This window comes from Vibrio glycogenivorans, assembly GCF_051660965.1.
Classification (GTDB): domain Bacteria; phylum Pseudomonadota; class Gammaproteobacteria; order Enterobacterales; family Vibrionaceae; genus Vibrio.
The window spans coordinates 1-46,312 of record NZ_JBPVIS010000022.1 but is presented as its reverse complement, the minus strand read 5'-3'; the positions used below and the strand labels follow the sequence as shown (position 1 = coordinate 46,312).

Annotated in this window: 41 protein-coding genes and 12 tRNA genes; 10 read left to right on the top strand and 43 right to left on the bottom strand. The window is 48.8% G+C overall.

All coding sequences use genetic code 11. The features are described from left to right. From ACSTTG_RS23290 to fkpA, 9 genes are all read right to left on the bottom strand, one after another. The coding region (locus tag ACSTTG_RS23290) for a GTP-binding protein (protein ID WP_438476514.1) at window positions 1-236 on the bottom strand (236 nt) is incomplete at its 3' end. Between the two features lie 155 nt (window positions 237-391). Continuing rightward, window positions 392-2,491 (bottom strand): elongation factor G, encoded by a 2,100-nt coding sequence (fusA, locus tag ACSTTG_RS23285; protein WP_438461355.1) that lies wholly within the window; start codon window positions 2,489-2,491, stop codon window positions 392-394. A gap of 156 nt (window positions 2,492-2,647) precedes the next feature. Continuing rightward, complete coding sequence (gene rpsG, locus ACSTTG_RS23280; RefSeq protein WP_438461356.1) at window positions 2,648-3,118, bottom strand: 30S ribosomal protein S7; 471 nt, start codon at window positions 3,116-3,118, stop codon at window positions 2,648-2,650. 98 nt (window positions 3,119-3,216) lie between these two features. Further along, on the bottom strand, window positions 3,217-3,591 hold the full coding sequence (gene rpsL / locus ACSTTG_RS23275; protein ID WP_038181303.1) for a 30S ribosomal protein S12: 375 nt from the start codon (window positions 3,589-3,591) through the stop codon (window positions 3,217-3,219). A gap of 170 nt (window positions 3,592-3,761) precedes the next feature. Further along, window positions 3,762-4,037 carry a sulfurtransferase complex subunit TusB gene (tusB, locus tag ACSTTG_RS23270; protein WP_438461357.1) on the bottom strand — a complete coding sequence of 92 codons (276 nt, stop codon included), beginning with the start codon at window positions 4,035-4,037 and terminating at the stop codon, window positions 3,762-3,764. A 10-nt stretch (window positions 4,038-4,047) separates the two neighbouring features. Next, window positions 4,048-4,404 (bottom strand): sulfurtransferase complex subunit TusC, encoded by a 357-nt coding sequence (tusC, locus tag ACSTTG_RS23265; RefSeq protein WP_438461359.1) that lies wholly within the window; start codon window positions 4,402-4,404, stop codon window positions 4,048-4,050. Then, window positions 4,401-4,796, bottom strand: a complete 396-nt coding sequence (gene tusD / locus ACSTTG_RS23260; protein ID WP_438461360.1) for a sulfurtransferase complex subunit TusD — start codon at window positions 4,794-4,796, stop codon at window positions 4,401-4,403. Before tusD ends, tusC begins: the two co-directional genes overlap by 4 nt. Next, a complete protein-coding gene (locus ACSTTG_RS23255) occupies window positions 4,793-5,515 on the bottom strand; it encodes a helix-turn-helix transcriptional regulator (RefSeq protein WP_438461361.1) in 723 nt (240 codons plus the stop codon). The genes tusD and ACSTTG_RS23255 overlap by 4 nt, the downstream gene beginning before the upstream one ends. A 236-nt stretch (window positions 5,516-5,751) precedes the next feature. Then, window positions 5,752-6,531 carry an FKBP-type peptidyl-prolyl cis-trans isomerase gene (gene fkpA, locus ACSTTG_RS23250; protein WP_438461362.1) on the bottom strand — a complete coding sequence of 260 codons (780 nt, stop codon included), beginning with the start codon at window positions 6,529-6,531 and terminating at the stop codon, window positions 5,752-5,754. 137 nt (window positions 6,532-6,668) lie between these two features. Here fkpA and ACSTTG_RS23245 point away from each other — a divergent pair, with 137 nt between their 5' ends. Then, the gene (locus ACSTTG_RS23245; RefSeq protein ID WP_438476513.1) at window positions 6,669-7,655 is read left to right on the top strand and encodes a WD40 repeat domain-containing protein; all 987 of its coding nucleotides are present in this window, start codon (window positions 6,669-6,671) and stop codon (window positions 7,653-7,655) included. 2 nt (window positions 7,656-7,657) lie between these two features. Further along, window positions 7,658-7,903: a SlyX family protein gene (locus ACSTTG_RS23240; RefSeq protein WP_438461364.1), complete on the top strand. Its 246-nt coding sequence runs from the start codon at window positions 7,658-7,660 to the stop codon at window positions 7,901-7,903. 20 nt (window positions 7,904-7,923) lie between these two features. Here ACSTTG_RS23240 and ACSTTG_RS23235 read toward each other — a convergent pair whose 3' ends face one another. The 9 genes from ACSTTG_RS23235 to tsaE form a co-directional block, all read right to left on the bottom strand. Further along, entirely contained in the window at window positions 7,924-8,109 is a 186-nt protein-coding gene (locus ACSTTG_RS23235) for a DUF2065 domain-containing protein (protein ID WP_438461365.1), read from the bottom strand. An 82-nt stretch (window positions 8,110-8,191) separates the two neighbouring features. After that, a complete protein-coding gene (hflC, locus tag ACSTTG_RS23230; protein WP_438461366.1) occupies window positions 8,192-9,181 on the bottom strand; it encodes a protease modulator HflC in 990 nt (329 codons plus the stop codon). Window positions 9,182-9,183: 2 nt separating this feature from the next. After that, window positions 9,184-10,374 (bottom strand): FtsH protease activity modulator HflK, encoded by a 1,191-nt coding sequence (gene hflK / locus ACSTTG_RS23225; protein ID WP_438461367.1) that lies wholly within the window; start codon window positions 10,372-10,374, stop codon window positions 9,184-9,186. Window positions 10,375-10,419: 45 nt separating this feature from the next. Continuing rightward, entirely contained in the window at window positions 10,420-11,709 is a 1,290-nt protein-coding gene (gene hflX / locus ACSTTG_RS23220) for a ribosome rescue GTPase HflX (protein WP_438476512.1), read from the bottom strand. A gap of 37 nt (window positions 11,710-11,746) precedes the next feature. Further along, on the bottom strand, window positions 11,747-12,010 hold the full coding sequence (hfq, locus tag ACSTTG_RS23215; RefSeq protein WP_005438329.1) for an RNA chaperone Hfq: 264 nt from the start codon (window positions 12,008-12,010) through the stop codon (window positions 11,747-11,749). A 158-nt stretch (window positions 12,011-12,168) separates the two neighbouring features. Further along, window positions 12,169-13,101, bottom strand: a complete 933-nt coding sequence (gene miaA / locus ACSTTG_RS23210; RefSeq protein ID WP_438461369.1) for a tRNA (adenosine(37)-N6)-dimethylallyltransferase MiaA — start codon at window positions 13,099-13,101, stop codon at window positions 12,169-12,171. Continuing rightward, window positions 13,098-15,110, bottom strand: coding sequence for a DNA mismatch repair endonuclease MutL (mutL, locus tag ACSTTG_RS23205; protein WP_438476511.1), 2,013 nt, complete (start codon window positions 15,108-15,110; stop codon window positions 13,098-13,100). Before mutL ends, miaA begins: the two co-directional genes overlap by 4 nt. Before the next feature lie 7 nt (window positions 15,111-15,117). Then, window positions 15,118-16,803, bottom strand: a complete 1,686-nt coding sequence (locus tag ACSTTG_RS23200) for a LysM peptidoglycan-binding domain-containing protein (protein WP_438476509.1) — start codon at window positions 16,801-16,803, stop codon at window positions 15,118-15,120. 6 nt (window positions 16,804-16,809) lie between these two features. After that, window positions 16,810-17,274, bottom strand: coding sequence for a tRNA (adenosine(37)-N6)-threonylcarbamoyltransferase complex ATPase subunit type 1 TsaE (tsaE, locus tag ACSTTG_RS23195; RefSeq protein WP_438461372.1), 465 nt, complete (start codon window positions 17,272-17,274; stop codon window positions 16,810-16,812). 234 nt (window positions 17,275-17,508) lie between these two features. Here tsaE and queG point away from each other — a divergent pair, with 234 nt between their 5' ends. Continuing rightward, window positions 17,509-18,630: a tRNA epoxyqueuosine(34) reductase QueG gene (gene queG, locus ACSTTG_RS23190; protein WP_438476508.1), complete on the top strand. Its 1,122-nt coding sequence runs from the start codon at window positions 17,509-17,511 to the stop codon at window positions 18,628-18,630. Between the two features lie 498 nt (window positions 18,631-19,128). On the opposite strand, the gene ACSTTG_RS23185 is transcribed toward queG, so the two are convergent. From ACSTTG_RS23185 to orn, 13 genes are all read right to left on the bottom strand, one after another. Then, a tRNA-Met gene (locus ACSTTG_RS23185) sits at window positions 19,129-19,205 on the bottom strand. Between the two features lie 42 nt (window positions 19,206-19,247). After that, window positions 19,248-19,323 (bottom strand) — tRNA-Gly (locus ACSTTG_RS23180). 36 nt (window positions 19,324-19,359) lie between these two features. After that, window positions 19,360-19,435 (bottom strand) — tRNA-Gly (locus ACSTTG_RS23175). 35 nt (window positions 19,436-19,470) lie between these two features. Continuing rightward, a tRNA-Met gene (locus ACSTTG_RS23170) sits at window positions 19,471-19,547 on the bottom strand. Window positions 19,548-19,586: 39 nt separating this feature from the next. Beyond that, a tRNA-Gly gene (locus ACSTTG_RS23165) sits at window positions 19,587-19,662 on the bottom strand. A gap of 34 nt (window positions 19,663-19,696) precedes the next feature. Continuing rightward, window positions 19,697-19,772 (bottom strand) — tRNA-Gly (locus tag ACSTTG_RS23160). A 34-nt stretch (window positions 19,773-19,806) separates the two neighbouring features. After that, a tRNA-Gly gene (locus tag ACSTTG_RS23155) sits at window positions 19,807-19,882 on the bottom strand. A 35-nt stretch (window positions 19,883-19,917) separates the two neighbouring features. Beyond that, a tRNA-Gly gene (locus ACSTTG_RS23150) sits at window positions 19,918-19,993 on the bottom strand. Window positions 19,994-20,119: 126 nt separating this feature from the next. Next, window positions 20,120-20,196, bottom strand: a tRNA-Met gene (locus tag ACSTTG_RS23145). Between the two features lie 58 nt (window positions 20,197-20,254). Beyond that, window positions 20,255-20,330 (bottom strand) — tRNA-Gly (locus tag ACSTTG_RS23140). A gap of 121 nt (window positions 20,331-20,451) precedes the next feature. Further along, window positions 20,452-20,528, bottom strand: a tRNA-Met gene (locus tag ACSTTG_RS23135). A gap of 39 nt (window positions 20,529-20,567) precedes the next feature. Next, a tRNA-Gly gene (locus ACSTTG_RS23130) sits at window positions 20,568-20,643 on the bottom strand. Between the two features lie 157 nt (window positions 20,644-20,800). Then, the gene (gene orn, locus ACSTTG_RS23125; RefSeq protein ID WP_438459913.1) at window positions 20,801-21,346 is read right to left on the bottom strand and encodes an oligoribonuclease; all 546 of its coding nucleotides are present in this window, start codon (window positions 21,344-21,346) and stop codon (window positions 20,801-20,803) included. A gap of 114 nt (window positions 21,347-21,460) precedes the next feature. On the opposite strand from orn, the gene rsgA reads away from it, so the two are divergent. From rsgA to ACSTTG_RS23095, 6 genes are all read left to right on the top strand, one after another. Continuing rightward, window positions 21,461-22,516: a small ribosomal subunit biogenesis GTPase RsgA gene (rsgA, locus tag ACSTTG_RS23120; protein WP_438459912.1), complete on the top strand. Its 1,056-nt coding sequence runs from the start codon at window positions 21,461-21,463 to the stop codon at window positions 22,514-22,516. A 108-nt stretch (window positions 22,517-22,624) separates the two neighbouring features. Continuing rightward, window positions 22,625-23,482, top strand: coding sequence for an archaetidylserine decarboxylase (gene asd / locus ACSTTG_RS23115; RefSeq protein ID WP_438459911.1), 858 nt, complete (start codon window positions 22,625-22,627; stop codon window positions 23,480-23,482). Between the two features lie 405 nt (window positions 23,483-23,887). Then, window positions 23,888-25,303: an SLC13 family permease gene (locus ACSTTG_RS23110; RefSeq protein ID WP_438459910.1), complete on the top strand. Its 1,416-nt coding sequence runs from the start codon at window positions 23,888-23,890 to the stop codon at window positions 25,301-25,303. A 65-nt stretch (window positions 25,304-25,368) separates the two neighbouring features. Further along, window positions 25,369-26,256, top strand: coding sequence for a DMT family transporter (locus tag ACSTTG_RS23105; RefSeq protein ID WP_438476507.1), 888 nt, complete (start codon window positions 25,369-25,371; stop codon window positions 26,254-26,256). Between the two features lie 257 nt (window positions 26,257-26,513). Continuing rightward, window positions 26,514-28,046 carry a 2,3-bisphosphoglycerate-independent phosphoglycerate mutase gene (gene gpmM / locus ACSTTG_RS23100; RefSeq protein WP_438459908.1) on the top strand — a complete coding sequence of 511 codons (1,533 nt, stop codon included), beginning with the start codon at window positions 26,514-26,516 and terminating at the stop codon, window positions 28,044-28,046. 296 nt (window positions 28,047-28,342) lie between these two features. Then, a complete protein-coding gene (locus ACSTTG_RS23095; protein ID WP_438459907.1) occupies window positions 28,343-29,473 on the top strand; it encodes a murein hydrolase activator EnvC family protein in 1,131 nt (376 codons plus the stop codon). Window positions 29,474-29,515: 42 nt separating this feature from the next. Here ACSTTG_RS23095 and ACSTTG_RS23090 read toward each other — a convergent pair whose 3' ends face one another. The 3 genes from ACSTTG_RS23090 to nudC form a co-directional block, all read right to left on the bottom strand. Beyond that, window positions 29,516-30,157, bottom strand: coding sequence for a TetR/AcrR family transcriptional regulator (locus tag ACSTTG_RS23090; protein WP_438476505.1), 642 nt, complete (start codon window positions 30,155-30,157; stop codon window positions 29,516-29,518). Window positions 30,158-30,286: 129 nt separating this feature from the next. Beyond that, window positions 30,287-31,354 carry a uroporphyrinogen decarboxylase gene (gene hemE, locus ACSTTG_RS23085; protein WP_438476504.1) on the bottom strand — a complete coding sequence of 356 codons (1,068 nt, stop codon included), beginning with the start codon at window positions 31,352-31,354 and terminating at the stop codon, window positions 30,287-30,289. A gap of 511 nt (window positions 31,355-31,865) precedes the next feature. Next, window positions 31,866-32,687 carry an NAD(+) diphosphatase gene (nudC, locus tag ACSTTG_RS23080; protein WP_438476503.1) on the bottom strand — a complete coding sequence of 274 codons (822 nt, stop codon included), beginning with the start codon at window positions 32,685-32,687 and terminating at the stop codon, window positions 31,866-31,868. A 184-nt stretch (window positions 32,688-32,871) separates the two neighbouring features. Here nudC and rsd point away from each other — a divergent pair, with 184 nt between their 5' ends. Beyond that, entirely contained in the window at window positions 32,872-33,366 is a 495-nt protein-coding gene (gene rsd, locus ACSTTG_RS23075; RefSeq protein ID WP_438459928.1) for a sigma D regulator, read from the top strand. 396 nt (window positions 33,367-33,762) lie between these two features. Here the strand turns inward: rsd and rpoC are convergent, their stop codons facing one another. The 9 genes from rpoC to ACSTTG_RS23030 form a co-directional block, all read right to left on the bottom strand. Next, complete coding sequence (gene rpoC / locus ACSTTG_RS23070; protein WP_438459903.1) at window positions 33,763-37,965, bottom strand: DNA-directed RNA polymerase subunit beta'; 4,203 nt, start codon at window positions 37,963-37,965, stop codon at window positions 33,763-33,765. Window positions 37,966-38,067: 102 nt separating this feature from the next. Then, complete coding sequence (gene rpoB, locus ACSTTG_RS23065; RefSeq protein WP_438459902.1) at window positions 38,068-42,096, bottom strand: DNA-directed RNA polymerase subunit beta; 4,029 nt, start codon at window positions 42,094-42,096, stop codon at window positions 38,068-38,070. A 237-nt stretch (window positions 42,097-42,333) separates the two neighbouring features. Next, window positions 42,334-42,702: a 50S ribosomal protein L7/L12 gene (gene rplL, locus ACSTTG_RS23060; protein ID WP_438459901.1), complete on the bottom strand. Its 369-nt coding sequence runs from the start codon at window positions 42,700-42,702 to the stop codon at window positions 42,334-42,336. Window positions 42,703-42,759: 57 nt separating this feature from the next. Next, on the bottom strand, window positions 42,760-43,254 hold the full coding sequence (rplJ, locus tag ACSTTG_RS23055; RefSeq protein WP_438459900.1) for a 50S ribosomal protein L10: 495 nt from the start codon (window positions 43,252-43,254) through the stop codon (window positions 42,760-42,762). A 270-nt stretch (window positions 43,255-43,524) separates the two neighbouring features. Next, on the bottom strand, window positions 43,525-44,229 hold the full coding sequence (gene rplA / locus ACSTTG_RS23050; RefSeq protein WP_438459899.1) for a 50S ribosomal protein L1: 705 nt from the start codon (window positions 44,227-44,229) through the stop codon (window positions 43,525-43,527). Window positions 44,230-44,233: 4 nt separating this feature from the next. Beyond that, window positions 44,234-44,662 (bottom strand): 50S ribosomal protein L11, encoded by a 429-nt coding sequence (gene rplK, locus ACSTTG_RS23045; protein ID WP_164649291.1) that lies wholly within the window; start codon window positions 44,660-44,662, stop codon window positions 44,234-44,236. 146 nt (window positions 44,663-44,808) lie between these two features. Continuing rightward, complete coding sequence (nusG, locus tag ACSTTG_RS23040; RefSeq protein WP_438459898.1) at window positions 44,809-45,357, bottom strand: transcription termination/antitermination protein NusG; 549 nt, start codon at window positions 45,355-45,357, stop codon at window positions 44,809-44,811. Between the two features lie 13 nt (window positions 45,358-45,370). After that, on the bottom strand, window positions 45,371-45,751 hold the full coding sequence (secE, locus tag ACSTTG_RS23035; RefSeq protein ID WP_438459897.1) for a preprotein translocase subunit SecE: 381 nt from the start codon (window positions 45,749-45,751) through the stop codon (window positions 45,371-45,373). A 243-nt stretch (window positions 45,752-45,994) separates the two neighbouring features. Beyond that, window positions 45,995-46,312: EF-Tu C-terminal domain-related protein (locus tag ACSTTG_RS23030; RefSeq protein WP_497583979.1), on the bottom strand; the 318-nt coding region annotated here is incomplete at its 5' end.

Below are 46,312 nucleotides of genomic sequence, written 5' to 3'. Positions count from 1 at the left end.
TGTGCGTAGTGACGAGTTGGAGTGTCGTACTCAACGTGAGAAGTTGCGATTGTGATACCGCGCTCACGCTCTTCTGGAGCGTTATCGATAGATGCGAAGTCTTTCGCTTCACCGCCGTACACTTTAGCTAGAGTAGTACAGATTGCAGCAGTTAGAGTTGTTTTACCGTGGTCAACGTGGCCGATAGTACCAACGTTAACGTGCGGTTTCGTACGTTCAAATTTTTCTTTAGACACGATCGTGTTCCTTCCTAGTTATGATTCGTCGCGGACTGAATTGACCGGGACGCGCCAGAATTTGCTATTTTATGCGCCAACGTGCGTCAGCGCAATATTTGGACGCTTCGATCTTTAAAAAAAGCACAGACTTTTTTATAGATCAAGCGACCAGATTAGTAACCTCGTTCTGCAACGATTTTATCTGCGAAGTTTTTCGGTACTTCAGCGTACTCATTAAACTCCATAGAGTAAGACGCACGGCCTTGAGTTGCAGAGCGTAGGTCGGTTGCGTAACCAAACATTTCCGATAGTGGTACTTGTGCACGGACGATCTTAAGACCAGCCACACCCTCGTCCATACCTTCGATGATGCCGCGGCGACGGTTAATATCACCAACTACATCACCCATCCAGTCTTCTGGAGTGGTTACTTCAACATTCATCATTGGCTCAAGAAGCACAGGGTTCGCTTCTAGTGCACCCTTCTTGAATGCCATCGAGCCAGCAATCTTAAATGCCATCTCGTTTGAGTCCACGTCGTGGAAAGAACCGTCAAACAGAGTCGCTTTGATATCGAGTACTGGGTAACCAGCCACAACACCGCTGTTCATCTGCTCTTCGATACCTTTCGATACCGAGCCGATGTATTCCTTCGGAATCACACCGCCAACGATCTCGTCGACGAAGACAAAACCTTCACCCAGCTCTGCAGGCTCCAGTTTGATCCATACGTGACCGTATTGGCCGCGACCACCAGATTGACGTACAAACTTACCTTCCACTTCCGCACTACCACGGATAGTTTCACGGTACGCCACCTGAGGCTTACCAACGTTACAGTCAACGCTAAATTCGCGCTTCATGCGATCAACGATGATGTCTAGGTGAAGCTCACCCATACCTGAGATCAGGGTTTGGCCTGTCTCATCATCAGTTTCGACACGGAACGACGGGTCTTCTGCCGCTAGTTTACCTAACGCGATACCCATTTTTTCTTGGTCAGCTTTAGAGCGAGGCTCTACCGCGATCTGAATAACTGGCTCAGGGAATTCCATACGCTCTAGAATGACCTTGTGGCCTGCATCACAAAGCGTGTCACCCGTGGTTACTTCTTTCAAACCGATGGCAGCTGCAATGTCACCCGCGCGAACTTCTTTTACTTCTTCACGCTTGTTCGAGTGCATTTGTACAATACGGCCGAAACGCTCTTTCTTCTGTTTTACTGAGTTGTAAACAGCATCACCAGAGTTCACCACGCCCGAGTACACACGCATAAAGGTCAACGTGCCCACAAATGGGTCAGTCGCAATCTTAAACGCTAGTGCTGAGAACGGTTCGTTGTCGTCGGCGTGACGCTCAACCTCGTTTTCAGACTCATCAACACCTTTGATTGCTGGAACATCAACTGGCGATGGTAGGTATTCAATAACCGCATCAAGAACGGCTTGCACGCCTTTATTCTTAAATGCACTACCACAGGTTGCCAGGACGATTTCGTTGTTGAGTGTACGAGTACGTAGGCCTTGCTTGATCTCAGCTTCAGACAGCTCACCCTCTTCTAGGTACTTGTCCATCAACTCTTCGTTGGCTTCCGCCGCCGCTTCAACAAGGTTTGTGCGGTACTCTTCAGCCATCTCAACCATGTCTGCCGGGATGTCTTCGTAAGTGAAGGTCATACCCATGTCATCTTCAGACCAGTTGATCGCCTTCATCTTGATCAGATCAACCACGCCCTTGAACTCTTCTTCCGCACCAATATTCAATTGGATTGGCACAGGGTTTGCACCTAGGCGGTTCTTGATTTGGTCAACAACGCGCAGGAAATCTGCGCCCGCGCGGTCCATCTTGTTGACAAACACCATACGTGGAACGTGGTACTTGTCTGCTTGACGCCAAACGGTTTCAGATTGTGGTTCTACACCAGATGAGCCACAGAATACAACCACTGCGCCATCAAGTACGCGCAATGAGCGCTCAACTTCGATGGTAAAGTCAACGTGTCCTGGGGTATCGATGATATTGACGCGGTGATCTGGGAATTGCGCTTCCATACCACGCCAGAAGGTCGTAGTAGCAGCCGAAGTGATGGTAATACCACGCTCCTGCTCTTGCTCCATCCAGTCCATCGTCGCAGCACCATCGTGTACTTCGCCAATTTTGTGAGATAGACCTGTGTAGAACAGAATACGTTCACTAGTGGTAGTTTTACCGGCGTCTACGTGAGCGACAATACCGATGTTACGGTAGCGCTCGATGGGTGTTTTACGAGCCACGATAGAATCCTCTTCATGTGGTACATAGGGACTATTGCTATGTCGAGAAGCAACAAAAATGTAAAAATTTCTGGGCTTCAGATATAGCAATAGTTCCTAGCTTGCGCATAGGAACTATTGGGGTGCTGCGAGCAAGCTCGCAGCACGACAAAGTCATTACCAGCGGTAATGAGCGAACGCTTTGTTCGCGTCTGCCATCTTATGAACGTCTTCACGTTTCTTAACAGCAGTACCTTTGTTTTCTGACGCGTCTAGCAATTCAGCAGCTAGGCGTGCAGCCATAGATTTTTCACCACGCTTACGCGCAGCTTCAACCAACCAACGCATAGCAAGTGCGTTACGGCGAACCGGACGTACTTCTACAGGTACTTGGTAAGTTGAACCACCTACACGGCGAGATTTAACCTCTACCGCTGGGCGAACATTTTCAAGAGCTTCTTCAAAAATAGCTAGATGGTCTTTACCAGACTTTTCAGCCATAGTGTCTAGTGCAGTGTAAATGATTTTCTCTGCAGTAGATTTTTTACCGTCAACCATAAGGATGTTAACGAATTTTGCCAGCAGTTCAGATTTGAACTTTGGATCTGGAAGGATCTTACGCTGACCGATGACGCGACGACGTGGCATGGATATTCTCCGTTGTCTTCTTCAGGTTATCCAAAACTTTACAGTTTCTTCAAAAATTAAAAATAATTTAGTGTTTGGCCTTACTTAACGGGGAACCATTAAGACTTAGGACGCTTCACACCGTACTTAGAACGACCTTGTTTACGGTCGTTAACGCCTGCACAGTCAAGTGCACCACGAACAGTGTGGTAGCGAACACCCGGAAGGTCTTTAACACGACCACCGCGGATTAGAACAACTGAGTGCTCTTGAAGGTTGTGACCTTCACCGCCGATGTATGATGTTACTTCGAAACCGTTTGTTAGACGTACACGACATACTTTACGTAGTGCCGAGTTAGGTTTTTTAGGTGTAGTTGTGTAAACACGAGTACATACACCACGTTTTTGTGGACACGCTTCTAGCGCTGGCACGTTGCTTTTAGCAACTTGCTTCACGCGAGGCTTACGTACCAACTGGTTAATAGTTGCCATTAACTAGCTCCTGATTTACTGAAAGTAAGCTTTGTGAAAAATCTTGCCCTAATCACAAGTGGTAATTAGGGACGCAAAATTCTATTCAGAGGGGAGAGGTGTGTCAAGAAATATACAGATCTTTTTTGCTTATAAAGCAATCTAAATACAAATCCAGGGATGAAATGTACCTAGTTAAGCGTAATTGACTGTGGGTGATCCGCCGTTAATTGGACAAAGCCAGCAAAATCTACCTCAGAGATTGAAGGGCTTACCCGGCTCTCAATACCACGAGCTTGGAGATCTTCTTTGAGTACAAATGTCTCCGTTCCCTTCAGACCAACAAACGCGCGATGCTGCGCCATACTCGCGTACACCGCATCTTCGACCAATAATGCGGCATCCTGCTCACCACAGAGTGCTGACAGTTGCTCAATCGCGGCCACAGACTTAACAATAAATAGCATCTTAGCTCTCTTAGAAGGTCAGAATGGATTTGCACTGAGCCAGTTGAGATTGAAAGGCATCCCGCTCAAGCAGCTCGGCATCAATGATCAGATCGGCATTAGCACAGCCTCGCTCAGCCAGAGACTGCTTACACACATAGACCTGCTCGATATCATAGAGGTCGAACAGTTTCATCATCGGCGCATAGTCCTTGCTTAAGATAGCCTCTGGCTGCTGGCCACGCAGCAGTTGCAATACGCCATCGCCACAAAACATTACTTTGATCGATTCACAGTACGCCGAAGCGGCTAGCAGGGCATCGATCCCCTCTCTGCCACGACTTTGCCCATGTGGGGCGCTGGAAAAAAGGTAGCCTAGGCTGGTCAAAACTGCACCACTCTATCTTGGGTTAACATGGCCTCGGCAAGACTGCCAAGACCAGCTTGAACAAAGTGCTCAGCCAAATTGTGTTGCTCAAGTCCATGCTGGCTGGCCTCGCTCTCACTGATGATACCGCGGCGTAGTGCAGCAGCAACACAAGTTTCCAAGCGGACAGCGTGCTGCTGGGCGAGTTGCTGCCAACCACTAACCAAATCAAACTCATCATTCGCTGGCACGGTCAATGCAGAGCCATTGCTGACACCGTCCTGATAAAAAAACACGCTCACCAGTTGATGCCCTTGCTCAATTAGGCTTCGAGCAAACAACAGTGCATTGCGCGCCGATTGGCTGCCATACGCGCCGCCATTAACCACTAGTGTATAACTCAGTGAGCTCAAATCTCGTCATCCTCAGTCTTACGCTGACGAATATAAAGATAGACGGTATGTTTGGAGATGTTCAATCGATCGGCAACCCGGTTGATCGCATCTTTGATATCGAAGATTCCTTTGTCGTACAACTCCATCACGATCTGACGGTTTTTGGTATTGTTGGACACCGACTTATCGGCATTGATCTCCTCGATTGTACGTTCAACAGTCTGATCCACCAGCTCTTCAACATCGCTCGCGAAGTTAACCGAGGACGCTGCCTGTTTGGCTTCTTCATTTGGCATGAAAGACTGCAGCACCTGCGAGAATGGCGCATCCAGGTTGACGTTGATACACAACAGGCCAATAACGCGGTTATCACCATTACGGATAGCAACGGTGATTGACTTCATCAGCACCCCACCCTTGGCACGAGTGAAGTAAGAGCGTGAGAAGTTTCGCTCAGAGCCCTCGATATCTTTAAGCATCTTCAATGCAAGGTCGGTGATCGGCGAGCCCACTTGACGCCCAGTATTCTCACCATTGGCGATCTTGATCGCCGAGGTGTTGAGATCTTCTAGCGAGTGCAACACGATCTCACAAAAAGGACCGATTAGGCTCGCAATCCCATCGACCACTGCCTCGTACGATTTCAAGATGATCTTATCGTGCTCGCTAAATGGCATCGCATTAACCGACTCCATCTCAAGCAGAGCATCGACATTAATCGCTTCTGTTGATGTCACTCTCATTCCCCCGATTCACACTGCCCAAAAAACCTAATCCATACATCTGTCATCGCGACAGGAAAATGGATTCTGCTGGGCACAAATTCAACAAATTAATGTAAGTTTATCAGAAAATTTTAATCAAACACCTATCTATTGGCGCAATCTCTTGGTCATTTCGCGAATATTCGACCTCCGCCACGTAAAAAGCCCAGCACGAGGCTGGGCTTTGATAGAGATGAAGATAAGTTAGCTTATTCTTCTACATCAACAATTTGTACAAGCTCTACTTCAAATACTAGCGTTGAGTTCGCTGGGATAGTTGGTGTGTCTTGATCGCCGTATGCAAGCTCCGGCGGGATAACAAACTTGAACTTAGAACCGACAGGCATTAGTTGAACACCCTCAGTCCAGCCCTGGATCACGCGATTCAGTGGGAAAGTTGCTGTCTCGCCGCGATCGTATGAACTATCAAATTGAGTACCATCGATCAGAGTACCTTTGTAGTGTACTTCAACCGTTGCGGTTTCTGCTGGCTTGTCACCTTCAGCCGTTTCCATAACTTGGTAAAGTAGACCTGATTCAGTCTTAACTACACCATCTTGCTGCTCAAATTCAGCGCGGAAGTCATCACCTGCTTGCTGAGTTTCAGCTGCTTGCTCAGCGGCTTGTGCTTGTAGTGACTCAGACACGCGCTGGTCTAGAGACTCTAGCGCTTGACGCGTTTCTTCTTCAGAAAGCTGAGATTCTGCAGTGAACACGTCTTCGATACCTTTAAGTACCAATTCCTTTTTGAGCTCAATTCCTAGCTCTGCTGGCTTATCGATAGTGCTAGTTAGGTAAGTTGCAAAAGATGCACCAATTGCGTAAGCCGCTTTATCATCCTCTGATTCAAAGTTCGCTGTAGCGACGGTTTGAACTTGCTCGGTTTGTGCTTCAGCCGCAACAGGGGCTTTCGACTCTTCTTCTTTCTGACAACCAACCGCAAGCAAAACTGTTGCTGCAAGTAGTGAAACTTTAAACGTAGATTTCATTAAATTCTCCAATTGATTCGGATTCAATCTGGTAGTGATTTGTTAAATATAAAAGCCATTACGCTTGGCATGTACAACAGAGATGTACCACTATAGACTCGTAATTAGCAATTATCCCTATAAATTAAGTCAATAATTTGTCAGTTACACGATTTCTAGCTAAAAACATCGCATGGATCAGCTTATTAGCCCTCAATGGCTGCTTTTTTGGTCCGACGCAAACCGCCTTTTGGGAACTCGAACCACAGGGCGCATCAAGTTTTGCACTCAGCCGTGACGCGCGCTTTGCCCTAACATACTCTCCAGATAATCAATTAGTTATCTGGGACCTCAAACAAAATAGCAAATTAGCCGACCTAGGTCACCTAGACACAAGCTCCAGCCGCGTCTCACGGATGCGAATCTCAGATAGTGGTCGCTTTGCCGTGACGGCGGGACAAACCAACTTCGCCGTTTGGGATCTCGGTTGGGCTAAATCTCAAGGCTTATGGTCCATCTCAGATGGGCTGATTCGTGATGCTGATATCGCTAATCATGGTCAACAGGTACTTTTGGGCCTGACCAATGGCAAGGCAATCCATGTGGACTTAGTCAGCGGAAGGCGCATAGAGTTCCTTGCCCATAACGAAAAAGTGAACTCGGTCGCAATTGCGGCCAATGGCCGTTATGCTCTAACCGGGGGGAACGACTACCATGCCTACCTATGGGATACCGAAACCGGTCAGATCCTACGTACCTTTACCCATCAAAACCGAGTCAATCGAGTCGCACTGCAGCGAGATGGGCGTCTTGCTTTTACCTCTGATGGGGGCAATATGGCTGTGATTTGGGATTTGACGACGGGTGAGCAAGTGAGTGAACTCAAGAGCCTATCAAGGCAGTTGATCTTCTCGAGCGCTCGCTTTTCAGATGACGGTCACTGGCTGGTGACTGGAACACCCTCAGGTAGGATCACCGTTTGGGATACGCACAGTGGCAAAAAAGTGCAGCAGATGCAGGCCCAAGTACAAAAAGATACCCGACCTGCGCGCGCGGTAGTGTATGATGCGGCCTTTACTGATCACCAGCAGATAGTCGCTGCAACATCGGCGGGTATTGCACAAGCATGGGAGTTTCGACCTTAGTCATGACCGATACAGACAACAACGCATCCCTCACCATTCAAGCGTTAGACCAGCGAGTCAATGATCTTGAGTGTCAGCTGGCATTCCAAGAGCAGACGATTGAAGAGCTCAATCACGCCCTGAGCCAACAACAACTTCTGATCACCAAGATGCAAGATCAGATGAAGTATGTAGTGGGTAAGGTGAAGAACCTAGACAGCTCAAACCTCGCTGATCCATCAGAAGAGACCCCACCACCACACTACTGATGGTTAGCTCAAGCGATTACCTAAGCAAAGAAAGACACCATCACCAAACCGCTAACGACCAAGCAGCCACCCAACCTTCGCAGTTGGCTGTCTGGTTGTGCGACGATCTCTTGCAGCATCGCTCGCCAACCATTTGGTACCAGCAATGGCCCTAAGCCCTCAATGATAAGCACTATTCCAAGTGCCAACCAAATTGCATTAGACACACTGTTCCCCTTATTTCTAACTTGATACTAAAACAAAAGGCCCCCATCAGGGAGCCTTTGATATAGACACATGTAAGTGCTATTAGTTCTGTGCTGCGCTATTAGCGCCACCGTGAGAGTTATTCATGTACTGGAAGAAGTCACTCTTTGGATCAAGAACGAGGATATCGCTCTTGTCGCTAAATGAATTCTCGTAAGCACGTAGCGAACGAATAAAGCCAAAGAACTCAGGGTCTTTGCCGTACGCATCAGAGTAAACTTTTGCAGCTTCTGCATCGGCCTCACCGCGTGTAACGCGTGCAGTACGGTCGGCTTCTGCAAGAACCGTCGCTACCTCTAGCTCAGCTTGCGCTCGGATAACCTCAGCTTTCTCACGACCTTGCGAGCGGTGGCGACGCGCCACTGACTCACGCTCTGCGCGCATACGCTGATAGATTGACTCACTGATCTCGTCTGGAAGGTTGATTTTCTTCATTCGGAAGTCAAACACCTCAACACCCAAGTCAGCCATCGCACTCTCGCGAGTACCAAGCAGCACGTTTTCCATGATCTTATCGCGCTCACCGTCAATCTCTAGCGCTTGAAGAGCCGCTTCAGTCACGATCTCTTCATCCTCTAGGGAGTCAGGTAGAACGTCTTGGTTACGTGGACCTGAAACAATCTGTTTGATCTCACGTGAACCAATCTCCGAACGCAACACGTCCATCACTTTACGCTCAAGAAGCGCCTCAGCGGTCAAATTGTTACCGCCACCTGTAGTTAGGTAGAAGCGTCCAAAGTCCGCGATTCGCCACTTGACGTAGGTATCGATAAGCACGTCTTTTTTCTCAGACGTTACGAAACGGTCAGTGCGACCTTCCATGGTTTGAATACGTGCATCCAGTGTCTTCACGCGGTCAAACAACGGCATTCTGAAGTGCAGACCTGGCTCGTAGATACGAGACACGCCATTATCATCAAGTACGCGACCAAAACGAATCACCATGCCACGCTCGCCTTCTTGGACAACGAACATAGACATCAGCAATAGCGCTAATGCGACAACCAATACAGGGATCATTAATTTACGCATGATTAGAATCTCCCTTCACGAGTGTCTGTAGAGCGCGAACCAGATGAGGTTTGAATTGGAGTTTGTTGTTCCAGTTCGATTGAATCGTAGCCTGCTGATGAGCGCTGAGTGCGCTTGGTCTCAGTGCGACCTTCGCCAGCGAGCTTATCAATTGGCAAGTACAGAAGATTGCCGCTTGATTCAGAGTCAATCAGCACCTTAGATGAGCTGGTGTACACCTGCTCCATCGTATCAAGGTAAAGACGATTACGCGTCACTTCTGGCGCGGCCTGGTATTCAGGTAGTAGCTTCTCAAACTGCGCTACTTGACCCAGTGCTTCATTGACGATGCGCTCAGAGTAACCAAGTGCTTCTTTCTTCAAACGCTCAGCTCGACCGGTTGCTTTCGGCAGGATGTCGTTGCGGTAAGCTTCCGCTTCACGCTCGAAACGCTCCTCATCCTCACGCGCAGCAATCGCATCATCGAAGGCGTCTTTTACTTGCTCAGGCGGACGTGCCGACTGGAAGTTGACGTCAACGATCACAATGCCCATGTCGTAAGAGTCAACAATCTCATTCAAGGTCTCTTGTGTACTTTGACGAATTTGTTGACGACCGCTGGTCAGGATACTGTCCATCAGCGAGTCACCAATCACCGCACGCAGTGCAGAGTCGGTCGCTTGACGCAAACTGTCATCGGCATCCGTCACAACATAAAGAGACTTGTATGGGTCAGCGATACGGTATTGAACATCCATCGCCACCGTCACCACGTTTTCATCCTTGGTCAACATGAGACCCGATGAGCGAAGTGAGCGGATCGCCTGAACGTTGACAGGTTCCACATCATCGATGAAATACGGGCGCCAGTTTAGGCCTGGATCGACCACGCGGTCGTATTTACCCAGACGCAATACCACGCCTCGCTCGGCTTCGCCAATTGTGTAGAAACCGGCAAACACCCAAATAACGATGGCAATCAAAGCGATAACGCCGAATCCTAAGAATCCGCCATTAGCCGATGATGAACCATTGCCACCACCACCACCAAACTTACCACCCAGTTTTTGACTTAGTTTGCTGAAAACTTCATCCAAATCTGGTGGTCCTTGCTCACGGCCACCAGGTTTCTGGTCACCACGATTGTTGTTACCCCAAGGGTCATTATCGCGGCCATTATTGCCGTTATTATTACCAGGCTCGTTCCACGCCATTAGTAAGCTCCATCATTTGATATGACGTTATACTGTAGCAGTCATTTAAGTAACTATAAAGTCACGTAAAACTGCCCCTTCTCTTTTTTCAAGTCGCTGCCAGTCGACGCTTTGCATGCGGATATCGATAAGAAGATTTCCTTGCTCATCGTAGCCTTCACTCAGAATACATTTCTTTTCAAAAAAGGCACTCCGAATTCGGCCTTGATAAGCTGGCGGTATCTGCAGCTTGTATTCCACCATTTGACTGGCAAGACGCTCTTTCAATGCCTCAAAGAGCAATTCCATTCCCTGGTCAGCCATGGCTGAAACCCAGACGGTAGTAGGCACGCCCTCCTCATCTCTTTCGATACGAGGTTTTTGCCCTTCGAGATTATCGATTTTGTTCATCACCACAAGCGTGGGTACTTCCGAGGCTTCTATCTCCTCAAGAACTTCATGAACAGCATGAATATTCTCACGAAAACGCTCGTCACTGGCATCAACAACGTGTAACAAAATGTCAGCTTCTTGCGTTTCTTGTAATGTCGCCTTAAATGCAGCGACCAGGTCATGAGGTAGGTGACGAATAAAACCTACCGTATCCGCCAAGATGGCCGGCCCGACCTCTTTCAGCTCAATCTTACGCAAGGTTGGATCAAGCGTTGCAAACAACTGGTCAGCGGCATAAACGCCCGCTTGTGTGATGCGATTGAACAGGGTGGACTTACCCGCGTTGGTATAACCAACTAAGGATACCGTAGGGATCTCGGCGCGTTGGCGAGCTCGTCGTCCTTGCTCACGCTGCTTGGAGACTTTCTCCAACCGGCGCAGTATCGCTTTAATTCGGTCACGCAGTAGGCGTCTGTCTGTCTCAAGCTGGGTTTCACCCGGGCCACGCAGACCAATACCACCTTTCTGTCGCTCCAAGTGGGTCCATCCACGAATCAATCGAGTCGAAATGTGTCTCAGCTGTGCAAGCTCGACTTGCAACTTACCTTCATGTGTTCTCGCTCGCTGAGCAAAAATATCAAGGATCAAGCCAGTTCGATCCAGCACACGACAGCGACACAGCGCTTCGAGGTTTCGTTCTTGGGCTGGGGAGAGGGCGTGATTGAAAATCACGATATCGGCTTCTACTCGCTGAACTGCCTCAGCAATTTCCTGAGCCTTACCCTCTCCGACATAATATTTAGGGTGGGGTGACTGACGGCTACCGGTGATCACCTGCAGCGTGTCGACACCCGAAGAAGAAGCCAGCATTTCAAACTCTACTAGGTCTTCCCACTCACCCTCTTGCGTGAAGTTGATATGAACAAGTACGGCTCGCTCACCGGCTTCATAACGGTCAAACAAGCGTTCAACTCCTTATTATTTTATTGTAGATCAGAGATTAATCTTCCGATTTTTCTTGAGGACGATCGCCTTGAGGGCGGTCACCGCTGTGATGGCTAACAGGACGAGCCGGCACAACCGTAGAGATTGCGTGCTTATACACCATTTGGTTTACCGTGTTCTTCAACAAGATCACGAACTGGTCAAAAGACTCGATTTGACCTTGTAGCTTGATGCCGTTTACCAGATAAATTGATACAGGGATACGCTCGCGGCGTAATGCATTTAGGAATGGGTCTTGTAAAGATTGCCCCTTAGCCATTTTATTTTCCTTATTTGAATTATGTTGTTGTTATTTAGCTAGTGGTGCTTTGCAATAAAATTGCTCTGCCTTTGCATCTGAGCTAAACAGTAATCAAGTGATCACCTTAAGTAAGAATGATCTTCTGCGCAAAAGCAAAAATATTATACACAGTATTCTCAATCGGTGGCGATTGCCTGTGACAGAGTTTCTAAAGCGTGATCAATATTTTCACTATCCAACCAAGTGAGATCATCCCAGCTGCGCAACCAGGTGATTTGCCTCTTGGCTAATTGACGAGTGGCACACACACCGCGGAATATTGCGTCCTCAAGTGTGGCGTTCCCGTCCAAGTAGTCCCACATCTGTCGGTATCCGACGCAACGGATAGAAGGAAGATCTGGGTGAAGATCCTCGCGCTGATAGAGCGCTTGCATCTCCTGCTCAAACCCGGCTTCCACCATTTTGTCGAATCTAAGTTCAATCCGACGATGCAGCTCTGCCCTATCCTTGGGAGCGATTGCAAACTGTTTGACACGGTAAGGCAGTGATTCGCCTTTGGTTTGTGTCAACTCAGTTAGAGTTTTACCTGAAATCCTATAAACTTCCAATGCCCGAGACAATCTTTGTGGATCATTCGGGTGAATTCTTTGTGCTGATACGGGATCAATCTCTCGAAGTTGGTCGTGTAGTGCCTGCCAACCCAGTTCCTGACTCTCTTTTTCAATCTGCTGCCTGATTTCAGGATTTGCTGCTGGTAGCGGCGATAGCCCCTCAAGCAAGGCTTTGTAATACAACATAGTGCCACCCACCAACAAAGGGATTTTACCCTTAGCAACGATGTCGGCCATCTCTTTTAATGCATCACGACGAAAGTCCGCTGCTGAGTAGGCCTCACTTGGGTCTAAGATATCAATCAAGCGATGAGGCGCTTGGGCGAGCTCGTCTGCATCTGGCTTTGCTGTGCCGATATCCATACCGCGGTAGATCAAGGCCGAATCCACGGAGATAATCTCAACGGGGTAGCGCTGTCTAAGGCGAATGGCCAAATCTGTCTTGCCTGAGGCGGTTGGCCCCATCAAAAACAGTGCAAGTGGTAATTTTTCGTTCATAGTGTAAAAGCAGATATCGTATCGGTGAAGTCGATGCCAATGATTAATTTTGGATCGTCTACAGGTAGTTGACCATGCCAGAGCTGCTCCAGTTCCCCAATTATTTGAACCGCCTCGGATAAAGTGTAGCTAGGTTTCTCAATAATGATCTGATCCACCAGCCATTTCGTTAACTGTTTGACGGTTTGAGGCTCTTGCTCCGAGCAATTTTGAGCCGCGTACGATAACAGATCTGGAATCAGTTGTTGAAGGTTTTGTTGACGAATCGGTTGCGGTACGGCAATCACCATCAAGGTCGACTTATCCCTTGCGACCAGTTTGATCCCCAGCTCCTGCAACACAGACTGCAGTGCCTCTTGTGCATGATACTGCGCTGGATCGACCTTGAGCGCTAGAGGGATCAGCAGAGGTTGCATGGTTAAAGGGCCTTGTCTTGGGCTCAATTGACCGAGTAAGCGCCACCACTGCGCACGAGGGATCGACAACATTGAACACTGATCATCAAGGTGGATCAACAGATGCTTGTGCTCAATCACACACACTGCCTTGCCAAAACGTTCCGCTGAAACCTTTATTCCTTTCGCCTTGGACACCTCACGCTTGGATACGTCATGGGTCTGCGCTGATGGATTGCCCCCAGCCTGTGGAGCAGGCTGAGAGGTCTGCATCAGCTGTTGATAGGCCGCAACCTCATTGGCGGAAGGCGCGTTTTTTTGTAGCGCAGACGATCCTGAGCCTGTTTCTCTTCTGGCAGGCGAGCTTGAGCGATTTGCTTGCCAATGATGGCGCGCCTCGCCCTCCTCGACTTTGTACTCAGCCACTCTTGATCCTGCAGGTGCCGATCTGGACTCTGCGGGGTCAGAAGCGATCGATGCCTTGTTCGGGTAGGCCGGAGTTCGCTCTACCGCCTGCGACAACCGCTGCTCGATATTGGCATCACTTGTTGATACCGCCGGCTCAGACTGAGCATGATGGAAAGCTGACTCGGTTTGTTTGGGCGCCTCGATACTCAAGCTTTGCGCTAAGGCGCCCGCAAGGGCTTGATAAATAAAATCGTGCACTAGGCGTGCTTGATGAAAGCGCACCTCGTGTTTAGCCGGATGGACATTCACATCAACCTGATGTGGGTCAATCTCGATAAACAGGATGTAGGTAGCGTACTGCTCCGGTCGCAGCGTGCTTTCATAGCTTTGTCGGATCGCGTGATTGATCAACTTATCGCGCATCATACGCCCATTGACATAGCAGTACTGGAGATCCGCTTGCTGCCTTGCCCCCTCTGGCGTGGTGATCCAACCATGCAGTTTTAGATCATTGTGCTCAAGCTCAACCTTGAGCATCGAGCGCACAAAGGCGCTGCCACACACCGCACCGATACGCTTGGTCGCCTGAGCTTCAGTTTTCGCCGCGCGATATTGACGGATCATCTTACCGTTGTGGCGCAGATTAATCGTCACATCAAAGCGACTTAATGCAATGCGTTTAAGCAGTTCATCGATATGGGTGAACTCGGTCTTCTCTGTTTTGAGGAATTTACGCCGCGCTGGCGTGTTAAAAAACAGATCCAACACCTCAACCGAGGTACCAACTGGGTGCGCGGCGGGTTGCAGCTTGACCTCCATATCACGCCCCTCGGTATAACACGACCATGCCTCTTCTTGAGTTGCTGGTCGCGAGGTTAGAGTTAAGCGTGCTACCGAGCTGATACTGGCCAGTGCCTCACCACGAAAGCCAAGGCTAACGATCGCCTCAAGATCGTCCAGTGAGTGAATTTTTGAGGTGGCATGACGGCTGAGCGCCAACCCCAACTCATCTTTGACGATCCCCTTACCATTATCACGCACACGGATGAGCTTAGCGCCTCCCTTTTCGATATCGATATCGATGCGGGTTGCACCAGAATCCAAGCTGTTTTCTACCAGCTCTTTGACAACGGAAGCGGGGCGCTCAACCACCTCACCCGCTGCTATTTGGTTAGCCAGACGAGCTGGTAAGATTTTGATCGTCATACTCGTACTACTTGTTTGGAATGATTAACACCTGCCCAACTGCAAGCTGGTCGGAGCGCAGATTATTGGCCGTGCGAATGCTCGCTACAGAAACACCATATTGACCAGCAATCTTACCTAGGAATTCTCCCCGCTTAACCTTGTGCTGCTTGGGTGGAACATCTTTTACACTGACGGTGATCTTAATCTTTTGGCCTAGGCGCAGCGTATCTGACTTGAGGTTGTTTTCACGTTTTATCGCGGCCACTGACACCTTATAATCTTGCGCCAATTTACCCAGATAATCACCACGCTGTACGGTATGCGTGACTGTCTTAGCCTGCAGTGCAGGGACATTACCACTCGATGCAGCTCTACCCGCCGCAGGAATTTCTAACACCTGACCAATCGCCAAGCTGCTGCTGGTTAGATTGTTAGCGGTGCGAATCGCCGATACGGACGTGCCATAGCGATTGGCAATAACCGATAAGCTCTCACCGCGCTGCACTTTATGTTGGACCGTGTTGCCACGATTGGCAAATAAGGTGCCCGGAGGAGGCGTCCCCTCGAAGTACTGCACTATCGCCGTCGTGAGTGCTCGAGCTAACTTATTTCGGTGCTCGCGCTGAAACAACAGCCTTTCCTCGGTTGGGTTTGAGATAAAGCCTGTTTCCACCAGCACCGAAGGGATATCTGGAGATTTCAGAACTGCCAGACTCGCGTTTATTGGTTCTTTTTGGTGCAGGTGTGCCACCTTACCCATTTCTCGCAGGATTTTTGTTGCAACCTTGTGCCCCTCCCGCTGAGAAAACTGGAACTGCATATCGATCAAGGTCTGGCTTACATTTCGGTCGGCACTGTTTTTGGCCAAAACTTCCCCTGCACCGCCTAAAAGTTGAGATTGCTCTTCGTGATTTTGCACCCACTTGGCCAGTTCGGAATTAGCACGCTTGGTATTAAGTACAAACACCGATGCACCGCGTGGTTGAGGTGAGTGAAAAGCATCTGCGTGGATCGATACCAGCAGGTGAGCACCATTCTCCCTAGCCAACTCGGAGCGTCGGTTCAGGTTGACGAAATAATCCCCCTGACGCGTCAAAACTGCCCTCATACCTGGGATAGCGTTAATATTAGCGGCAAGCTTTTTAGATACCGCAAGCGTCACGTGTTTTTCGTATTTTCGAGTAGGACCAATAGAGCCCGGGTCTTCCCCGCCATGCCCTGGGTCGATTGCCACCACGATATCGGCATTGCCCACCAGCTGTGAGGCGTCTCTGCTGGCCTGGCTTGGAGAAGGCGTCGGGGCCACCTTCTTTTCTGAGTGTGGCATATCGATCACCAATCGGTGTCCATATTGCCCACCGGGCGTCGGGGCCAGCTTAAACAGGTTAGGTGAGGTTTTGCCTTTCAGCTCAAAGACCAAGCGGAAAGTCCCCGCTGAAGGTGGGGAGCTTTTGCGAATGCGTTTAAGCACAGGGCTGTCAGTGATATCTACCGGTAGTGTTGCTGCCAGTTGCGTATTTTGCAGATCGACAACAATACGATCGGGGCTGCTAAGCGTGAAAAAACTGTGTTTCGCCTCAGTCTTGAGATCGATGACGACTCGCGTCTCATCTGGCGATGGCCATACACGAATGCTCTCCAGCACATTAGCCCAAGCGGTTGATGACGCCAATGCCATCAACACAAGAAAAGAAAAACCACGACTCCACATAACGAGTTATGCCAGCTCCATCTGTTCAACGAGTTTAATTCCATATTCCGACACACTGCGCAAAGTGGCTTTTCGCTGAGTGCCTTCATAACGTATATCAATATGTAGATCTGGCTCGGGAAGCATTCCTTGCCCCTTCTCGGGCCACTCTACTAAGCAGATCGCATCATGAGTAAAATAGTCTCGAATCCCCATAAACTCGAGCTCTTCTGGATCGGCTAGACGATAAAGATCAAAGTGATAAACCATCCAGTCGGCCAATTGGTATGGCTCAACTAGTGTGTACGTCGGGCTCTTGACGTTGCCCTGATGACCAAGAGAGCGGACAAAACCACGGCTAAATGTGGTTTTCCCGGCGCCAAGATCACCGTGCAAATAAATGGTTGTCTGCTGCGTACAGCACTGTGCAAGATGATCCCCAAGCTTGATGGTATCTTGCTCGTCTTTAAGTAAAAATGTTTTTGATGTCATTTGATATAGGCAATAAGTGTTTGATCATCTCTGGCAATTATACCCTCACTATAGTGGGTCTTTGCCTCTAGCAATGTAAAAAGCCAGCTAATATTCAAGTATATATAATTCAGTGAATAGGAAATAGTCATACGCTGATAAATTGATCCTCAAGTCAGCCCTGTGACAATTTTTTGTGTCCTTTCGCAAGCAGATCCGCTAGGATCAGCGCCCCGCGAAAAAGGAGCGAGTTTGATGAACCTTACTGACCTAGCCAACCAGATCAAAACTTGGGGTATCGAGCTCGGCTTTGATCAAATCGGTATCACTGATGTGGATCTCAAAGACCATGAAGCCTACCTGCAAAATTGGCTAGATAAAGGCTATCACGGTGATATGGACTGGATGGCACGCCACGGTATGATGCGCGCTCGCCCTGATGAGCTGCTTCCGGGCACAGTTAGAGTCATCAGTGCTCGCATGAACTATCTTCCTCCACAAGCCAAGTTTGCTGCCGATCTTAAAGACCGTCATGCGGGTTATATCAGCCGCTACGCCCTTGGTCGCGACTATCACAAACTCGTGCGTAATCAGCTTAAAAAGCTGGCGCAGAAGATCGAGCAAGAAGTCGAGCAACTGGGCTACCGCCCCTTTGTCGATTCCGCCCCGATTCTCGAACGCCCACTCGCAGAAAAAGCAGGATTAGGCTGGGTTGGTAAGCATTCGTTGCTACTGAATCAACAAGCGGGCTCTTGGTTCTTTCTCGGAGAGCTACTCATCGACCTTCCCCTGCCTATTGATTCGCCAATTCAAGGCGATTGTGGTAGTTGTGTAGCCTGTAAGACAGCCTGCCCTACTCAGGCGATTGTCGACGACAAGGTTGTAGACTCAAGGCGCTGCATCTCCTATCTCACGATTGAGTATGACGGCGTCATCGATGAAGCGCTACGTGAAGCTATCGGCAACCGTATCTATGGCTGTGATGACTGTCAGTTGATTTGCCCGTGGAATCGCGAGGCTCCAATCACAACCCATGACGACTTCCATCGTCGCGAAGATTTTAATGATGCCAGCTTGCTGAGTTTGTTCAGTTGGTCTGAAAGTGAATTTCTGCAACGAATGCAGGGCAGCGCAATTCGTCGAATTGGCTATACTCAGTGGTTACGCAATATCGCTATCGCCATGGGCAATGCGCCATATCAACCTCAATACCTCACTGTCTTACAAGATAAACTAGGTATAAGCGATATGCTGGATGAGCATATTCATTGGGCAATTCAGCGACAAAAACAGCAGCAATTACAGCAATCAGAGTTGAGCCGCAAACAACAACGGCTGATCAGAGTGGTTGAGAAAGGCCTTCCACGCGATGCTTAACGTATGAAATAAGTCTCTACAGAATATGACCTATGTCTAAGTTTGATTAATGTGGAAAATGTTTTTTGTTTCTTGGTTTTTTCACCGGAAATGAAAGTTAGCCACATTATAAAAAAATGACAAAGATCAAAAAACTAGATGATGCATTGTCAACAAAATACAATCACACTTTTCTAAATTTGATTTTTATCCATACAAAACAATAGCTTATACAAAGACGAAAATTGGCCATCTTGATTTGAAAATCAAATGATCTTGTGTAAGGGCACTTACCGACAAGTTTGATCTTACTTACCCACCAACTTATCCACAAGTCATATATTGTGGATAACTCTGTGAATCAACAATAGAAAAACGTTCCACAGGGCTAGTAATTAAGGGCACTAAAGCGCTGACGACAACGCAGCGCATCCCTTAATCCACAGTGGAATTAAGTTTCAGGTCAGTATTTGGGGGGTTATGCTTCACAGCATGAGGAAAGAACGATATCGGAGAAAGTGGTTGCGGGGGCCGGATTTGAACCGACGACCTTCGGGTTATGAGCCCGACGAGCTACCAAGCTGCTCCACCCCGCGTCCGATATTCACCATTTAAAGCATGATGATAGCTTTATAAACTGGAGCGACACACGAGGTTCGAACTCGTGACCTCAACCTTGGCAAGGTTGCGCTCTACCAACTGAGCTAGTGTCGCAATGTCATTGTTAAGTACAATGAAGACTTTTTAAGCTGGAGCGACACACGAGGTTCGAACTCGTGACCTCAACCTTGGCAAGGTTGCGCTCTACCAACTGAGCTAGTGTCGCAATGTCACTGTTAAGTACAATGAGGACTATTAATCTGGTTGCGGGGGCCGGATTTGAACCGACGACCTTCGGGTTATGAGCCCGACGAGCTACCAAGCTGCTCCACCCCGCGTCCGATATTCATTGTTGGGCACAATGAGAGCCATCAAACTGGAGCGACACACGAGGTTCGAACTCGTGACCTCAACCTTGGCAAGGTTGCGCTCTACCAACTGAGCTAGTGTCGCAATGTCACTGTTAAGTACAATGAAAACTGTAAACTGGAGCGACACACGAGGTTCGAACTCGTGACCTCAACCTTGGCAAGGTTGCGCTCTACCAACTGAGCTAGTGTCGCAATGTCATTGTTAAGTACAATGAGAACTTCAATCTGGAGCGACACACGAGGTTCGAACTCGTGACCTCAACCTTGGCAAGGTTGCGCTCTACCAACTGAGCTAGTGTCGCAATGTCACTGTTATGCACAATGAGGGCTTTCAAACTGGAGCGACACACGAGGTTCGAACTCGTGACCTCAACCTTGGCAAGGTTGCGCTCTACCAACTGAGCTAGTGTCGCAATGTCACTGTTAAGTACAATGAAGACTATAAATTTGGTTGCGGGGGCCGGGTTTGATCCGGGCGGCGCATCCGTCGACGGCCTGAGGGTTATGATATTGTAACCACCCAAACTATCGTTTGTGTTTGGTTGCGGGGGCCGGATTTGAACCGACGACCTTCGGGTTATGAGCCCGACGAGCTACCAAGCTGCTCCACCCCGCGTCCGATATTCACCATTTAAAGCATGATGATAGCTTTCCCTCTCTACTTAAAGAGAAAGTGGAGCGACACACGAGGTTCGAACTCGTGACCTCAACCTTGGCAAGGTTGCGCTCTACCAACTGAGCTAGTGTCGCATATCAACAGCAAGTGCTATTGATTAAATTTGGTTGCGGGGGCCGGGTTTGATCCGGGCGGCGCATCCGTCGACGGCCTGAGGGTTATGATATTGTAACCACCCAAACTATCGTTTGTGTTTGGTTGCGGGGGCCGGATTTGAACCGACGACCTTCGGGTTATGAGCCCGACGAGCTACCAAGCTGCTCCACCCCGCGTCCGATATTCATTGTTAGGCACAATGAGAGCCATCAAACTGGAGCGACACACGAGGTTCGAACTCGTGACCTCAACCTTGGCAAGGTTGCGCTCTACCAACTGAGCTAGTGTCGCTTTTCACAACGTTTCCGTCGTTTAGGGCTGCGAATTATAAGAGCATTTTTTTGTGATGCAAGTTCTTTTTCAAAAAAAAATTCATTTTTGATCAGAGTGATGAAAAAACACCCACCATGCATACCCTAAACTAGTGATTTCTATCAGTTAAAGATGATCAGATCGTAAAGATCGTTTCACGATAATACTTCAATTCAGCAATGGATTCACGAATATCGTCCAACGCAAGGTGAGTACCTTGTTTAGAAAAGCCATCCAACACCTCGGGCTTCCAGCGGCGGGTTAACTCTTTCAGTGTACTCACATCGAGGTAACGGTAGTGGAAGTACTGCTCAAGCTCTGGCATATGCTTGTATAGGAAACGGCGATCCTGACCAATACTGTTGCCACAGATAGGTGATTTCCCCTTTGGCACCCACTGCTCTAAAAACTCAATCGTCTGACGAACCGCTTCTTGCTCATCAATATTACTGCTGCGTACACGCTCCACCAGCCCACTCGCGGTATGGGTGTTGGTACACCAGTCATCCATCTTGGCCAACTCAGACTCCGGCTGTTTTACTGCTAAAACAGGCCCTTCGGCTAGAATGTTGAGTTGGCTGTCAGTGACTATGGTGGCGATTTCGATGATTTTGTGGGTTTCAGGATCGAGCCCGGTCATCTCCAGATCAACCCAGATTAAGTTCTGATCGTTGAACGACATAGTTTTATCACCTATTTGTTTGCACGTAAAAAAGGTACTATACCCAAATTAAGATCCTCAAGATAGCTTGGTGCCATCGCACCTATCTTGGTCACACTAGATTTGAGAGTTAACGTGGCGAAAAAGAAAAAGCTGACCAAAGGTCAAGTAAGACGAGTCAGAAGCAACCAGAAGAAAAAACTTAAACAGCCAGATACCGTGCAATGGGATGAGAGCATGCTGGGTGGGATTAAGACTGGACTCGTGATCACTCGTTTTGGTCAGCATGCGGATATCGAAGATCCAGAGACCAAGCAAGTTCATCGCTGTAATCTAAGACGCGGCATCGAAAGCCTAGTCTCGGGCGATCAGGTCTTGTGGCGTGCTGGGCTCGAGTCTATGGACGGTATCTCCGGCGTGGTTGAGGCCGTTGAGCCAAGAACCTCGGTATTGACTAGACCAGACTATTACGACGGCTTAAAGCCCGTTGCTGCCAACGTTAATCAGATGATCATCGTCTCATCGGTGCTGCCCGAGCTTTCACTCAACATTATTGATCGTTACCTCGTGGCTGCTGAAACACTCAACATCGCTCCACTGATCGTCCTTAACAAGATCGACCTACTTGAAGCAGATGAACTCGAGACGTACAAGCAATCACTGAAAGAGTACGAGCGTATTGGCTACAAAGTGATGTATGTCAGTAAAGAAGCTGATCTTGGGATCAATGAACTTGAAGCCGAGCTCACCGGACGTATCAACATCTTTGTTGGCCAATCAGGTGTAGGTAAGTCGAGCCTCGTGAATGCACTGATGCCAGGACTCGATGTTGAGGAGGGTGCGGTGTCTGAAAACTCAGGACTTGGCCAACATACGACAACGGCAGCTCGTCTTTACCATATCCCAAGTGGCGGTGACCTGATTGACTCTCCAGGAGTGCGCGAGTTCGGTTTATGGCACCTGGAAGCTGAAGAGGTCACCAAGGCGTTCGTAGAGTTTCGCCCTTTCCTTGGCGGATGTAAATTCCGTGACTGTAAACATCAGGACGATCCCGGCTGTCTATTGAAACAGGCGGTCGATAACGGTGAAATCAATCAGATTCGCTTTGACAATTATCACCGCATTCTCGAGAGCATGGTTGAAGGGCGTGCCAACCGTCAGTATTCGCGAAATAAGAAGGCTGACCTGTAATTTAGACCAACCACAAAATTTACGCTTTTGTGGCTGACTTTTGGGCTGCGATTCAGTACCATCTCGCGCCCAAAATACCACGTATATTAATGAGATTGGATTACCATCATGGATAAACTTAAAGTTGGTTTGCAATACTGGCTACCACAGCACGCATTGACGCGTCTAGTCGGTAAACTTGCTTCAGCTAAAGCAGGAAGCCTAACCACTGCCATCATCAACGGTTTCATCAAGCAATACAAAGTCAATATGGATGAAGCGCTTCACTCGGATCCAAAGCACTTTAAAACGTTTAACGAGTTCTTTGTTCGCGAGCTGAAACCGGGTATGCGTCCGATTGTTGAAGATCAAGCAGTGATCACCCACCCTGCCGATGCTTGCGTAAGCCAATTTGGTCCCATTGAGAATGGTCAGCTAATCCAAGCTAAGAATCACAACTACTCAGCACAAGAGCTTTTGGGTGGGGATGAAGCGCTGGCCGAAGAATTTGCCGAGGGCAGCTTCGCTACCTTGTACCTTTCTCCGCGAGATTACCACCGCGTTCACATGCCATGTGATGCAACCCTGCGTCAGATGATCTATGTTCCTGGCGATCTCTTCTCCGTCAACCCACTGACCGCTGAAAACGTGCCAAACCTGTTTGCGCGCAATGAGCGCGTGGTATGTATCTTCGATACCGAATTTGGTCCAATGGCGCAAGTGCTCGTCGGCGCAACCATTGTGGGCAGTATCGAACTGACGTGGGCAGGCACCGTCACTCCACCACGTGGCAATACCGTCTACCGCTGGGACTACCCAAGCGAAGGCGATAAAGCAATAACCTTCAAAAAAGGCGACGAAATGGGCCGCTTCAAGCTTGGCTCAACCGTGATCAACCTATTCGCCAAAGACGCCATCCGCTTCGACGACAGCATGCAAAACACAGTCCCGACGGTCATGGGCACAGCATACGCGCACGCGCTTTAAAAAAAGGGGCGAGGTGCGGGGTACACTTCGTTCCAAAGAAAAAGGGGCGAGGCACGGGTTACACTTCGTTCCGAGTAGCGAGGAGTTCATAGTGCGCTATGGGTTTCTCGCTCCCTATACTTACTACTATCCCTGTTCCCATTATCCTTGTTTCCTGTAGTCTGAGGCTTCACAACACGCTGTGAACTCCTCGCTCCTCGTAGGGCAGCGCCCGTCCCCGAACCTCGCAGGGCAAAGCCCGATCCCGCCTCTCGCCTCTCGCTTCTTCTCAAGAGAATTTTTGACTTGAGACAAACTAATGTTCAATTGCTCAAGTTGGTCAATAAAACTCCAATCCGGGTCTAAGAGTTGGTTGATAAGTTACTGTATTGTAATCAAAGATTCTGATTTGATTAGGTAGGTGACATGCCCATTCGTTTATCGGCTTCCTTGGTTAAGCTGGCCATTTGTATCCTTATTCCGCTGTTTATTCTCTTACTTCCCACAGAGTCGATACCGATCGCTGAGCTAACTGTGATTCAGCATCGACTGCTGGCGATCTTCTTGCTGGCGGCGCTGCTTTGGGTATTCGAGCCTGTGCCCGTATTTGCGACCTCGATATTGATCATCGCGCTGCAGTTGATCATGATCTCCGATAAAGGTTTGCACGCCTTTCGGGTGGATAACAGCCAAACCGAGCTTGGTGAGTTGATGTCCTATACCGACATCTTCAGCGCCTTCTCATCACCGATTATCATCCTGTTTATGGGGGGATTCTCACTCGCTATTGCTGCGTCCAAATACAACCTCGACAACAACCTTGCGCGCGTACTTCTCAAACCCTTTGGCACTAAACCGGCCTTCATTATGCTTGGGCTGATGCTGATCACTGCGGTGTTCTCGATGTTTATGTCTAACACGGCAACCACAGTTATGATGCTCGCACTGCTTGGGCCAATTGTCGCGGCTGCGCCAAAAGGCGATCTAGGGATCAAAGCACTGGTGCTGTGTATTCCGATTGCAGCCAACACCGGCGGTATTGCAACGCCTATCGGCACCCCGCCCAATGCGATCGCACTGCAGTATCTGACTGGAGAGAACGCCATCGACTTCCTATCTTGGATGATGATGGGTCTACCCTTTGTTATCGTGCAATTGACCATTGCTTGGTTCTTACTGCAAAAGCTGTTTCCGAGCAGCGAGGATAAGCTGGTTCTAAATCTGAGCGGCAAGTTTGAGAAGAGTTGGCGTGCCTGGGTGGTTTATGCCACGTTCGCTGTCACCATCTTGATGTGGATGACGACCCAACTGCATGGCATGAACACCTACGTGGTATCGGTCATTCCTCTCGCAGTCTTCACCCTAACCGGTGTCATGGGCAAACCTGAGCTTAAGCAAATTAACTGGGATGTACTCTGGCTAGTTGCCGGTGGTATCGCCATCGGGATGGGACTGGACAAAACCGGTCTGGCTAAATCACTGGCCCACGCCATTCCTTATGACACCCTATCCCCCGTTGCCGTACTGATCTCGCTTTCGCTGATCTGTTGGTTAATGGCGAACTTTATGTCGAACACGGCAACTGCCAACTTGTTGATGCCGATTGCTGCGGCAATTGGGGTCTCAATGGAAAGCCTAGCGTCCGTTGGTGGGATTCAGGGCCTTCTCGTGGTCGTCGCCTTCTCTGCTTCGCTCGGTATGATCCTGCCAGTCTCGACCCCACCAAACTCGCTTGCCTACTCTACCGGACTGATTGAAAGCAAGGACATGGCGAAAACCGGTCTGATTATGGGGCTTATTGGCTTGGCGATCGTCTACGTGGCGGTGTTGATCCTGACCTAACTATTTATCCAGCCAGCAACTTCAGGCATAGTATCCCGTCTTAGACACTAGGGCTCGAGGATAAGATGGGATACGAATGGTTGGCGCTGGCAGCAGCATTTCTTTGGGCAGTGGCAAGCTTAATGTCGGTCACGCCTGCAGCACACCTGGGCACCTTTGCCTATAGTCGCTGGCGTATGGGTTGCACGTCACTTATCCTCACGACAATGGCACTGATGACCGGTGGCTGGGCCAGTGTCTCAATCGAATTAATCTCACCAATGGTCCTATCCGGTTTGATCGGTATTTTTATTGGTGATACCGCGCTGTTTGCCTGCCTTAACCGGATGGGGCCACGTCAAGCCGGGCTGCTGTTCTCTTGCCATGCGGTCTTCTCCGTGATCCTCGGCTTCTTTATCTTCAGCGAAACCATGACTCACCTGGAGCTTTTGGGCTCACTACTGGTCTTTCTCGGCGTGGCGGGTGCCATCTTCTTCGGTCGCAAAAAGCCCTCTAACTCAAAATTGGAGCAGGTCTCCGGCTCCCTCAGTATCGGAATTGCTTTAGGCCTGGTCGCTGCGCTCTGTCAGGCATTGGGAGGCATTATTGCCAAGCCCGTCATGATGACGGATATCGACCCTGTCGCCGCATCGGCGATCCGTATGATCTCAGCTTTCGTTGCACATTGCCTGTTTAGGCTTACTGGTGCACGCCTTGCCAAACCGTCACAACTGATCAATCCGCGTATCTTTATGATCACAGCCCTGAACGGTTTTATTGCCATGGCCGTCGGCATGACCTTGATCCTGTATGCACTGCGGGATGGCCATGTCGGTATGGTTGCCCTGCTCTCTTCCACTACGCCGGTGATGCTGCTGCCCCTGATTTGGTTTTACACCAAACAGCGGCCCAATCGCTACGCTTGGCTTGGTGCCCTGTTTGCTGTCAGTGGCACGGCATTACTAGTCTATTAATTCGAGATCTATTGCTGCGGGCTATCACATCGATAGCTACAATAAGCTTTATATCGAGCTGATTATCATTAAAGATCACTAGGTCTATTCGGATTGACTCATGGATTATGTTGTAATCTAGATAAATTTCTTGCCGCCTTGGGGGCGAATTTTGATCTTAACCTACAGTTTTGACTAAAAAGTGTAGTAAAATTACGCTAATTTATTTCAAGGTCATCCGACCAAAAAATTACCAACGATTTGACGAGGTCAATACTATGTCTGCTAAGAAGCCTATGGCTCTAGTTATTCTTGACGGTTACGGTCACCGTGAAGATACCGCAAGCAATGCGATTGCTAACGCGAAAACACCTGTAATGGACGCGCTACTAGCAAACAACCCAAATACTCTAATTTCTGCTTCTGGTATGGACGTAGGTCTGCCTGACGGTCAAATGGGTAACTCTGAGGTAGGTCACACTAACATCGGCGCGGGTCGCGTTGTTTACCAAGACCTAACTCGCATCACTAAATCTATCGCAGACGGTGACTTCGTACAGACACCGGCTCTAGTAGAAGCTATCGATACCGCGGTAAAAGCTGAGAAAGCAGTTCACATCATGGGTCTGATGTCTCCAGGTGGCGTTCACTCTCACGAAGACCACATCTACGCAGCAGTAGAAATGGCGGCAGCTCGTGGCGCTGAGAAGATCTACCTACACTGCTTCCTAGACGGCCGTGACACGCCACCACGCAGCGCTGAAAACTCACTTAAGCGCTTTGACGAGCTATTTGCCAAGCTAGGTAAAGGCCGCGTTGCCTCTCTAGTAGGTCGTTACTACGCAATGGACCGTGACAACAACTGGGATCGCGTTCAAGTAGCTTACGATCTTCTGACTCAAGCTAAAGCAGAGTTCACTTTTGACTCAGCCGTTGCAGGTCTAGAAGCAGCTTACGCGCGTGACGAGAACGATGAGTTCGTTAAAGCAACCGCGATCAAAACTGAAGGTCAAGAAGACGCGATCATCGCTGACGGCGATGCGGTTATCTTCATGAACTACCGTGCTGACCGTGCACGTCAAATCACTCGTACTTTCGTACCAGCATTTGATGGCTTTGAGCGTGCAGTCTTCCCTGCAATCAACTTCGTGATGCTGACTCAATATGCAGCAGACATCCCGCTAGCAATTGCCTTCCCACCAGCGTCTCTTGAGAACACTTACGGTGAGTGGCTATCTAAGCAGGGTCAAACTCAGCTACGTATCTCTGAAACAGAGAAATACGCGCACGTAACTTTCTTCTTCAACGGCGGCGTTGAGAGCGAGTTTGATGGTGAAGAGCGTCAGCTAGTTGCTTCTCCAAAAGTAGCGACTTACGACCTACAACCAGAAATGAGCTCTGCTGAGCTGACTGAAAAAATGCTTGCTGCCATCAAGTCTGGCAAGTACGACACCATCATCTGTAACTACCCGAACGCAGACATGGTTGGTCACACTGGCGTATACGAAGCGGCTGAGCAAGCGATCGAAGCACTAGACGCAAGCGTTGGTCAAATCGTTGAAGCAATCAAAGAAGTAGGCGGTCAAATGCTGATCACAGCTGACCACGGCAACGCAGAAATGATGGTTGACCCAACTACTGGCGGCACTCACACTGCGCACACCAACCTACCAGTACCTCTAGTGTACATCGGCGACAAAGAAGTTGAGTTCAAAGAAGGCGGTAAACTGTCTGACCTAGCACCAACTATGCTGTCTCTGACTGGCCTAGAAATCCCAGCAGAAATGACTGGCGAAGTCTTGGTTAAATAAGGTTTTCCCGAGATTTAGACCCTAGCTTTTTAGCTAGGGTTTTTTTGTATCTCGGGAAAAGAGGCGAGAGGCGAGATCGGACGTTGTCCTGCGAGAAGCGAGACAAAACAATACGCGCTTCATGCTTATCACTAACATGATAGTTAGAAGAATCGCTAAAGTGAAAGCGCATGCCCTCTCGACTCTCGTTTCTCGACTCTCGAATCTGAATCCCCTCGACTCTCGCTTCTCGATTCTCGACTCTCCGTCAAGTTTAGTTATACTGATTCTTTCCAATCGACTTCGGACGGACCCAAATGATCCCTTGTATTTGTCTCAAACGGCTTTCTCGCTGTGTTGGTTTAGGACTGGCTGTGGCTTGCCTGTATGGTCCCGCCGGTGCGATGGCCAATTCACAAGAGGCGCTAAAGGGCGTAAAGGGGGAGATCAGTCGTCAGCAGCAGTCACTCAGTTCACAAAAGAAAGAGCTCGATAAGCTTCAGCGTTCACTCAAGGATCAAGAGCTGGCGATCAACAATAGCGAGCAAAAGATCCGCCGCACCGAGCAATCACTCAGAGACACGAACAATAAGATTGAGTCACTCAACCAGCGCGCTGCAACTCTGGATAAGCGCCGTGCGAGCCAAAGCGATCAACTTGCTGAGTTGCTGCGCCTCTACTACATTACGCAAAATGGCAAGATGCCAGAGAATTTACTTGGCACCAGCGCCGAAGAAGATCGCATCGGCCAGTATTTTCAACATATCGCTCAAGCACGCGCCACCGCTATTTCTGAACTTGAAATCACACAGCAGCAGCTCGAGGGGACACAGCAACAACTCAGCGTAGAGAAACAGCAGATCACAACGCTACTCAATGAGCAGAAAAAACAGCGCCAAGCTCTAAGCAATAGTCAGACCGAGCGTAAGTCGACTATCAGTAAGATCCGCTCAAACATCTCCTCCGATCAAGTCTACCTTGAAGAATTACAACGCAATGAAACGCGCCTTCAAGCTGAGATAGCCAAAGCGGCTAAACGAGCAGCCGTGCCGATGGATGGCTTAGCAAAACAAAAAGGCAAACTGCCTTGGCCAGTGAAAGGGAATGTGCTGCACCGCTACGGGAGCAAACAGGCTGGTCAAATCGATTGGAAAGGGGTGGTGGTTGAGGCCAGCTATGGGCAAGAAGTCTCGGCGGTATACTCTGGCACCATTGTGTTTGCCGACTATTTACGAGGCTATGGTTTGGTGATCCTCCTTGATCACGGCAAGGGCGATATGACGCTCTACGGCTTTAACCAAACCCTACTCAAAAAAGAAGGGGATAAGGTGACCGCAGGCGAAGCCATCGCCCTTGCTGGCAACACTGGTGGTCAAAGCCAAGCCTCGGTCTATTTTGAGCTACGCCGCAACAGCAAGACCTATAATCCAACCTCCTGGCTACAATAACCGCTGTTACCAGTCAGTCTGTCTTAGCACCGACGTTAATCATTAGGCATGTGGGTATGTGGTGCGGATACTCTCCTCAAGCAGTTCGAGCTGCTCACGCCCAAGAGGTGTGGCCAGCGGTTTCACCACTAAGATCATCTGCAGCATACCCTGATGGACGACTTGCTCGGTGACGCTCTCGCTGGCATTCATTGCCGAGCGATAAGCAAGCCACCCACTGGCAATCAGGTGTAGCGACACCACCAGCTGCGGGATCTCACTTTCTTCAATTTTCAGCAGCCCTAATTGGGCAAAGGTACGCATGATATCGTTCAGATTGGCCTGCAGCTGTTTTTGCACGGCAATATAATCGTGGTGCAGTGACGGGTCACGCTGGAGAATGTCCGGCAGGTTGGCGTAGAAGAAACGATACTTCCACATCAAGGTGAAGATTGAGTCAAGATACTGCTTGAGCAGCACTAAGCTCTCCGTTTGGCCTTGAACCGGCTCAAACCGCTTTAGCAGCTCCTGCGAATAGAGGACAAAGATATCTCGCACAATTTCCTGCTTGTTGCGGAAGTGGTAATAGAGATTACCCGGACTGATTTCGATATGTGCGGCAATATGGTTGGTGGTGATCGAGCGCTCTCCATGCTCGTTGAACAGCTCTAACGCTGCTGAGACGATTTTGTCCCGAGTCTTCATTATTATTTTCTCGTACTTAGAAGGGGTCTCTAGAGTATATACCTAACTGTGATAAAGGCGCGCGATCTCTGCGCGCCGATAAATTGACCTTGATTAAACTATGCCTCAATTGAGGTATTGACCCATTCCTTATTGGTGATAAGGCTTAGAGAGCTGATGGACAGCGTCAACAAATACTCCAGCGTTTTCTGGTGGCACATCAAGGTGAATACCGTGGCCAAGGTTAAACACATGCCCGGTTCCATCATGACCAAAGCCCTCCAGGATACTCGCGACTTCTTGACGAATTCGCTCTGGCTGCGCATAGAGCATTGATGGGTCCATGTTGCCTTGCAGTGCAACCTTATCGCCAATACGCGCCTTAGCATCATCGATATTGATCGTCCAATCCAGACCAACAGCATCACAGCCTGTCGCCGCGATCTGCTCAAGCCACATGCCACCGTTTTTGGTAAACAGGGTGACCGGCACGCGGCGACCCTGGTTTTCTCGGATCAGGCCGTCGACAATTTTGTGCATATATTGCAGTGAGAACAGATTGTAATCGCGTGGTGTTAGTACACCACCCCAGGTGTCAAACACCATTACCGATTGAGCACCCGCCTTAATTTGGGCATTCAGATACTCAATCACACTGTCAGCAAGCTTATCGAGCAGCGCATGCAGGGTCTGTGGCTCGGCGTACATCATCTTCTTGATCTTGGTGAACGCCTTTGAACTACTGCCTTCAACCATGTAAGTCGCAAGCGTCCATGGGCTACCAGAAAAACCAATCAGTGGTACGTCACCATTGAGATCCTTACGAATCTGACGCACCGCATTCATCACATATTGCAGCTCACCCTCGGGATCGGGCAGACCAATTTTGTCGACATCCGCTTTACAAGTGATCGGCTTATCGAACACTGGCCCCTCACCTGCAGCAAAGCGCAGCTCTAATCCCATCGCATCTGGGATGGTCAGGATATCCGAGAAGAGTATCGCAGCATCAAGTGGGAAGCGACGTAGTGGCTGAAGTGTCACCTCTGAAGCCAACTCAGCATTGCGGCATAATGACATAAAGTCACCCGCCTGGGCTCGAGTGGCCTTGTACTCTGGAAGATAACGACCGGCTTGTCGCATCATCCACACTGGGGTGTAGTCTACTGGCTGTTTGAGCAAAGCGCGCAGATAGCGATCATTTTTTAATTCTGTCATTCTTTTCATCCAATCTAGACTGATTTTCTCGCTGATTATCTTAACACTGTTAGGGCGTAAAAAGACCAACGCTTTGAGCCCTGGATCATGTTATTTACTTTAATAACAATGCTTAATTTGCGTCCAACCCTAAACAATGTTTACTATTTGGTTGCTAGCGAAAACTACTATAAATGAGTTATTACAACTCGGTATCTCATAACGACATCTTACTTACCCCCTCCTTCTCAAGGAGGGTTTTTTTTGTCAAAAAAACCTCCTTGAGAAGAAGTTTCGAGGTGCGGGTTTCACTTCGTTCCGAGGTGCGAGGATTTTATCGCGCGCTCTGGACTCATCGCTCCCCGAAGGGCAACGCCCGTATTCGAACCTCGAACCTAGAAAACAGTTCCGAGGTGCGAGGATTTTATCGCGCGTTCTGAATTCCTCGCTCCTCGAAGGGCAACGCCCGTACTCGAACCTCGAACCTAAAAAAACAGTTCCGAGGAGCGAGTACTTTATCGCACGCTGCAAACTACTCGCTACCCGTAGGGCGAAGCCCGTCCCCGCTCCTCGAACCTGCTTTTATATCGGAGATGGTTTGTTCGATTAAGGCTCTGGCGATGGTGCCGGTTGGGGCGACTTCGGGGAGCTCGTCGGGACGGAACCATCCTGCATCGGTTATTTCTCGATAGTCGGGTTTGACTTCACCATCTGCGTAATCGGCTAGGAACGCCATCATCATGCTTGAAGGGAAGGCCCAAGGTTGGCTGCCGAAGTAGCGTATGTTATTGACTAGGATACCGGTCTCTTCCATCACCTCGCGTGTGACGCACTGTTCTAGGGTCTCCCCTACTTCTAGAAAGCCTGCGATCACTGTGTACATGCCGTTGCGGTGTCTTGGGTGTTGGGCTAGGAGTAGTTTGTCGTCCTTGCGTACGGCGACGATAATGCAGGGGAAAATTCTTGGGTAGTGTAAGGTGCGGCAATCGCCGCACTGCATGGCTAGTTGGTTGTGATTGAGGTGATTACGTCCTCCACACAATGGGCAGTAGCGCATGGTTTGGGTCATATGGCCGTACTGAATTGCACGGCTGATCATCAGAAACAGTGGCTCAGGAAACTCCAAACAGCTGCGCAGCGAGACCATCTCGAGCGGCATTTCAACATCAGATTCATTAAGCCACATACAGGTTTGCCCTTGGTACTCACCAATGGCACAAGCTTTTTCCACCGGCAACCCCAAAGCTTGCCCAGACCCACTAGGCAGCTTGTTATCGACAAGCCAAACCGAGCTGTCCTTTACAACGATCCAAAGTATGGGACTCGTTTCATTTGTATCACAATTTTCTAACATCCTTGCCTCTCGTCGCTTGCAGAATCATCATTTTACTGGCAATCTAAAATCATACCACTTTAAAACAAATGCAGTCTTATCGATAGGTTATGAACCTAAATGACCACGCATTGGTAATCCTATAGAAGGTGCCTACCAAAGCACACAAATTCGGGCACTCATTAGTGTGCCGAACGAGAGGGTAATACGTATGTTGAGAAAACTGAAACAAACGCAAGATCAATGGGGTGGCTCAAGTGACGTCATCGATCACTGGTTGGATACTCGTCAATCTCTAATCGTTGAGTACTGTAAGCTGGCGAATCTCCAAACCACGCCTAACAGCAACAAGCTTGCCACGCTGCCCTCCCCCGATGAACTGCAGCAATTTTGTCAGCACTTGGTGGACTATATCTCAGCAGGCCATTTCAAGATCTACGACATGGTGATGGACAAATGGCGCTCGACAGGCTTCAAAGCCACTGAAGAAATTGATCAAGCCTACGCCAAAATTGTCTTAACCACCGAGCCTCTTCTCAGCTTCACCGACAACTACGCTGAAACCAACCAAGAAACCAACCTAGATAGCCTTGAAGATGACCTGTCCAGATTGGGTGAAATTCTCGAGGTGAGGTTTGCGCAAGAAGATAACTTGATTCAGTTGATTGCGGATAGTTTGGCTATCCCGCCAGGCGCGTAGCGCGAAGCGCTTCGCCCTTCAGGGTGCGAGGTTCGGGGGCGGGCTTCGCCCTTCGAGGAGCGAGTGGTAACAGGTTGTGGCAACCCCTCGCTCTCATAAGCTCAAGTAGTCTCCCTACTTTGATAGCTAGTGCTCTCCATCATAAAGATGCTCCAAAACAGTCAACACCATCAAGAAAGCCCTCGTACTCCGGAGCGATAGTGCACTCACTCCCCGCACCCAAAGATGCTACACAACCGTCAACTACACAAAGAAACTCCTCGTACCCCGGAGCGTTAGCGTCCTCGCTCCTCGCCCCCCTTAACCACGTTATTCGCAAGACAAAAAAAAGGCACCCAAATAATTGGATGCCTTCTTATCAATCAACTTGCTAGCCTAAGCTAAAGCGATTGGCGATTACTCGTCAGATGAGAAGCCAGCGTTCAGTAGGGCTGCTAGGTTGTCCGTAGCTTGCTCTGCTGATGGGCCTTCTTGCTCTTCTGCGCGCTTCGCTTGACGGTCTTGGTGGTAAGCGAAACCGGTACCAGCTGGGATCAGACGACCCACGATAACGTTTTCTTTCAGACCGCGTAGGTCATCTTTCTTACCAGAAACCGCAGCTTCAGTTAGAACGCGTGTTGTCTCCTGGAACGATGCCGCAGAGATAAACGATTCTGTCGCTAGAGATGCCTTAGTGATACCTAGTAGCTCACGCTCGAAACGTGCAGGCTCTTTGCCTTCAGCTTCTAGTTCACGGTTAGCAATCTTAACATTCGCGTATTCTAGCTGTTCGCCAGGTAGGAACTCAGAGTCACCTGCGTGCGTGATAGTACACTTACGTAGCATTTGACGAACGATAGTCTCAATGTGCTTATCGTTAATCTTAACGCCTTGTAGACGGTAAACTTCTTGTACTTCGTTCGCGATGTACTGAGTTACCGCGTGGATACCACGTAGACGTAGGATGTCATGTGGAGACTCAGGACCATCTGCGATCACGTCACCACGTTCAACCTTCTCACCCTCAAACACGTTAAGCTGACGGTGTTTAGGAATCATCTCTTCGTACGTATCGCCGCCATCACGAGTGATCACTAGACGACGCTTACCTTTGGTCTCTTTACCGAATGACACAGTACCTGTGTGCTCAGCAAGGATCGCAGGCTCTTTAGGCTTACGAGCTTCGAATAGGTCCGCAACGCGTGGAAGACCACCGGTGATATCTTTGTTACCGCCAGACTTCTGAGGAATACGTGCAAGGGTATCACCGATACCAACTTCTGCGCCGTCTTCCATGTTCACGATCGCTTTACCAGGTAGGAAGTAGTGAGCTGGCATTTCAGTACCAGGGATCATTACATCGTTACCTTGCTCGTCAACAAGTTTGATAGCTGGACGCATATCTTTACCAGCTGCCGGGCGAGCTGCCGCGTCAGTTACTTCGCTTGAAGATAGACCGGTTAGGTCATCTGTTTGGCGAGCAACCGTTACGCCGTCGATCATGTCAACGAATTGGATGCGACCTGCCACTTCAGTGATGATTGGCATGGTGTGCGCTTCCCAGTTCGCTACTGTATCACCAGCAGTAACTGCATCGTCGTCTGCTTTCGACAGGATAGAACCGTAAGGCAGTTTGTGCTTCTCTTTAGTACGACCGAACTCATCAATGATGGTTAGTTCAGAGGCACGAGAAGTGATCACAAGCTTCTTGTCTTTGTTGATTACGAACTTAGCGTTGTGAAGCTTAACAGTACCTGTTGTCTTCGCTTGGATGCTGTTCTCAGCTGCTGCTGTCGATGCCGCACCACCGATGTGGAACGTACGCATCGTAAGCTGTGTACCCGGCTCACCGATAGACTGAGCAGCGATAACGCCCACTGCTTCACCTTGGTTCACTAGGTGACCACGTGCTAGGTCACGACCGTAACACTGTGCACAACAACCGAAGTCAGAGTCACAGGTTACTACCGAGCGCACTTTCATCGAGTCAACTGAGTTCTCTTCCATGATCTGACACCACTTCTCATCAATTAGAGTGTTACGTGGGATCAGAACATCTTCAGTACCAGGCTTAAGTACGTCTTCAGCAACAACACGACCAAGAGCAAGTTCTGTTAGGGCTACCTTAACATCACCACCCTCGATGTGCGGCATCATGTCTACACCTTCGTGCGTGCCACAATCGTGTTCGTGAACTACAACGTCCTGCGCTACGTCTACTAGACGACGAGTTAGGTAACCCGAGTTCGCAGTTTTCAGTGCCGTATCCGCAAGACCCTTACGAGCACCGTGCGTTGAGATAAAGTACTGAAGTACGTTTAGACCTTCTTTAAAGTTCGCGGTGATTGGCGTCTCGATGATTGAACCATCTGGACGTGCCATCAGACCACGCATACCCGCTAGCTGACGAATCTGAGCTGCAGAACCACGAGCGCCCGAGTCCGCCATCATGTAGATGCTGTTGAATGACTCTTGCTGCTCTTCTTCACCGTCACGGTTCACTACCGTTTCAGATGAAAGGTTTTCCATCATCGCTTTCGCTACGCGATCGTTGGTCGATGCCCAAATATCGATCACTTTGTTGTAGCGCTCACCCGCGGTTACCAGACCAGATTGGAACTGCTCTTGGATTTCGCGAACTTCTTCTTCTGCTTCCGAGATCTCAGTGTATTTCGCAGCAGGTACAACCATATCGTCGATACCTACAGAAACACCTGATAGTGCTGCGTAAGCAAAACCAGCGTACATGATTTGGTCAGCGAAGATTACTGTGTCTTTCAGACCCAGTTTACGGTACGCCTCGTTCAACAGGTTAGAGATCTGCTTCTTACCTAGTTTTTGGTTAACTAGGCTGTAAGGCAGGCCTGCTGGAACGATTTGCCATAGCATTGCACGACCGATAGTGGTGTCCACCATCTTGGTCTCAGTTGTGCTGTTGCCATCTTCGTCAACGACAGTTTCAGTAATACGTACTTTAACGCGAGCGTGTAGTTCAGCGGTCTTAGTGCGGTATGCCTTCTCAGCCTCTTCTGGGCCAGCAAGGTACATGCCTTCACCTTTCACGTTGATCTTGTCACGTGTCATGTAGTAAAGACCCAATACAACGTCCTGAGAAGGTACGATGATCGGATCACCCGATGCTGGCGACAGGATGTTGTTGGTCGACATCATCAGGGTACGAGCTTCAAGCTGTGCTTCTAGAGTTAGAGGCACGTGTACCGCCATTTGGTCACCATCGAAGTCCGCGTTATACGCCGCACACACAAGTGGGTGTAGCTGGATCGCTTTACCTTCGATTAGTACTGGTTCAAACGCCTGGATACCAAGACGGTGAAGTGTTGGTGCACGGTTTAGCAGTACTGGGTGTTCGCGGATAACTTCGTCTAGGATATCCCAAACGATCGCTTCTTCGCGCTCTACCATCTTCTTCGCAGCTTTGATTGTCGTCGCCATGCCACGAGTCTCTAGCTTGCTGTAGATAAATGGTTTGAATAGCTCTAGTGCCATCTTCTTCGGAAGACCACACTGGTGTAGACGAAGGTATGGACCTACTGTGATTACAGAACGGCCAGAGTAGTCTACACGCTTACCTAGAAGGTTCTGACGGAAACGACCTTGTTTACCCTTGATCATATCAGCAAGAGATTTCAGAGGACGCTTGTTCGAACCTGTGATCGCACGACCGCGACGACCGTTATCTAGAAGGGCATCAACAGACTCTTGCAGCATACGCTTTTCGTTACGTACGATGATGTCTGGAGCCGCTAGCTCTAGAAGACGCTTCAAACGGTTGTTACGGTTGATCACGCGACGGTAAAGATCGTTCAGATCAGAGGTCGCAAAGCGACCGCCGTCTAGTGGTACTAGAGGACGTAGATCTGGCGGAAGAACTGGAAGCACAGTTAGGATCATCCACTCAGGGTTGTTACCTGATTGAACGAATGCCTCAACAAGCTTCAAGCGCTTAGTGATCTTCTTACGCTTAGTTTCAGAGTTAGTCGTTTCTAGCTCTTCGCGCATCTGCTCGATCTCAGAAGGCAGATCCATTGTGCTCAATAGATCTTTAATCGCTTCTGCACCCATCTTCGCAGTGAACTCATCACCCCACTCTTCTAGACGATCCAGATACTCTTCTTCAGTAAGCATCTGAGATTTCTCTAGATCCGTCATACCCGGCTCAGTTACTACGTACATTTCGAAGTAAAGAACACGCTCGATATCACGCAGTGGGATATCCATCAGTAGACCGATACGAGACGGCAGTGATTTTAGGAACCAGATGTGAGCAACTGGTGATGCAAGCTCGATGTGGCCCATACGGTCACGACGAACTTTAGTTTGTGTAACTTCAACGCCACACTTCTCACAGATAACACCACGGTGCTTCAAGCGCTTGTATTTACCACAAAGACATTCGTAGTCTTTAACTGGACCAAAAATACGCGCACAGAACAGACCATCGCGCTCAGGTTTGAACGTACGATAGTTGATCGTTTCAGGTTTTTTAACTTCACCAAAAGACCATGAACGGATCATGTCTGGTGAAGAAAGACCGATTTTGATTGCATCAAACTCTTCGGTCTTATGCTGTGCTTTTAGAAAGTTTAATAAGTCTTTCACAATCAGCTCCTGTAAGGAGTTAAAAGGAGCCCACCTCTCGATGAGCGCCTTCTACTAAATAATCGCTTTGCCTCCCCAAGGCCAAAGCCTTGGGGAAAGGGATTACTCTTCGTCTTCTAGCTCGATGTTGATACCTAGCGAGCGGATCTCTTTCAACAATACGTTGAACGATTCTGGCATGCCAGGTTCCATGCTGTGGTTGCCATCTACGATGTTCTTATACATCTTAGTACGGCCATTCACGTCATCCGACTTGACGGTTAGCATTTCTTGAAGGGTGTAAGCGGCACCGTATGCTTCTAGTGCCCATACTTCCATCTCACCGAAACGCTGACCACCGAACTGAGCTTTACCACCAAGTGGCTGCTGAGTTACTAGGCTGTAAGAACCAGTCGAACGTGCGTGCATCTTGTCATCAACAAGGTGGTTCAGTTTCAGCATGTACATGTAACCTACAGTTACAGGACGCTCAAACGCATCACCAGTGCGACCATCAAACAGAGTTAGCTGACCAGATTCTGGCAGGCCACCTAGTTTTAGAAGGTCTTTGATTGAACGCTCAGATGCACCGTCGAAGACAGGTGTCGCGATCGGTAGACCGCCACGCAGGTTCTTGATCAGAGTGCGAACTTCGTCATCAGACAGAGCTGCAACGTCGATCTTCTGACGCGTGTCGCCAAGATCGTAAACCTTCTGTAGGAACTCGCGGAACTTAGCCAGTTCTTGCTGCTCCTTAACCATCTGGTTGATCTTGTCACCGATACCTTTCGCCGCCAGACCTAAGTGTACTTCTAGGATCTGACCGATGTTCATACGCGATGGTACACCCAGTGGGTTAAGTACGATATCTACTGGCTGGCCAGTCTCATCGTATGGCATGTCTTCAACAGGGTTGATCTTAGAGATTACACCCTTGTTACCGTGACGACCCGCCATCTTATCACCAGGCTGGATGCGACGCTTAACCGCTAGGTAAACCTTAACGATCTTCAGTACGCCCGGCGCTAGATCATCACCTTGGGTGATCTTGCGACGCTTAGTTTCAAACTTCTTATCGAAGTCCGCTTTAAGCTCGTCGTACTGCTCGGCTAATTGCTCTAGCTGAGTTTGCTGTGCATCGTCTTCAAGCGTCAGCTCTAGCCACTTCTTACGTTCGATAGTGTCTAGTTTCGCTTCCGTGTAGCCGCCTTCGATTAGAAGTGCTTTAACACGGTTAAGAAGGCCACCCTCAAGAATTTGGAACTCTTCAGTTAGGTCTTTCTTCGCTTCTTTCAGCTGCATCTGCTCGATTTCAAGCGCACGCTTGTCTTTCTCTACGCCATCGCGAGTGAAGACTTGAACGTCGATGATGGTACCTGAAACAGAGTTTGGTACACGCAGTGATGTATCTTTAACATCTGATGCTTTTTCACCGAAGATCGCACGTAGTAGCTTCTCTTCAGGAGTAAGCTGGGTTTCACCTTTAGGGGTTACTTTACCAACTAGGATGTCGCCACCCTTCACTTCAGCACCAATGTAAACGATACCTGACTCGTCTAGTTTAGACAGAGCAGACTCACCTACGTTTGGAATATCAGCCGTGATCTCTTCAGCACCCAGCTTGGTATCACGCGCCACACAAGAAAGCTCTTGAATGTGGATAGTCGTGAAGCGGTCTTCTTGAACTACGCGCTCAGATACTAGGATCGAGTCCTCGAAGTTGTAACCGTTCCAAGGCATGAATGCGATACGCATGTTCTGACCAAGTGCAAGCTCACCAAGGTCGGTTGAAGGACCGTCAGCTAGCACGTCACCACGCAGTACTGGTTCACCCGGCATCACACAAGGACGCTGGTTGATACACGTGTTTTGGTTCGAACGTGTGTACTTAGTTAGGTTGTAGATGTCGATACCAGCTTCGCCAGGGATCAGCTCATCTTCGTTAACCTTAACTACGATGCGAGAAGCATCCACAGACTGGATCATACCGCCACGCTTAGCAACAGCAGTTACACCCGAGTCAACCGCGATGTTACGCTCGATACCGGTACCTACTAGTGGCTTGTCAGCCTTAAGTGTAGGAACAGCCTGACGTTGCATGTTCGCACCCATCAATGCACGGTTCGCATCATCGTGTTCTAGGAACGGGATAAGCGACGCAGCGATAGATACAACCTGGTTAGTTGCAACGTCCATGTAGTCGACGTTTTCGCGTGGGTGTAGACCCGATTCACCTTTCTGACGAGCAGTGATTAGCTCTTCAGCGAAGGTACCTTCGCCAGTCAGTACGGTGTTAGCCTGAGCGATAACGAACTGACCTTCTTCGATAGCAGATAGGTAATCTACTTCGTCAGTTACGATGCCATCTACAACGCGACGGTATGGCGTCTCTAGGAAACCATACTCGTTACAACGCGCAAACGCAGATAGAGAGTTGATCAGACCGATGTTTGGACCTTCAGGCGTTTCGATCGGACACAGACGACCGTAGTGAGTTACGTGTACGTCACGTACCTCAAAGCCAGCACGCTCACGAGTTAGACCGCCAGGACCCAACGCAGAAATACGACGCTTGTGCGTTACTTCTGATAGCGGGTTGTTTTGGTCCATAAACTGAGACAGCTGTGAAGAGCCAAAGAATTCTTTCACTGCCGCTGAGATTGGCTTCGCGTTGATTAGGTCTTGAGGCATGATCGCATCAAGGTCGCCTAGGCTTAGACGCTCTTTCACGGCACGCTCAACACGTACTAGACCAACACGGAATTGGTTCTCAGCCATTTCGCCCACAGAACGAATACGACGGTTACCTAGGTGGTCGATATCATCCACTTCGCCAATACCGTTACGGATAGCGATCAGCTTCTTCATCACTTCGATGATATCAGTTTCGTCTAGGATACCCTGATCTTGAGCATCTTCACGCATGATAGAGCTGTTGAACTTCATACGACCAACGGTCGATAGATCGTAACGCTCATCAGAGAAGAATAGGCTCTCGAATAGGGCTTCTGCCGCTTCTTTCGTTGGCGGCTCACCAGGACGCATCATGCGGTAGATTTCAACTAGCGCAGAGATACGGTCAACCGTGCTGTCGATACGTAGCGTATCAGACATGAACGGACCGTGGTCTAGGTCATTGGTGAACAGAACTTCTAGAGATTTGTGACCTGCTTGAGACAGGTGAGCCAGCGCCTCTAGGCTTAGCTCTTGGTTCGCTGCAACGATGATCTCGCCAGTTGCTTCGTTGATGTAATCTTTCGATGCAACTTTACCAACGATGTACTCTACAGGTACTTCGATGTGCTCAACGCCATCTTTTTGAAGTTGACGGATGTGACGAGCCGTTACGCGACGACCTTGCTCAACGTAAGTCGTACCGTTCGCTTCGATATCGAATGACGCAGTTTCACCGCGTAGACGATCAGGAACCAACTCCATAAGTAGAGTTTGATCTTTCACTTCGAAGTTCACCTTCTCGAAGAACAGACCTAGGATCTCTTCTGTCGACTTGCCTAGGGCACGAAGGATGATTGAAGCTGGTAGCTTACGACGACGGTCGATACGTACGTATAGGTTATCCTTAGGGTCAAACTCGAAGTCGAGCCATGAACCACGGTAAGGAATCACACGTGCGTTATAAAGTACTTTACCCGATGAGTGGGTCTTACCCTTATCGCTGTCAAAGAATACGCCAGGGCTTCGGTGCAGCTGGGATACGATAACCCTCTCGGTACCGTTGATTACGAAGGTACCATTGTCTGTCATGAGTGGGATCTCACCCATGTAGACTTCTTGTTCTTTAATATCTTTTACAGTACCTGCTGGCGCGTCTTTATCAAAGATAACTAGGCGTAGTTTCACGCGTAGTGGTTTTGAATAAGTTACACCGCGGATTTGACATTCTTTAACGTCAAAAACTGGCTCACCAAGACGGTAGCTAACGTATTGCAGCTCAGAATTGCCGTTGTAGCTCTGAATTGGGAATACAGAACGGAACGCAGCCTCAAGACCGTATTGTCCCTCAGGATCCTGTTCGATGAATTTGTCGAACGAATCGAGCTGGATCGATAGCAGGTATGGAATGTCCAAAACTTGTGGACGAGTACCAAAGTCCTTACGGATGCGCTTTTTCTCGGTATAAGAGTAAACCATGGGGTTCCTCAGCTCGCTGATAAGTGACCCAAACTGTCTCGAATCGTATTGAGACAGTGACTAATAACGACTGTTTTTTCTGAAGGAGCAGCGCACTGAGTGGCAATGCGATACTTTTTTGCTAGGGTGAGGCGCGAAAAACAGCGGGAAAATTCGCCTGGACCCTACAGCGCAAAAAGGCCGGTGGTTATAAAACCACCAGCCATTAGCCGTTAGGCTAAGAAGCTTAAGTAATAATTACTTAACTGCAACAGTTGCACCAGCTTCTTCTAGCTGAGCTTTAAGAGCTTCAGCTTCATCTTTCTCGATGCCTTCTTTTAGAGGAGCTGGAGCGCTATCAACTAGTGCTTTAGCTTCTTTAAGACCTAGGCCAGTTGCGCCGCGAACAGCTTTGATAACAGCAACTTTGTTACCGCCAACAGACTCAAGAACTACGTCGAATTCAGTTTGCTCAGCAGCAGCTTCGCCACCAGCAGCGCCGCCAGCTACAACAGCAGCTGCAGCAGATACGCCGAATTTCTCTTCCATAGCTTCGATTAGTTCAACAACTTGCATTACAGACATTTCTGCAACTGCGTCTAGGATTTGCTCGTTAGTAATAGACATAACAATTCTCTTTTAAGTCAACAATAAGTTTAAATAGCAACCAGTGAAAAGCAAGGCTTAAGCCGCAGCTTCTTCTTTTTGGTCGCGGAGTGCAGCGATAGTACGTACCAGCTTGCCAGCAGAAGCTTCTTTCATGCACATCATTAGGCGTGCGATTGCTTCGTCGTAAGTTGGTAGTGTCGCTAGTACTTCAGCATCAGTAACTGCGCCTTCAAATGCAGCAGCTTTAATCTCAAATTTGTCGTTCTCTTTAGCGAAGTCTTTGAAAAGACGCGCTGCAGCACCTGGGTGCTCGTTAGAGAAAGCGATTAGAGAAGGACCAGTGAAAGTGTCAGTTAGACACTCAAACTCAGTACCTTCAACCGCACGACGCGCTAGAGTGTTACGCACGACTTTCATGTAAACGCCAGCTTCACGAGCTTGTTTACGTAGAACAGTCATTGCGCCAACTTCAACGCCACGAGAGTCAGCTACAACTGCAGAAAGTGCACCACTGGCTGCTTCGTTGACTTCAGCAACAATTGCTTTTTTGTCTTGAAGGTTTAAAGCCATCTTGGATTTACTCCTGGTTGTCGTTACACCACTCACTATCATCACGACAGTGAGAGCTTATTAGGTGCAGTCCCAGAAGAAAGTTTACTTATAAAAATAAATCTTTCAGTCAGTTCGGGCACCATCTACGTAGGATGATTAAGTTTGACGAGTCAAACACCTACGGTCTTGGACGGAGACTGGAGACTAATTCGGTGAGAATTAACTCAGCCCCAACCACAAATATTAGGCGCAAAATTATACACAAATTTTGCGCCTTTGCAAATTGAATTAGCTTGCTTGAGTATCAAGGCTCGCTTGGTCAACCGCAACACCAGCACCCATAGTAGTAGAGATGCTTACTTTCTTCAGGAAAGTACCTTTCGCTGAAGATGGCTTAGCTTTCTTCAGAGCCACTAGAAGAGCTTCTAGGTTCTCTTTGATCTGCTCTGCAGAGAAGTTAGCTTTACCGATAGTCGTGTGTACGATACCGTTCTTGTCGTTACGGTAACGAACCTGACCAGCTTTAGCGTTCTTAACCGCTTCAGCAACGTTAGGAGTTACAGTACCAACTTTCGGGTTTGGCATTAGACCGCGAGGACCTAGGATAGTACCTAGCTGACCTACAACGCGCATTGCATCTGGAGAAGCAACAACTACGTCGAAGTTCATTTCGCCTTTCTTCACTTGCTCAGCAAGATCTTCCATACCAACGATGTCTGCGCCAGCTTCTTTAGCTGCTTCAGCGTTTGCACCTTGAGTGAACACTGCAACGCGGATGTCGCGGCCAGTACCGTGAGGTAGTACAGTTGCACCACGTACGTTCTGGTCAGATTTACGAGCATCGATGCCTAGGTTAACAGCAACGTCTACAGACTCAACGAATTTAGCAGTTGCTAGTTCTTGAAGAAGAGCTACAGCTTCGTTGATTTCGTATTCTTTAGTTACGTCAACTTTTTCGCGGATTACGCGCATGCGCTTAGTTAGTTTTGCCATCTTATTAACCCTCTACCACTAGGCCCATTGAACGAGCAGTACCTGCGATAGAACGCTTCATCGCTTCGATGTCAGCACCAGTCATATCAGCAGCTTTAGTTTCTGCGATTTCTTGTAGCTGAGCGTCAGTTACAGTACCAACTTTTTCAGTGTTTGGACGACCTGAACCAGACTTAACGCCAGCCGCTTTCTTAAGAAGAACTGCAGCAGGTGGAGTCTTAGTTACGAACGTGAAAGAACGGTCGTTGTATACAGTGATAACAACAGGAGTAGGTAGACCTTTCTCGATAGATTCTGTTTTCGCGTTGAACGCTTTACAGAATTCCATGATGTTAACACCGTGTTGACCTAGAGCAGGACCAACTGGTGGACTTGGGTTTGCCATACCAGCTGCAACTTGCAGTTTGATATAAGCTTCAACTTTCTTAGCCATGATATATCCTAAGTTTTGGGTTCAATCGCTAACCGATTGGTCAGCTCCCCGTGATTTCATAAAGAACTTTTTTACAGCATTGCTGTAAAAAGGCGCGAAATTATAGTCATAATTCGCGCCTTAAACAACCCTAAAAAGGTGTTTTTTTAATCAAGTTTTTCAACCTGACCAAATTCAAGCTCAACCGGTGTTGCACGACCAAAGATCGATACAGACACTTTCAGGCGGCTCTTCTCGTAATCCACTTCTTCAACGGTACCGTTGAAGTCAGCAAATGGACCGTCGTTCACACGAACCACTTCACCCGCTTCGTACATAGTACGTGGACGAGGTGCTTCGCTCGCCTTCTCAAGACGATTAAGAATCGCGTCAGCTTCCTTATCAGTGATAGGAGCTGGACGATCAGAGGTACCACCAATGAAGCCCATTACGCGCGGAATACTGCGCACTAGGTGCCATGACTCGTCGTTCATGATCATCTGAACAAGAACGTAGCCAGGGAAGAACTTGCGTTCAGACTTGCGACGTTGACCTGCGCGCATCTCAACAACTTCTTCAGTTGGAACCAGTACTTCACCAAACAACTCTTCCATGTCGTGCATCTTGATGTGCTCACGTAGAGATTGAGCAACACGACCTTCAAAACCAGAGAAGGCTTGAACTACATACCAGCGTTTTTTTGGAGCTTCACTCATGAATAAAAACCCTCTATACCCCAGTTATGAAAGCAACCAGACGAACCATGATGCCGTCGATGCCCCACAAAGCTAGAGCCATTACAATACTTACAGCCAAAACGATTAGCGTTGTTTGCGTTGTCTCTTGACGAGTCGGCCAAACAACCTTGCGAACTTCCATACGAGATTCTTTCGCAAAGCTAATCGCAGCTTTACCTTTCATTGTTGTTGCAGCTACGCCAAGAGCAGCAGCAATAAGAACAACAACACCTGCAGCTCGGATCACTACAGACATTTCGCCATACAGGTAATTACCTACGACAGCGGCAGCGGCCAGCGCAAAAGCGACGATCCACTTAATTGTGTCTGCGCCATTCGAGCTTTCAGGAGTTTCAGCATTATTTGCTTTCATAAAACCAACCTGTAATAAGTCTTAAATATAGACGACAACAGCCCCGCTGTAGCAGGGCTCACTATTTTTTTGTAGTTTATCCAATCTGAGAAATAAACGACAACTACCTTAGCAATCAAGTGCTTAACTCAATTGAAACTCGACGCTAAAACAAGAAATTATTAGTTGAAAGCAATAGTCTCTTGTTTCAGCGCAGAAAAAGGGCATCAAATGATGCCCTTTTTAGTAGTGTTTCGTCAAATCTTAATCAAAGATTTTAGCTACAACACCAGCACCTACAGTACGGCCACCTTCACGGATTGCGAAGCGTAGACCTTCGTCCATAGCGATTGGAGCGATTAGCTCAACAGTCATTTGAACGTTGTCGCCTGGCATTACCATTTCAACGCCATCTGGTAGTTGGATGTCACCTGTTACGTCAGTTGTACGGAAGTAGAACTGAGGACGGTAGCCTTTGAAGAAAGGAGTGTGACGGCCGCCTTCGTCTTTAGAAAGTACGTATACTTCAGACTCGAACTTAGTGTGTGGGTTGATTGAGCCAGGAGCTGCAAGAACTTGACC

What these genes read in the sequence shown, in the direction of transcription:
- fkpA (WP_438461362.1), bottom strand. Translation starts at nt 6,531, where the DNA reads ATGAAATCTACGTTTAAAGTTTCACTACTTGCAGCAACAGTTTTGCTT.
- orn (WP_438459913.1), bottom strand. Translation starts at nt 21,346, where the DNA reads ATGTCGTTCAACGATCAGAACTTAATCTGGGTTGATCTGGAGATGACC.
- ACSTTG_RS23095 (WP_438459907.1), top strand. Translation starts at nt 28,343, where the DNA reads ATGATCCCTTGTATTTGTCTCAAACGGCTTTCTCGCTGTGTTGGTTTA.
- rplK (WP_164649291.1), bottom strand. Translation starts at nt 44,662, where the DNA reads ATGGCTAAGAAAGTTGAAGCTTATATCAAACTGCAAGTTGCAGCTGGT.
- rplL (WP_438459901.1), bottom strand. Translation starts at nt 42,702, where the DNA reads ATGTCTATTACTAACGAGCAAATCCTAGACGCAGTTGCAGAAATGTCT.
- asd (WP_438459911.1), top strand. Translation starts at nt 22,625, where the DNA reads ATGGATAAACTTAAAGTTGGTTTGCAATACTGGCTACCACAGCACGCA.
- gpmM (WP_438459908.1), top strand. Translation starts at nt 26,514, where the DNA reads ATGTCTGCTAAGAAGCCTATGGCTCTAGTTATTCTTGACGGTTACGGT.
- rpsG (WP_438461356.1), bottom strand. Translation starts at nt 3,118, where the DNA reads ATGCCACGTCGTCGCGTCATCGGTCAGCGTAAGATCCTTCCAGATCCA.
- hflK (WP_438461367.1), bottom strand. Translation starts at nt 10,374, where the DNA reads ATGGCGTGGAACGAGCCTGGTAATAATAACGGCAATAATGGCCGCGAT.
- hemE (WP_438476504.1), bottom strand. Translation starts at nt 31,354, where the DNA reads ATGACAGAATTAAAAAATGATCGCTATCTGCGCGCTTTGCTCAAACAG.
- ACSTTG_RS23110 (WP_438459910.1), top strand. Translation starts at nt 23,888, where the DNA reads ATGCCCATTCGTTTATCGGCTTCCTTGGTTAAGCTGGCCATTTGTATC.
- secE (WP_438459897.1), bottom strand. Translation starts at nt 45,751, where the DNA reads ATGAAAGCAAATAATGCTGAAACTCCTGAAAGCTCGAATGGCGCAGAC.
- miaA (WP_438461369.1), bottom strand. Translation starts at nt 13,101, where the DNA reads ATGAACGAAAAATTACCACTTGCACTGTTTTTGATGGGGCCAACCGCC.
- rpsL (WP_038181303.1), bottom strand. Translation starts at nt 3,591, where the DNA reads ATGGCAACTATTAACCAGTTGGTACGTAAGCCTCGCGTGAAGCAAGTT.
- rpoB (WP_438459902.1), bottom strand. Translation starts at nt 42,096, where the DNA reads ATGGTTTACTCTTATACCGAGAAAAAGCGCATCCGTAAGGACTTTGGT.
- ACSTTG_RS23090 (WP_438476505.1), bottom strand. Translation starts at nt 30,157, where the DNA reads ATGAAGACTCGGGACAAAATCGTCTCAGCAGCGTTAGAGCTGTTCAAC.
- ACSTTG_RS23200 (WP_438476509.1), bottom strand. Translation starts at nt 16,803, where the DNA reads ATGTGGAGTCGTGGTTTTTCTTTTCTTGTGTTGATGGCATTGGCGTCA.
- tsaE (WP_438461372.1), bottom strand. Translation starts at nt 17,274, where the DNA reads ATGACATCAAAAACATTTTTACTTAAAGACGAGCAAGATACCATCAAG.
- rplA (WP_438459899.1), bottom strand. Translation starts at nt 44,229, where the DNA reads ATGGCAAAACTAACTAAGCGCATGCGCGTAATCCGCGAAAAAGTTGAC.
- ACSTTG_RS23105 (WP_438476507.1), top strand. Translation starts at nt 25,369, where the DNA reads ATGGGATACGAATGGTTGGCGCTGGCAGCAGCATTTCTTTGGGCAGTG.
- nudC (WP_438476503.1), bottom strand. Translation starts at nt 32,687, where the DNA reads ATGTTAGAAAATTGTGATACAAATGAAACGAGTCCCATACTTTGGATC.
- rplJ (WP_438459900.1), bottom strand. Translation starts at nt 43,254, where the DNA reads ATGGCTTTAAACCTTCAAGACAAAAAAGCAATTGTTGCTGAAGTCAAC.
- queG (WP_438476508.1), top strand. Translation starts at nt 17,509, where the DNA reads ATGAACCTTACTGACCTAGCCAACCAGATCAAAACTTGGGGTATCGAG.
- nusG (WP_438459898.1), bottom strand. Translation starts at nt 45,357, where the DNA reads ATGAGTGAAGCTCCAAAAAAACGCTGGTATGTAGTTCAAGCCTTCTCT.
- hfq (WP_005438329.1), bottom strand. Translation starts at nt 12,010, where the DNA reads ATGGCTAAGGGGCAATCTTTACAAGACCCATTCCTAAATGCATTACGC.
- mutL (WP_438476511.1), bottom strand. Translation starts at nt 15,110, where the DNA reads ATGACGATCAAAATCTTACCAGCTCGTCTGGCTAACCAAATAGCAGCG.
- ACSTTG_RS23240 (WP_438461364.1), top strand. Translation starts at nt 7,658, where the DNA reads ATGACCGATACAGACAACAACGCATCCCTCACCATTCAAGCGTTAGAC.
- hflC (WP_438461366.1), bottom strand. Translation starts at nt 9,181, where the DNA reads ATGCGTAAATTAATGATCCCTGTATTGGTTGTCGCATTAGCGCTATTG.
- tusB (WP_438461357.1), bottom strand. Translation starts at nt 4,037, where the DNA reads ATGCTATTTATTGTTAAGTCTGTGGCCGCGATTGAGCAACTGTCAGCA.